The following is a 57,671-nucleotide window of genomic DNA, read 5'->3' as shown; positions in this document are numbered from 1 at the left end:
TTGAGAAGCAGCTATGCTATCCGTTTTAGCTGTGTTTAATAGCATTGTTATAGCTTCTTTTATGCGGACTCTTATTTCAGCAAATGGGTAAGGATGTCCTTGCTTCAGCAAAGGTAACACAAATAATACTTGATTCGCATCAGCTAGCTCTCCATAGACATGCTTGGCCTCCAGTACCTCCTGTAATTGAAAACCACTATAACCATTGACACGTAACAATACCTTAAGTGGGTCATCTACTTCAATTACCTCTAAGGAACCAATTGATCGTAATGCTTCAATCCATTGATTCTTTTTTTCTATTATATATGCCCCATCACTCTCCATATATGTCTGTACATAATAGCGAGCATCATCTAATGAGGCTAATAATACATAGGATGGGCTACTAGATTGCAGCATTCGTAGATAGTGATGTATTTTGTCAGCATCAACTAATTTCGACTTAACATGCATAAAGGATGCCATCGTCATTGCAGGTAATGTCTTATGTGCTGATTGTACAACGACATCTGCTCCTAATGACAAAGCGGATGGTTGAAATAATGTACACGCATTAAAATGAGCGCCATGTGCCTCATCCACTAAGACAGGGATTTCTTTTTCATGACAATAAGCAATTTGTTGCTGTATTTCATTCGATGTCATCCCATAATAAGTAGGATATGTTAAAACGACCGCTTTCGCCTCTGGATAATTTTTCACTGCTTCTTTAAGATCTTTATAAGTGACATGCGTTGCCGTTAACGTTCGCTCATCCCAGATTGGTGAGACAAAAATAGGCTTAGCCCCCACAAGTTCAATGGCGTGGAAAATTGATTTATGGGCATTACGTTGGACAATAATGGTATCGCCTTTATCGCATGTAGCATAAATCATCGCTAAATTCCCAACAGTAGAACCGCCCACTAGAAAGAAACTCTTCATTGCTCCATATGTATCTGCTAGTAAATTTTCTGCTTCTAATATCATTTCCTCAGGGTAATGCAAATCATCTAAACCTGTTAATTCAGTTACATCATAACGCATAACATCTTTAAATGCTTGCGGAAGATGGGACAGTTCGCCATGCTTATGACCTGGGACATGAAAAGAAATATTTTGTTGTTGTCTAAAACGTTCTAATCCCTCTATAATTGGCTTTTTCTTTTGCAAAACAAACACCCATTTTCGTTAGATTCTTATTTAATTATACGAAATTATAACGAGATAAAAAAGCTATCCCTCAACAAGGTTCTCCATATTTATCTGTTGAACTAAAATTTTTCAACAAAACGTCTTATTATCTCTGTTTCCATTGCATCTAGATTACTTTGAGTTTACTCCAAAGGAATCATCGTTTAGAGGCTATGTGACAACATAATTTAGTCACGCCGGCATTCTATTTGAATAGATATTTGAATAGCCACTAAAAAGCAGACATTCTTTACCTCATTATCGAAGAGAGAACATTTAGTAAAAAAACATTTGCTCATTCCATATAAAAACCGATTATTGCCGTTATCTGCAATAATCGGTTCTCCCACCCTTTTCCACAAAACTATTCTTTTACCACTTTAACGGCCATTTCCTTTACTAATTGCTCCACTAGTCTTGGGACAAAATTATCTAAAACTGGATTCATCATTCCTGCTAAAAAGCCGCTAGCCTTCATTGTTAACTTACCAGTAAGTTGCAATGATTGATCTTGATTTTGTTTTATTTCAAATGAACCATCGCCATTTATCGGATCGGATAAGCCCTCCAAATCAAAAAGTATCTGATGAGCATCTGATTTTTTCACCTTCAGCTCCACTTTAACAGCTTTTTGAATAATGCCAAAATCTCCTTGAAAGACCCAAATCATATCATTTTCATTCAGTAATTCGTGGTGTAAGTAACCTGGTATTAAAACAGCCCATTGTTCTTTATTTTGAATAAATTCCTCTAACCTTTCTTTCTGCATACTGATATTCTTACTATATTGTCCAGTTGCCATTACATTGCACCCCTTTGTGTGTTTTAATCACTCCATTAAACTTTAACATTTTATAGGTCTCTAAATAAATAAAAAAAACCACTGATTTCTCAGTGGTTACTTTGTTGCCTAGCGACGTCCTACTCTCACAGGGGGAAGCCCCCAACTACCATCGGCGCTAAAGAGCTTAACTTCCGTGTTCGGTATGGGAACGGGTGTGACCTCTTTGCCATCATCACTAGACTATGGTCGACCTTCAATACACGGCGTATTACTGCGTCAGCTGCTCTCGTTCAATCAGTCACGTACAGAAGTACGCTCCTTCAATCACTCGTTTGCTTCCTTGTTCTACTTGTGTCTTGAAGCTCTTTTTTTATTGAAAGTTTTGTTCTTTCAAAACTGGATAAACGGTTCATTGAATGGTTCAAACGTTTTGGTTAAGTCCTCGATCGATTAGTATTCGTCAGCTCCATGTGTCACCACACTTCCACCTCGAACCTATCTACCTCATCGTCTTTGAGGGATCTTACTTACTTGCGTAATGGGAAATCTCATCTTGAGGGGGGCTTCATGCTTAGATGCTTTCAGCACTTATCCCGTCCACACATAGCTACCCAGCGATGCCTTTGGCAAGACAACTGGTACACCAGCGGTGTGTCCATCCCGGTCCTCTCGTACTAAGGACAGCTCCTCTCAAATTTCCTACGCCCACGACGGATAGGGACCGAACTGTCTCACGACGTTCTGAACCCAGCTCGCGTACCGCTTTAATGGGCGAACAGCCCAACCCTTGGGACCGACTACAGCCCCAGGATGCGATGAGCCGACATCGAGGTGCCAAACCTCCCCGTCGATGTGGACTCTTGGGGGAGATAAGCCTGTTATCCCCGGGGTAGCTTTTATCCGTTGAGCGATGGCCCTTCCATGCGGAACCACCGGATCACTAAGCCCGTCTTTCGACCCTGCTCGACTTGTAGGTCTCGCAGTCAAGCTCCCTTGTGCCTTTACACTCTACGAATGATTTCCAACCATTCTGAGGGAACCTTTGGGCGCCTCCGTTACCTTTTAGGAGGCGACCGCCCCAGTCAAACTGTCCGCCTGACACTGTCTCCTGCCCCGCTAAGGGGCATGGGTTAGAATTTCAATACAACCAGGGTAGTATCCCACCGACGCCTCCTTCGAAGCTGGCGCTCCGAGATCTCTGGCTCCTACCTATCCTGTACAAGTTGTACCAAAATTCAATATCAGGCTACAGTAAAGCTCCACGGGGTCTTTCCGTCCTGTCGCGGGTAACCTGCATCTTCACAGGTACTATAATTTCACCGAGTCTCTCGTTGAGACAGTGCCCAGATCGTTACGCCTTTCGTGCGGGTCGGAACTTACCCGACAAGGAATTTCGCTACCTTAGGACCGTTATAGTTACGGCCGCCGTTTACTGGGGCTTCAATTCGCAGCTTCGCTTGCGCTAACCACTCCTCTTAACCTTCCAGCACCGGGCAGGCGTCAGCCCCTATACGTCACCTTACGGTTTTGCAGAGACCTGTGTTTTTGCTAAACAGTCGCCTGGGCCTATTCACTGCGGCTCTCATGCGCTTGCACGCTCAAGAGCACCCCTTCTCCCGAAGTTACGGGGTCATTTTGCCGAGTTCCTTAACGAGAGTTCTCTCGCACACCTTAGGATTCTCTCCTCGACTACCTGTGTCGGTTTGCGGTACGGGCACCTCTCACCTCGATAGAGGCTTTTCTTGGCAGTGTGAAATCAGGAACTTCGTCCATACGGACTCGCCATCACAGCTCAACGTTACAGTGTGCGGATTTGCCTACACACACGCCTTACTGCTTGGACGCGCATAACCAACAGCGCGCTTACCCTATCCTACTGCGTCCCCCCATTTCTCAAACGGTGAGGAGGTGGTACAGGAATATCAACCTGTTGTCCATCGCCTACGCCTATCGGCCTCGGCTTAGGTCCCGACTAACCCTGAGCGGACGAGCCTTCCTCAGGAAACCTTAGTCATACGGTGGACGGGATTCTCACCCGTCTTTCGCTACTCATACCGGCATTCTCACTTCTAAGCGCTCCACCAGTCCTTCCGGTCTGACTTCAACGCACTTAGAACGCTCTCCTACCACTGACATCGTAGATGTCAATCCACAGCTTCGGTGAATCGTTTAGCCCCGATACATTTTCGGCGCAGCGTCACTCGACCAGTGAGCTATTACGCACTCTTTAAATGATGGCTGCTTCTAAGCCAACATCCTGGTTGTCTGTGCAACGCCACATCCTTTTCCACTTAACGATTACTTTGGGACCTTAGCTGGTGGTCTGGGCTGTTTCCCTTTTGACTACGGATCTTATCACTCGCAGTCTGACTCCCGTGTATAAATATCTGGCATTCGGAGTTTGTCTGAATTCGGTAAACCGGGATGGCCCCCTAGTCCAAACAGTGCTCTACCTCCAGTATTCTCATCACGAGGCTAGCCCTAAAGCTATTTCGGAGAGAACCAGCTATCTCCAAGTTCGATTGGAATTTCTCCGCTACCCACACCTCATCCCCGCACTTTTCAACGTGCGTGGGTTCGGGCCTCCAGTAAGTGTTACCTTACCTTCACCCTGGACATGGGTAGATCACCTGGTTTCGGGTCTACGACCACGTACTATTTCGCCCTATTCAGACTCGCTTTCGCTGCGGCTCCGCCTTCTAAAGCTTAACCTCGCACGTAATCGTAACTCGCCGGTTCATTCTACAAAAGGCACGCTATCACCCATTAACGGGCTCTAACTACTTGTAGGCACACGGTTTCAGGATCTCTTTCACTCCCCTTCCGGGGTGCTTTTCACCTTTCCCTCACGGTACTGGTTCACTATCGGTCACTAGGTAGTATTTAGCCTTGGGAGATGGTCCTCCCGGATTCCGACGGAATTTCACGTGTTCCGCCGTACTCAGGATCCACTCAGGAGAGAACGAACTTTCGACTACAGGGCTTTTACCTGCTCTGGCGGACCTTTCCAAGTCGCTTCATCTAACTCGCTCTTTTGTAACTCCGTATTGAGTGTCCTACAACCCCAAGAGGCAAGCCTCTTGGTTTGGGCTCTTCCCGTTTCGCTCGCCGCTACTCAGGGAATCGATTTTTCTTTCTCTTCCTCCAGGTACTTAGATGTTTCAGTTCCCTGGGTCTGCCTTCAAGACGCTATGTATTCACGTCAAGATACTACGCGATTAAACGTAGTGGGTTCCCCCATTCGGAAATCTCCGGATCAAAGCTCACTTACAGCTCCCCGAAGCATATCGGTGTTAGTGCCGTCCTTCTTCGGCTCCTAGTGCCAAGGCATTCGCCGTGCGCCCTTAATAACTTAACCAAGTTATTAAGCCTATAAAAAACTTAAAAAATAAATGTGTTTGTTACAATTTCAATGTCGTTTTATCCAGTTTTCAAAGAACAAGTTTTGAAGATTTTCATTCAAGAAAGAATGAACCTTCAAAACTGAACGCAAAACGTAATCTTACAAACCCTAGGTTTGTATTCCGAAATAATCCTTAGAAAGGAGGTGATCCAGCCGCACCTTCCGATACGGCTACCTTGTTACGACTTCACCCCAATCATCTATCCCACCTTCGGCGGCTGGCTCCAAAAGGTTACCTCACCGACTTCGGGTGTTACAAACTCTCGTGGTGTGACGGGCGGTGTGTACAAGGCCCGGGAACGTATTCACCGCGGCATGCTGATCCGCGATTACTAGCGATTCCGGCTTCATGTAGGCGAGTTGCAGCCTACAATCCGAACTGAGAACGACTTTATCGGATTAGCTCCCTCTCGCGAGTTGGCAACCGTTTGTATCGTCCATTGTAGCACGTGTGTAGCCCAGGTCATAAGGGGCATGATGATTTGACGTCATCCCCACCTTCCTCCGGTTTGTCACCGGCAGTCACCTTAGAGTGCCCAACTAAATGATGGCAACTAAGATCAAGGGTTGCGCTCGTTGCGGGACTTAACCCAACATCTCACGACACGAGCTGACGACAACCATGCACCACCTGTCACCGTTGCCCCCGAAGGGGAAACTATATCTCTACAGTGGTCAACGGGATGTCAAGACCTGGTAAGGTTCTTCGCGTTGCTTCGAATTAAACCACATGCTCCACCGCTTGTGCGGGCCCCCGTCAATTCCTTTGAGTTTCAGTCTTGCGACCGTACTCCCCAGGCGGAGTGCTTAATGCGTTAGCTGCAGCACTAAGGGGCGGAAACCCCCTAACACTTAGCACTCATCGTTTACGGCGTGGACTACCAGGGTATCTAATCCTGTTTGCTCCCCACGCTTTCGCGCCTCAGTGTCAGTTACAGACCAGATAGTCGCCTTCGCCACTGGTGTTCCTCCAAATCTCTACGCATTTCACCGCTACACTTGGAATTCCACTATCCTCTTCTGCACTCAAGTCTCCCAGTTTCCAATGACCCTCCACGGTTGAGCCGTGGGCTTTCACATCAGACTTAAGAAACCACCTGCGCGCGCTTTACGCCCAATAATTCCGGACAACGCTTGCCACCTACGTATTACCGCGGCTGCTGGCACGTAGTTAGCCGTGGCTTTCTAATAAGGTACCGTCAAGGTACAGCCAGTTACTACTGTACTTGTTCTTCCCTTACAACAGAGTTTTACGAACCGAAATCCTTCTTCACTCACGCGGCGTTGCTCCATCAGGCTTTCGCCCATTGTGGAAGATTCCCTACTGCTGCCTCCCGTAGGAGTCTGGGCCGTGTCTCAGTCCCAGTGTGGCCGATCACCCTCTCAGGTCGGCTACGCATCGTCGCCTTGGTGAGCCGTTACCTCACCAACTAGCTAATGCGCCGCGGGCCCATCCTATAGCGACAGCCGAAACCGTCTTTCAGTGTTTCACCATGAGGTGAAACAGATTATTCGGTATTAGCCCCGGTTTCCCGGAGTTATCCCAAACTATAAGGTAGGTTGCCCACGTGTTACTCACCCGTCCGCCGCTAACGTCGAAGGAGCAAGCTCCTTCTCTGTTCGCTCGACTTGCATGTATTAGGCACGCCGCCAGCGTTCGTCCTGAGCCAGGATCAAACTCTCCATAAAAGAAATTTGAATAGCTCAAATTGTTTTGCTGGCATCAATTTTGATGTCCAAAATTTTGTTTCGTTCACTAACAGAAGTTAGTTACTGAAAACTTTATTGATTACGTTTTGCTTGTTCAGTTTTCAAGGTTCATTTCGTTAACTGCTGTTTTAGCAGCAACTCTTATATAATACCACGTCGTATATAATGTGTCAACGTAAATTTTTAATTTATTTTCGTTTCAATCAGTTATATTAGCGACTTTTATAACTATATCATATTCTTTTCATATTGCAAGCTTTTTATAAAAAAAATATTAAAGCTGTTATTCCTAATACACCCGGAATACCTAAGACGGCAATAGTTAAGACTGAAAATAGATTGATGGGTACATTATATCCTATATAACCAATACCTAAATGGATTATAAATAATAATAGAAAAGCAAATGCAAATCTAAACCAAAACACCGATAACCCTTCTAAAATCTTACCTAGTTTAGCATGTCTTATTATTACATAAAGAAAAAGAAGCCCTACAGGAATACTAATACTCATAATTACTAACCAAGACAATATGGTTGCCCCCTCAATTAAATAATTATGAAAGTTTATGTTTCCTGTATCGCTTCTATGAATATTTAAATAAGAACTATTTTATTAATACCTTGCGAATTCTAGCTTCCTTAAATAAATAGAAATGAATACTTTCTGCTGTTTTGCGTTGAGCAATTACCCCGAGATCATAGTCATCCATTAATTCTTCTATTATCTTCGCCTGCTGTAAATCCTCTTTTGTTTCTTTTATAAGATTCACAAGCCTATCATCGAATTCTTTTTTTAACTTTCCTTTACTACGGAAGAACATATTAATCCCTCACTCATAATTCGCGTCGGCCTTCCATTGCCTTAGATAGCGTAACCTCATCTGCGTATTCTAAATCTCCCCCTACTGGCAATCCATGCGCAATACGAGTCGTACGAATCCCTGAAGGTTTGACAAGGCGAGATATGTACATAGCTGTTGCCTCACCTTCAATTGTTGAATTCGTAGCTAAAATAAGCTCTTGTACACTTTCATCTTGCAAACGCACTAACAAGGAAGCAACATTAATATCCTCTGGACCGATACCATCCATTGGAGAAATTGCACCTTGAAGTACATGATACATGCCGTTGTAGTCACGCATTTTTTCCATTGCAATAACATCCTTTGTATCTTGCACAACACAAATAATAGAATGATCTCGCTGCTTGTCTGCACAAATGTGACATGGGTCTACATCTGTTATATTGCCACAGACAGAACAGTAACTCAGGTTTCGTTTAGCATCAATCAATGCTTTAGAGAAAGATAATACATCGTCTTCTTTCATAGATAACACAAAAAACGCCAGACGAGCCGCGGTTTTCGGCCCGATACCTGGCAATTTCATAAAACTATCGATCAATTTAGATATTGGTTCTGGGTAGTACATATGATTACCTCCTAGAATGGAAGGTTTAAGCCTTGAGTGAATTTACCCATCGTTGAGTTTGTTTTTTCTTCTACCTTTTTCAACGCTTCATTTGTTGCAATAACAATTAGGTCTTGTAACATTTCGATGTCTTCTGGGTCTACTACAGCTTCATCTAGATTTACTGACACTACTTCACGCTGACCAGAAACTGTTACTTTTACCATGCCGCCGCCTGCAACACCTTCAAATTGCTCAGCATTTAAAGCCTCTTGAGCCTCCATCATTTCCTTTTGCATTTTTTGCATCTTTTTCATCATACCTTGCATATTTCCCATTCCACGCATAAATGTCTTCCTCCTAAAAATTTAATCTTCAATAATTTCAACAAAATCTTTACCAAAGAGCTTTTCAGCCTCTGTCACAAGTGGATCTTGTGAAGCAAGAGGTTGGGCATCATCGATAAATGGTTCATCTGGCATTTCTGCCGGTGGTGGCTCTAATAATTCTTCTCCATGCTCTGAGACAGCCTGTGATTTCTTTTGCTGTAGACTGTGATCACGGATAAACTCTTCACGCATTTTCAACCAAGATTCTTCTGGTATACATAGCATCTCGTACATTGTACCAGTTTGCCCAGCAATTAATTGTGTAAAGTGAGCCTTTAAAGATTGGTTATCGGCAACCATCTGACAATGAATATCATACTTGAATTTTAACACAAAAGCACTCGAAGATGCCGCAACAGGTTCAGCCTCTGCTAAAAGAGCCGATTGAGATTTTTGCATTTGATTTAATGCTTGTGCCCAAACCGACTTGATACGTTGCACATCTTGCTTTGTAGCATCTTTCAACACTTCCTGAATACGACCAGTGGGTGCTTTATAGCCATTCGGGTTTTTAGCACGAGGTCTTTGCTCTTTTTGCGCTGACGTCGTTTGCACAGTAGTTCCTGTTTGCAGCTGCAAGGATAATTGTTGAACCATCTGCTCAAGCGCTACCACCTTTTGCGTGAGTTCTGAGCTTTGTACAGTTTCGTTCATAGCCACTGTTTGATGCGCTAACCCTCCCGAAAATTGTGCCATTTTAAGCAATGCTGTTTCTAAGTAAATTTTCGTATGGTGAGAGAAACGCATCTCCTGCTGTATTTTTGCGAGTATATCAATATAGCCATAAAGCATATCTGGAGCAAATTCGTGTGCTAAAGTAAATACACGCTCCTCAGGGGACACTAACTCTAAAAGTTCAGCTAAATTATCACTTGTTTGAAGTAATAGTAAATCGCGGAAAAAAGTAATTAAATCTTCTGAAAGGCGCAAGGGATCCTTGCCATCAGCTATAAGTTGCTCTAAAAGAGCTAGCATTTGAGCAACATCTTTTACTTTCAATGCTTCAGCTAAGTCATAAAAAACATCCTGACTAATTGAACCTGTAACTAATAATGTGTCCTCAAGCTTTAATTTTTCCCCACTAAATGACACAACTTGGTCTAGCAAACTTAAAGCATCACGCATTCCTCCTGCGGCTGATTGTGCGATCACCTTTAAACCTTGTTCTTCATATGGTAAATCAATATCTTCTAGGACGACCTTCATACGTTCAATAATATCATTGGTAGAAAGTCGCTTAAAATCAAAGCGCTGACAACGAGAAATAATCGTTGCAGGCAATTTGTGAGGCTCTGTCGTTGCTAAAATAAATACAGCATGAGGAGGTGGCTCTTCCAAAGTTTTTAAAAGAGCGTTAAAGGCACTTGTAGAAAGCATATGCACTTCGTCTATGATGTACACCTTATATCTACTGCTTGCAGGAGCAAAGCGAACCTTTTCTATAATATCCCTAATCTCTTCAACACGTGAATTCGAAGCCGCGTCAAATTCAATGACATCAGGATGGGAGCCATCCGTAATACTTATACATGTAGCGCATTCATTACACGGTTCTTTCGATGGTGCATGTTCACAATTTAAAGCCTTCGCAAAGATTTTGGCTGTACTTGTTTTCCCTGTACCACGCGGCCCAGAAAATAAGTAAGCATGCGTTGTTTTATTTGCTAGGAGAGCATTTTGTAGCGTTCTTTTGACATGTGCTTGGCCAGACATTTCTCGAAAAGATTGCGGTCGATACACACGATAAAATGCTTGATACGTCACTGATTTCCTCTCTCCTTCTCCATTTAATTGAATAGTTATATTATAGCATTTGCCTTCTTATATAGAAAATGAAGTTACTAAATTTAAAAATAAAAAAGCACCCGCCTTATAGTAGACGGATGCTTTGAATTGGCAAGTTAATGCCGTGCACCTTTCCTTGACAGCCGCACATAAGCGTTACTCTTGTCGTTAGCTCGGATTAGGCAACCCCGCGGCACATGGATAAGACCACTTAATGCTGCTTCCTTCCGGACCTGACATGGTTCATGGGTATCCATTGCGCAGGACCCAATCGTCAACACTACGTGCAAAAGGCAGACCAAACAATACGGACAGCCTCGAAAAAGGAATTCAGTCTCGCTAGAGCGGATTGCGAGTTACAGGACACCGCTACCTTCCCACCTAGCACGGCAATAACTAGTATACTGACAGTTTGTATAAATTGCAACTTAATGCACAAATTATTTATTTCCAAGCCCTGAATAAACTACTTAAATTTTTTTCAAAAAAATATTGACGAGTGTTTCTAGTTATGATAAATTTATTTTTGTCGATAAGACAGCAGAGCAATATAACATGGAGGTATACCCAAGTCTGGCTGAAGGGATCGGTCTTGAAAACCGACAGGCGGGTAACACCGCGCGGGGGTTCGAATCCCTCTACCTCCTCCATTTTTAAAATTTCCGACTACAATTGTAGCCGTTTTTTTTTTGCCAAAATTGTATGTATTACTTGTTAGATACCACTTCCGCCTCGGTTGTGGTATTTTTTATTATATGAATGATGGGAGGTTGTAATATTGCAATCGAAATTATCTATGACACGTGCTTCCCTTACTTGGATTTTCATTATTGCTGTCCTGACCGCAATTGGTAGTGAAATTAAAATTATGCCATTTGCTAATACAACATTCCGTTTTGGTTTAGGTACAATCATCTTCTTTTTATGCACACTACTTAAACCTACACCGATTATTTTAGCCGGTATTGCAACAAGTATAGTGACAACAATTTTTCGTGTTATTAATTCCACGTTACACAACGTTCCAATTTCTGAGAGTCTATTTAACCATTTACCAGCCGCGTTATTTTATGTATTGTTTGCAGTGTGCCTACAAATTTTAGATATTCAACAATATAGAGAAAAACCTTTAAAACTTGGTTTACTCGTCGCCTTTAGTGAGGTCATTAGTAATTTAGCAGAACAAATTTTTCGATTTTTTGTCCAAAATTATACTTTTTTATTTCTTCATGACCTCCTGATCCTATTAGCCGTAGCTATATTACGCAGTTTTTTTGTAGTAGGTATTTATAGCTCCATTTTGATTGCTGAGCAAAAAAAACGAGTACAAGAAATGCTCAATATCGGATCTGACCTCTATGTTGAGACCCTATACTTAAAAAAATCAATGAACCATATTGAAACTATTACAGCCAGCGGTTATGAATTATATCGACAGTTAAAAGTGCTAGGTTATCGAGCTGAAAGTTTACAGGCACTTCATATTGCCCAGGAAATCCATGAAGTGAAGAAAGATTCTCAACGTATATATGCTGGTATTTCGAAGATTGTGGGCGAAAGAAGCTTCGGCCCTTTCGTATTATCTGAATTATTGCATTATATTGAAGAAGGCAATAGGAAATACGCTGAATTACTTGGTAAGGATATACAATTTAATACATGTATAGACTTCGATTTTCAAACAAAGGAACATATTGCACTCCTTGCTCTTTTAAATAACTTATCTGCCAATGCTGTTGAGGCTATTGAAGAACAAGGTATCATTTCTATTGCTATTGGGCGCCAAGAAGATAATACTGTAATAACAGTATGTGATAATGGGCAAGGAATTTCACAAGCAGATATTTCTGTTATCTTTGAACCTGGATACACAACCAAGTTCAATATTGATGGTGTAGCGGCAACTGGCATTGGGCTTTCACACGTTGCTGAATTAGTAGAAAAATTAAAAGGCTCAATAACCGTTGATTCAGACGATCAATATACAACGTTTAAAATCATAATTCCTACGCAAACTATTCAAACGGGAGAGACTTAAATGAGGTATTTTATTGTAGACGATGATCGTGCAAGTCGTGTTATGTTAAAACAAATTATTGAAGATAGCGGGCTAGGTACAGTTATTGGTGAGGCACGTAATGGTGAGGATGCCATACCACAGATTTTAATGACGCAGCCAGAATTTGTGTTAATTGATTTACTGATGCCCAAGCTCGATGGTATAGCAACAGTTGAGCAACTTATGCAAAATCGTTTTGAGGGACAATTTATTATGATTTCACAAGTTGTGAATAAGGAAATGGTTGGTGAGGCCTATGAACAAGGAATTGATTTCTTCATTCATAAACCAATCAACCGTATCGAAGTAGAAAATGTTTTGAAAAAAACAACTGAACAATTTCGACTTAAAAATTCACTGTTAGTTATACGTCAATCACTTACAAACATTGAATTAACTGAACAAAAGGCTCATAAAGCAACATCACGAGATCATATTCAATCTATTTTAAATGATATGGGCATTGTCGGTGAAATTGGTAGTGAGGATATAATTGCCATTATAGAAACATTACTTGCTCATCAGCATAAGATTGCACCTCTTCCTCCATTAAAAGAGCTGTATGAAGAAATTGCAGCTGTGACAAAGGCTACACCCGATGACATATTAAAGGAAAGTAAAGCCATTGAACAGCGTGTGCGCCGAACAATATTAGCTGCAATGATTAATCTTGCTAATTTAGGGGTTGTTGATTATACAAACTCTGAATTCGAGTACTATGCCCCACGCTACTTTGATTTTAAAGAGATTCGCCAGCTCATGACACAAATTGAAGACCACGATAATCGTAAAGCAAAGGTTAATATTAAGAAGTTTATTCAAGTTTTATATTCAGACATTTTAACAAAAGTAAATTAATTTTCTCGGATTTTGTCGGATTCCGTAAGTCCTCTGTATTATTAAAGTAAGGCGTGTCCTGAAAATTTAATACTAGGGGAGGTACAAAGGATTTGAAAAAGAAATTTAAAATCAGTTTAGCCGCTCAAATTTTAATCGGTTTGATTTTAGGGATCATTATTGGTGGTATCTTTTACGGAAACCCCAAAATTGAGACATATTTACAACCATTAGGGGATATATTTTTACATCTAATTAAGATGATTGTTGTACCGATTATAATTTCGACTTTAATCGTTGGTGTTGCTGGTACTGGAGATATGAAGCAACTTGGACGATTAGGCGGGAAATCTATTATTTACTTTGAAATTATTACAACTGTTGCCATCGTAGTTGGATTACTTTCTGCGAACATTTTCCAACCTGGTGCAGGTATAAATATGAATGAACTATCTCAAGGTGATATTTCAAAGTATGTATCAACAACTGAAGAAGTACAGCATGAGGGGCCATTTGATATCATTGTAGGCATTGTCCCAACAAATATCATTCAGTCAATGGCTGAAGGTGATATGCTTGCGATTATCTTCTTCTCAGTTCTTTTTGGTTTAGGGGTTGCTGCAGTTGGTGATCGAGGAAAACCAGTCTTAGACTTCTTCCAAGGGGTAGCAGATGCTATGTTCTGGGTAACAAACCTCGTAATGAAATTCGCTCCACTTGGGGTATTTGGTTTAATTGGTGTAACCGTTTCCAAATATGGGTTTGCCTCCCTGGTTCCACTTGCCAAATTGGCCATTCTTGTATATGCAACAATGCTATTCTTTATCTTTGTCGTTCTTGGCCTTGTGGCAAAATTCGCAGGAATTAGCATCTTCTATTTAATTAAAGTATTAAAAGATGAACTAATTTTAGCGTTCTCTACAGCAAGTTCTGAAGCTGTATTACCACGTGTTATGATGAAAATGGAGAAATTAGGTGCGCCAAAGGATATTGTTTCCTTTGTTATACCAACTGGTTACTCCTTTAACTTAGATGGATCAACACTCTACCAAGCCATTGCAGCATTATTTATTGCTCAAATGTACGGTATTCACCTAAGCATTGGTGAACAAATTACGTTAATGCTTGTACTAATGGTTACATCTAAAGGGATTGCAGGTGTTCCAGGAGTATCATTCGTAGTACTTCTAGCAACTTTAGGTACTGTCGGTATTCCACTTGAAGGACTAGCATTTATCGCTGGTATTGACCGTATTCTTGATATGGGACGTACAGTTGTTAACGTAATTGGTAACTCATTAGCGTCATTAGTAATGGCAAAATGGGAAGGTCGTTTCGATCGCGAAAAGATGAAAAATTACTTTAATGATAATGAAAATCTAGCGTAAGTTAAAAAAATCCTCACGATGTTGGATGGCATCGTGAGGGTTTTTTTATTTTGCTAATATTTTATCTAAATAAGCTATAATGGATTCTTTTCCATTGACATGTGCTTCCTGTGCACGCTTTTCATCTTTTTCGAGTTTGGCTTCTGCTGCTGCTACAATTTTTTCAGCCTCTTGCTGTGGCACGACAATCACACCGTCTACATCCCCAATTATATAATCACCAGGGAGAACTGTTACTCCCCCTATGGCAATGGGCACATTTACTTGACCACCACCATTTTTATTGCCTGCAGCTACGGTAGTACCTAACGAGAATATAGGGAAATTTAGCTCCCGAATTGCTTCAATATCACGGATTACGCCATCTACAACAAAACCTTGTACACCAATGCCCTTTGCTAAGGAAATCACAAAATCTCCAGCTACCGCTCTATTCGTATTTCCTTTTGCATCAATTACTAAAATATCCCCTTCATTCGCTGCTCTAATTGCTTCCAATACTGCCCCGTTTTCACCATCTGGTAAACGTACAGTCACAGCTCGCCCTGCAATTTTAAAATGATCTGCTAACGGCTTGATATCACTACGCAAATTGGTATGCCCACCTGTCGCATCTGATATAGCTGTAGTTGGTAGATGCTGAAAGCTTACTTCCACTTTTGTCATACATAACACCCCTATTATGATTGATGAAAGCCTTACACTATTATTGTAAATAAAAAATATAGACTATTTCAATATATATCGAAAACAAGTGGAAAAAATGACAACAGTATTTCACCATTATTTTTTATGAAATATGTGTATTGATATTAAAATGGCATCATCCATTTAAAGGATAGTGCCCTGTTTAAGATTAAATGATTTCGATAAACTGCTTGGATTGTTCATCTAATGCTTCAGCAGCAGATGCAATTTCACTAAAATCATTTGTAGTGACGGTAATTTGTTCATTCGTTTTATCCGCTTTTTCAGCTATCCTTGTAATACTGTCTGTCACCTGACTAATTTCTCGTTCAATCCCTTCAACATTATCTTTCACTTCTGAAATGGATTGCTCAACTCTTACAGAAAGCTTTCGAACCTCTTTGGCTACTACATCAAAACCTCTACCATATTCGCCAGCTCTAGCTGCTTCAATGGCCGCATTTAAAGCCAATAAATTAGTTTGTGAGGCAATCTCTTGAATCGTTTTGACAATGCCTTTTATAGAATCCGCTTGTTTTTGAAGCTGTGCAAGATTACTTACATTTTCATTTGATTCCTGTGACACTACTTGAATGGTTTCCAGTAGGTCCTGGCTATTTTGAATACCAGCCTCTGAACGCTGATAAAGCTCTTTAGACATACTCTTTAATTTGTCGGCTACGCTCATTATCTCATTTTGACGTTCAGTAATATTAGCAGCTATTTTAGAAACACCTATTACTTTTCTTGTATTATTTGCGAAAACAGGCATATATGTCGCTTCCAACCAAATTCTTTGACCGTTAGCATCGATTCGCTCAACTTTATCCTGATAGCTATTTCCAGCTGTTAGATTACGCCAAAATTTATCGTACTCGCTACTATTCGTAAAATCAGGCAAGCAAAGTTCTTTATGGTGCTTTCCTAACATCTCCTGTACGGTATAACCTAATGTTTGAGCAAATAGCTCATTGACGTATGCTACTCTTCTGTCCATATTAAAGCGGATAATTGCTATATTACGTTCAATGGCTTGTACTACTAAATCATCGGTTACTTGAGCATCTACACTGTGCATATACAACACCTCATTTATTTCTATTTTTTTACTTAAAATATAATTATTTAACTTTTATCTTACATAAAAAACATGGGAATGCTCACCCATGTTTTTTTAATAAACGTAAAACACCTTTCGAAGTCGTTGCCACATGAAAGAGCGCCTTTTGTTCTGCACGTATAAAGTCTTCCTCTAACATTATTTTAAAATGCTTCAAAATTGCATTATAGAATCCATTTACATTATATAAAATGACAGGTTTTTCATGCAGTCCAATCTGAGCCCAAGTAAATACCTCAAAATATTCATCTAAAGTTCCTGCGCCACCAGGAAGAGCAATAAAGGCATCGGCTAACTCTGCCATTTTAGCCTTACGAATATGCATAGAGTCTACAAAATGAATCTCTGTTAATGAGGCATGTGCCAATTCTCTCTTCTGTAAATGAGTGGGCATCACACCAATTACTTCTCCACCCGCTGCTAAAACAGCATCGGCTACCTTCCCCATTAACCCTGTTTTAGAACCACCATAGACCACACCATGACCGCTGTTAGCTAGTGCTGTACCTAGCTCCGCCGCCTTCTCAGCATAAATAGGATTTTTACCTAAACCAGATCCGCAATACACTGCAATTCTTATAGTAATCCCTCCTATTCAAAAAACGTGCAACAATCAGCTATATATTGTCCCACGTTTTTTGGTCATTTACTTTTACTTTCGTAAATGGCTTGTTTGTTTTAGCATATGACTGATGCGGCTCACAATTGATTCAATGGCATCAGGATTTTTTAATAAATCATAATCGTTAATATCTAAACGAAGAACTGGACAGGAATTAAAGTTATTAATCCAGTTTTCGTAGCGTTCATGCATTTCTACCCAATAATCATTCGGTGTCTGTTGCTCCATGGCACGTCCACGCTCTTGAATACGACCAATAACTGCATCAATTGGTCCTTCAAGATAGACAAGCAAATCTGGATGCGGGAAATAGGGTGTCATCACCATCGCATCAAACAAATTTGTATATGTTTCATAATCTGTCGGACTCATTGTTCCTTTATCATAGTGCATCTTAGCAAAAATCCCAGTATCTTCGTAAATGGATCGATCTTGTACAAATCCTCCGCCATATTCAAAAATACGCTTCTGTTCTTTAAATCGCTCTGCTAAAAAGTAAACCTGTAAATGAAAGCTCCATTTTTCAAAGTCATCATAAAATTTATCAAGGTATGGATTCGTATCTACTTTCTCGAATGATGTACGAAAGTTTAGTGCCTCTGCCAATGCCTTTGTCATCGTTGATTTTCCTACACCAACAGTTCCTGCAATAGTGATGACTGTTTGTGGTGGAATATCATACTTCTCTCTTAAATTCATTATTGCAAACTCCTTTGTTGTAACGTATCTTTAATTATTTTTAAAACATGTTCTAAATCATTTGGATTTTTTACAAAATCAAGCTGATCTCCATTAAATCGAATAACTGGAATTTCAGGATGCATGTTCTCAAAATGCTGGATAAAGGAATGATAATCAGCCACAAGCTGCTCCATGTAATCTCGTGAAATCATCTTTTCAAATTCTCGACCACGCATGGCGATACGCTTCATTAATGTTTCAACGCTGGCATGTAAATAAACCACTACATTTGGAACAGGCATATCCTTCGTTAAAATTCTATAGATTTCCTCGTACTTGTCGTACTCAGTTGGCGCCAATGTACGTTTCGCAAATATTAAATTTTTAAAAATATGATAGTCTGCTACAACCGGTTTGGCATGCGCTAATCGAAATTTTTTAATATCCGTTAATTGCTTATAGCGATTACAAAGGAAGAACATTTCCGTTTGGAAACTCCACTCCTCAATGTTTTCATAAAACTTATTTAAAAAAGGGTTTTCGTCTACAATTTCTTTTAATAGATGGTAATTAAATGTCGCTGCTATCTCTTTTGATAAAGAGGTTTTACCAACACCAATCGGACCTTCTACCGTAACAAATGGAACCGTCACCAGAAGTTCCTCCTTTTTGTTCGATGGATTATCACGTTGTGCCCTACTTTGGCACCTCATTCATTAAATAAATCAGTACTTTTCATTCTATCATAGTAGGAAAATGAAAAACAGAATCAACCTATTGATTGTTCTAGTAAATTTCTCTGCGCGATTTTTCTCTAATTCATAGAAAAAAGACATCGAGAATATACTTCCCAATGCCCTTACAATTCTTATAATTTCACTCGCTGTAATCGTAGTGCATTCAATACTACCGATACCGAACTGAAAGCCATTGCCGCCCCTGCCACCCACGGAGCAAGTAGACCGATTGCAGCAATAGGAATACCTAATGTATTATAGGCAAATGCCCAAAATAGATTTTGTTTAATATTACGCATTGTTTTTCGACTCATTAGAATGGCATCTGCGATACTATTTAAGTCACCACGAATTAGCGTAATGTCTGCCGCTTCCATCGCAACGTCTGTTCCTGTACCGATTGCCATACCAATATTTGCGGTTGCCAGTGCAGGTGCATCATTAATACCGTCACCTACCATCGCTACTTTTTTCCCTTGAGCTTGAAGCTTTTTCACTTCATCTGCTTTGCCTTCAGGTAATACTTCAGCAATTACATGATTTACGCCTACCTCTGTTCCTATGGCTTGAGCAGTCCGTTCATTATCACCAGTCATCATAATGACCGTAATGCCCATATCCTGTAAACGATGAATAGCCTCTTTTGATGTATCTTTCACTGTATCAGCGACCGCTACTAAGCCTGCATATCGACCATTAATGGCAGCAAGCATCGCTGTTTTGCCGTTGCGTTCTAGTTGCTCCATGGTTGGTAATATATCATCAATATAAATTCCATATTGTTGCATTAATTTACGTGTACCAATGACAATACCTTGACCTGAGACAGTTGCCTGCACACCATAACCAGGTATTGCTTCGAAGAATTGAACTTCACCTAAAGCGATACCACGATCTTCTATACCGTGTACAATGGCTTCTGCTAGAGGGTGCTCTGATTGTTTCTCAGCTGCCCCAATTAAAGATAAAAAGCGTACTTCATCCTGCTCTGATGCTAATAAAACATCTGTAAGCTCAGGTTTACCATGTGTCACTGTACCAGTTTTATCTACAACTACTGTATCAATACTTTGTGTTTGTTCTAAATGTTCTCCACCTTTAAATAAAATACCAAATTCAGCTGCACGTCCTGAGCCTGCCATTATTGACGTTGGCGTTGCTAATCCAAGAGCACATGGACAAGCAATGACAAGTACTGCAATTAAAACCTCTAAAGCAGGTGTAAATTCACCAGGTCGAACCCATATAATCCAAATTAAAAATGTGACAATTGCAATGCCAACAACGATTGGTACAAAAATTCCTGAAATTCGATCTGCCAAACGTTGAATCGGTGCTTTTGATCCTTGAGCATCTTCTACCACTTTTATGATTTGCGCTAATGCTGTATCACGACCAACCTTTGTCGCTATCATTTTAATAAAACCATTTTTATTAATCGTAGAACCAAATAATGGATCGCCTTGTTTTTTATCAACTGGTAGACTTTCCCCTGTTAACATTGATTCGTCAACGGCTGTTATTCCCTCTATTACCTCGCCATCAACTGGAATCTTTTCCCCTGGTTTCACTAACATTACATCGCCAATGATCACTTCTTCTAAAGGAATCTCTTTTTCTACACCATCACGTACAACAATAGCGGTTTTGGCTTGAAGTCCCATTAGTTTTTTTATGGCTTCAGATGAGCGTCCTTTTGCTTTTGCTTCAAATAATTTACCTAATAAAATTAATGTAATTAAAACTGCACTCGTTTCAAAATAAAGATGTGGACCATGATGTGATCCTATCGTCACAATTGCTTGATAGACACTATAGAAATAAGCTGCTGATGTCCCCATGACTACAAGTACATCCATATTTGCACTGCCATTGCGTAATGCTTTATAGGCACCTACATAAAATTGCTTACCGATAATAAATTGCACAGGAGTAGCCAATAGCATTTGGACCCATGGATTCATAAGGAATTCTGGCACATATAAAAATGACGTAAAGGAAAAATGGCCGACCATCGTCCAAAGCAATGGTAAAGAAAGAATAGCCGAAAAAATAAATTTCCGTTGTTGCTGTTTAATGGCTTTTTCACGGTAATCCACTGTTTCCTGCTCATCTGCCTTTTGATGAGCACCATAGCCTAACTTCTCTACCTTTGCAATGATATCTGCCATGGACACTTCTGATGGATTAAACTCAATCACCGCTTTTTCCAGTGCTAGGTTAACATTGGCAGAAGAAATACCACTTAGCTTATTTAACCCTTTTTCAATGCGAGTCGCACAAGCTGCACATGTCATACCCGTAATATCAAGCTCAGTCTTTTGTTTAACAACACCATAACCTAGTGCTTCTATTTTCTTTTCAAAATCTTCTTCAGTTAGCTTTTTTGAGTCATACTTAATAGATGATTTTTCTAGCGCTAAATTAACCGTCGCTTGTTCTACCCCATCCATTTTATTTAAGCCTTTTTCTATACGAGTGGCACAGGCTGCACATGTCATGCCTGTAATTTGCAAATTCGCTTCTTTTATATCAGAACTCATTTACCTTTCACCTCTCTTTATACCAACAGGGGGTATATATTTTTGAAAATAAGAGAGTGCTACAGGAGCACTCTGCAACTACTATTTTACATCATAGCCTTGATCATCAATTGTCTCTTTAATTTGATCAATGGATACTTGTGCATCATCAAATGCAACATCAACTAAACCATCTGCTAAATTAACTTTTACTTGTTCAACACCAGCTAAAGCACCAACATTTTTTTCAACTGCACTTACACAATGACCACATGACATTCCTTGTACATTTAACGTTACGTTTTGCATAATAAAATCTCTCCTTTTAATATGGTTTATATTTATTTTTTCATTAACTTTTGAATCGTTACTACTAACTCATCTAAAACCGCTTCATCGCCCTCTGATAAACGATCTACAACACAACCCTTTAAGTGACCTTCTAATAATATTTTTGCCACACTATTTAATGCGGACTGTGTAGCAGATAGTTGCGTAATAATATCATCACAGTAAACGTCTTTATCAATCATTCCTTTAATGCCGCGAATCTGGCCTTCAATACGATTTAAGCGCGTTGTTAAATCCTTTTTCACACGCTCAGGGTGATGACTTTTTCGACAAGACGTAGCTCCCTCTGTATGACAAACATCATCTTTTACTGTGTCTTCCATTCTACCCCTCCTATCTCAACTTCATAATACTATACCCGAGAAGGGTATGCAAGCCATAAAAATTTTTTTATTCATGATGATGCTCATGATCATTTTTTAATTGGCATAAAATTGTATTTTCATGTTGATGTGATGCCGTTTCTAATTGAATGGTTACATGCTTAATACCCTTATGCTCAAGATTATGTTCAATTTTTCGTAGAATATGCTCACCATCAGCTATTTTTAACTGTTCATTGACAACCGCATGACAGGACAATGCATTCGTTCCACTAGTAATTGTCCAGATGTGTAGATCATGGATACTTTTTATTCCATCCGTCTGTTCTATTAGTTGAATAATTTCCTGAACATCTACATTTGAAGGTGTTCCTTCCATTAAGACATGGATTGAAGCCTTTGTGACATAGTAGCCACTTCTTACTACTAATAAAGCAACAATTACGCTCGCAAGTGGATCTGCCCAGCCCCAGCCAAAAAACATAATTAATAAAGCCGCAACAATTGCCCCTACAGACCCTAGCATATCGCTAAGTACATGTAAAAAAGCGCCACGCATATTTAAATTATCTTTTGTGTCACTGCCACGCATCATAATCCATGCCACTAAAATATTAATGAACAAACCAATCGTACTAATAATAAGCATTCCTGAAGTAGCTACTTCAGGCGGATTAGCAAAGCGTTTAAACGCTTCATAGAAAATAAATAATGCTATCCCTATTAATGTAATACCATTTAATACAGCAGCTAAAATTTCAAATCGTTTATAACCATACGTTTTACTATAGCTAGCCGCCTTTTCTCCAAACATAAAGGCTAACATCGCAATACCTAAAGAGATAGAGTCACTTAACATATGACCTGCGTCTGATAAAAGAGCTAAGCTATTCGTTAAAAAACCACCAATTGCCTCTACTATCATATAGCCTGTAATAATAATAAACGACAGTAATAACACCTTTTTATTTGCACCATGTGTATGATCATGACCGTGATCGTGTTGATGTCCCATTTATATTCCTCCATTTCATTTAATTATGTGTCGCATGCTCAATAGCTTGCTTCAATAAATTCATAATGTGATCGTCATCCTTAGAATAATACAAGGTTGTTCCCTCTCTTCGAAATTTCACTAAGCGTAAATTTTTTAAAAAACGTAATTGATGAGAAACAGTCGATTGGCCTAAATCTAAAATTTCAGCAATGTCGTTGACTGAATGTTCATCTGTACATAGTAAGTTTAAAATGCGAATTCGAGTCGGATCACTCAATGCCTTAAAGGTTTGAGATACTACAAATAATGTCTCTTCATCTAAATGCTGAATTGCAATTTTTTGTGTTTTTGAACTTTTTAATGTTTCATCCATAAAAGTTTACCCCATTCTTAAATATTCATATATGAGCATGTATTCATGTATAAATATATAGGGTTATTTTAGGAATGTCAATAATCAACTATACCGAAGCCTAGTTGCATTCAGATTTAGCTTTGTGCTTACACAAAGCGTTCCTTTCTGATTCCTTGACACCCGCTGAAAGAAAGTTAAAAGTAGCAATTACCAATTAAGCAGGATAAACTACTTTATAAGGAGAGATTTTTAGTGGATATTTTTGAAACAGATCGTCAATTTATGAAACAAGCATTAGAAGAAGCCAAAAAAGCAGCTATACTTGGGGAAGTGCCTATAGGTGCTGTACTTGTTTATAATGGGGAAATTATTGCAAAAGCTCATAATTTACGAGAAACAACACAAAATGCAACAACACATGCTGAGCTAATGGTTATTCAAGAGGCTTGTAAAAAAATCGGCAGCTGGCGTCTCGAAAAAACAACACTCTATGTTACGCTTGAACCTTGCCCAATGTGCGCAGGTGCAATTTTGCAATCTCGTGTACCACGTGTTGTCTATGGTGCAAGAGATATCAAAGCAGGCTGTGTAGATTCACTCTATCGTTTATTAAACGATGCACGCTTTAACCATGAATGTGAAGTATCTGAAGGAATCTTAGCAGATGAATGTGGACAAATCTTAACCAATTTTTTTAAAGCTTTACGAGAGCGTAAAAAAGCTGAGAAAAAAGCACGTATAGCTTCGAAAAATGAGACTATCAATTAAAGAAGGTGCCTCCTAATGAGACACCTTCTTTTTTATCCTCAGAGTAATAGCAATATATATGAACTGTGTCGTAGCAGCAACAGTAATGAATATTAAGGTTAAATAGTTAATCGTCTGAAAACACATTCACCTTCGATATAACTTTGCTTGTAAAGATACATCTGGTGGTCAATGAGTAACGTTCCACCATTAGCTTCCTGTAACTGTCCTTTTCTTTCTTCATTAGTATAGCGGCAACTTTCATTATGAAGAACTTGTGCTATAAAATCTTTCTCTATTCTAGTTTCCTCTGTTAATAAAATCGGAGCATTTTTCTTTGCGCTCAGACTGGCCTTTTCAAGTTGAGACTTCATTTCAGTGTTTATCGTAATGAAATCCTCTAGACGATTGGCCGTATGATTATCTCGAGATAGATTATGTCCCAGGAAATTATTTAAGCATTTTAATGCTTACTTTCATAAAAATGTTCTGAGAATTCAATTGCCTCCATAGCTTTCCATTGCTCCATAATGGGATAAGTTTAGCGATAAATAACTAAAACCATCTAATGTTGTAAGCTATTGCCCATAGGTTAAAACGGATTTCCCTGATTGCATGACTTCAAAAACGGTACTTGTTTCAGGTGTTAAGCCAATTTCTAATTAATATATTTAAATTTGCTAGATTATAAAAAATTACAAAACCTTTCATGGGAGATTTCAATTTTGGAAAAGCAAAAAAGCCATTTTAGATTCTCCCCTAAAGGATGGTCTAAAATAGCTTTTATTTGTTTTTTATTTTGGTGCGATTACCTCTTTACCACCCATATAAGGTCTTAAAACTTCAGGAATCACTACGCTTCCATCAGCTTGTTGATAGTTTTCCAGGATAGCCGCAACTGTACGACCAATGGCAAGACCTGAACCATTTAATGTGTGAACATACTCTGGTTTTGCATTTGGTTCACGACGGAAGCGGATATTTGCACGTCGTGCTTGGAAATCCTCAAAGTTAGAACAAGAAGAAATTTCACGGTACATGTTTTGTGCTGGAATCCACACTTCTAAATCATATTTCTTCGCTGCAGTAAAGCCTAAATCGGCTGTACACATTTTTAGTTTACGATATGGTAATCCTAATAATTGCAGTACTTTTTCAGCATGACCTGTTAATAGCTCTAACTGTTCGTATGATTCCTCTGGTTTTACAAAACGAACTAGTTCTACTTTATTGAATTGGTGTTGACGGATTAAACCACGTGTATCACGTCCTGCAGAACCTGCCTCTGAGCGGAAGCATGCACTGTATGCAGCAAAGCCTTGTGGTAAAGCCTCAGCTGGTAATATTTCATCACGATAGAAGTTCGTTACTGGAACCTCTGCTGTTGGAATCATGAAATAATCAGTTTCTTCTAATTTGAATACATCTTCCTCGAATTTTGGAAGCTGTCCAGTACCTGTTAAGCTATCACGATTTACAATGACAGGTGGTAGCATTTCCTCATAGCCATGCTCTTCTGCATGTAAATCCATCATGAACGTCATTAATGCACGTTCTAAACGAGCTCCAAGACCACGGTAGAATAAGAAACGGCTACCTGTTACTTTTGCGCCACGTTCAAAATCCACAATTTTCAAATCTGTCGCTAGATCCCAGTGTGCTTTAATATCAAAATCAAATGCTGGAATTTCGCCCCAAGTATATTCCTCAACATTGTCGTCCTCTGTTGTACCTACTGGGACAGATTCATGAGGAATGTTTGGTAAACGCATCATCATATCTTTAAAGCGCTCTTCTACATCATTTAATTGATTGTCTAATTCTTTAATTTCATCGCCTACCTGACGCATACGAGCAATGACTTCATCTGCGTTTTCCTTATTGCGCTTCATAAGTGAAATTTGTTCAGATACTTTATTACGTTCTGCTTTTAATTCTTCTGTTTTAGCAATTAATTCACGACGCTTTGCATCTAAGCCTTCAAAGTCATCTAAGTTACCTAAATCTTCATTACGTGTTAATAGCATTTCTTTAATTTCCGCGAAATTATCGCGTACACGTTTAATATCTAACATATTCATACCTCCAATAGTTTCTTTAATGATGGGAAATTGTTGCATCAAAATAAACACAAAAAAGCCCTCATCCCTGGAAAGGGACGAGAGCTACCCGCGTTGCCACCCTAATTGACTAGGCGTATGCCTAATCCACTTATTTTATAACGGCATTTCAGCCGGCTACAGTCTACTTCAATCACTTCGACTGTGCAACTCCAGGACGGATTCACAAGTGCTTTTATCAGCTTCCACCAACCGCTGACTCTCTAAAAAAAACGTGCTTGTTACTACTTCCCATCATCGTGTTCAATTATTTAAATTTTAACCATACTGTACTATATGAAAACAAATTTTGCAAGTCATACCATAGAGGAGACAAAATATTCAAGAATTCGCTTATCTGCTGTTAATTCAGGATGAAACGAACAACCTAATAAATGACCATCTTGCGCCAAAATTATTTTTCCGTCATGCTGAGCGAGAACATCAACATCTTTACCTACCGCTTCAATATGAGGTGCACGAATAAAAACTGCTGGAATACGTGCACCTATTTTAGGAATATCCAGTTGAACTTCGAAGCTATCTATCTGACGTCCAAATGAATTTCTTGCTACCGTCACATCCATAACTGCTAAATGCGGTTCGTCATCCACTAATTGATTGGCTAATAAAATTAATCCTGCACATGTGCCAAATACCGGTAAACCTTGCTGTGCAAGTTCACGGATTGGCTCTAGTAGGTCAAAACGGTCCAGCAATTTTCGCATTGTCGTACTTTCCCCACCAGGTAGTACAAGTCCATCGAGATTCACTAAATCCTTCTTCTGTTTTACTAAAATCGCTTCACAATCAAGCCCTTCTAACATTTGGACATGCTCACGGACTGCTCCTTGTAATGCTAAAACACCAATTCGTTTCATTTTACCAGCCTCGCTCTTGCATACGCTCGTTTTGCCCAAGCTGTGCAATATCAATACCCTTCATTGGTACACCGAGCTCTTTAGATATTTCAGCAATTAGCTTATAGTCTTTATAGTGGGTAGTCGCCTCCACAATAGCACGTGCAAATTTTTCTGGATTTTCGGATTTGAAAATACCAGAGCCCACGAAAACGCCATCAGCTCCAAGCTCCATCATTAATGCAGCATCGGCTGGCGTAGCAACACCACCTGCCGCAAAATTTACTACTGGTAAACGACCAAGACGTTTAATTTCTCTTAATAATTCGAAAGGAGCCCCCAGTAATTTTGCCTCCGTCATTAATTCATCTTCTGTCATACCCACTACTTTACGTACCTGAGCATTTACTTTGCGAATATGTCGAACTGCCTCCACTATATTCCCTGTTCCTGGTTCACCTTTTGTTCGTAGCATTGACGCGCCTTCTCCGATACGACGGGCTGCTTCACCTAAATCACGACAGCCGCACACAAACGGTACTGTGTAATCACTTTTTAATAAATGGTATTCTTCATCTGCTGGTGTTAAAACTTCACTTTCATCAATATAATCAACCCCCATTGCCTCTAAAACGCGTGCTTCAACGATATGCCCTATACGTGCCTTTGCCATAACAGGAATGGTTACAGCCGCCATTACTTCCTCCACAATACGAGGATCAGCCATACGTGCAACGCCACCTGCCTTACGAATATCTGAAGGTACCCTTTCTAATGCCATAACGGCTACAGCGCCTGCTGCTTCTGCTATTTTTGCTTGCTCTGCATTAATGACGTCCATAATAACGCCGCCCTTTTGCATTTCTGCCATTCCACGTTTTACTAACTCTGTACCTGTTTGTTTCATTTTCTAACCTCCACCTTTATGATGAAGTTTAGTATAATAGAAATTGACCATATAAAAATATCCAGTTTTTAAAATAATCATAAGGTCAGGAGGTTATACAACATGGATATGCTTTTATTTCAGCTTGAAAGAGATAGTAATAAACCGCTTTATGATCAGCTTTATAACGGTATTAAGGATGCTATTATTTCCAAGAAAATAATGGTAGGAGAAAAATTACCGTCAAAAAGAAAATTATCCGATTTTTTAAATATTTCTCAAACAACAATTGAAATTGCTTATGCACAGCTATTAGCTGAAGGTTATATTATGTCTAAATCACGGGTTGGCTACTTTGTTGAAGAAATAGATGAACTACCCTACATTCAGCAAGACAATGTAACCTCCGTCAATGAGCATCCTAAGAAAAAAACATACAAAATTGATTTTAATCCTGGTTCTATTGATATCGATGCCTTTCCGTTTCAAACATGGAGAAAGTATGCGAAAGAGCTTTTTGACGATACCTCAAAAGAATTATTATTAACAGGTGAACCTCAAGGTGAACTTTCTTTACGTACAGAGATTGCAAATTATCTATATCAATCACGCGGTGTTGTCTGTCATCCAGAGCAAATCGTAATTGGCTCTGGTACTGAACAGCTTCTGCCTATGATCCTACGTCTTTTTAACGACGATACCTGCTTTGCCCTAGAAAACCCAGGGTACCCAGCCGTGCATCGTATGTTTTCGCAGCATAAACGAAAAGTCTATCCGATTGCAGTGGATGAAGAGGGAATTATTATTCATGAGCTTGAAAAAACGAGCGCTAATGTCGTTTATATTACACCCTCACACCAATTTCCTACCGGTGCGGTATTATCTGCCACTAGACGGGCACAAGCTTTAAACTGGGCTGCTCAGAGCTCCTCACGTTATATTATTGAAGATGATTATGATTCGGAATTTCGTTATGCTGGAAAACCAATTCCTGCACTACATGCCTTAGATCGAAATGATACAGTGATTTACATGAGTACTTTTACAAAGTCATTAATGCCATCCTTGCGAGTAGCTTATTTTGTACTTCCACCTAAACTACTTGCCACATATAACGATGTCTTTAATTATTATTCATCTACTGTACCTCGCTTCGATCAGCATATCGTGGCAAATTTTATGCGAGACGGGCATTTTGCAAAGCACCTTAATCGAATGCGTAAAGTTTATCGAAAAAAACATGATAAGCTAACCTCCTTTTTAGAAAAATATTCTTCAGCGATTAAAATAACTGGTGAACAAGCTGGAATGCATATTTTATTAGAAGTACAGCACATTTTATCAGAAAAACAATTACAGCAACTTGCTTCTCAAGCGGAGATTGGTATTTATCCGTTATCTGCTTATAGACTAGACCATTATGAATCTTCACATGCTCAATTTTTACTTGGCTTTGGTGGAATACCTGTTCAAACAATTGAACAATCCATTGAACAGCTGATGGATTGTTGGGAAATAGAAAAAAATGACCCGTCTACTAGTTAGTAGATAGGTCATTTTCTTTTACGTTTCAATCAATTGAATCTGATAGTGTTCAAACCATGTATGAATTTGCCCTAAATATGCTAAAAGCTGAGGCCCTGCCATTAATTGCCCATACCATGGAATTTTAAAAGAGCTACCTCCCGATTCAATTAACTCTGCAAGCTTTTGTCGTTCAAATAGTTCATGTAAAATTGAATTTTTATCGTGAAGGATTTCTCTCAACCATTTTTGAACACCTGCTGTATAAACAGGGTGGTACGTTTTAGGATAAGGATTCTTTTTACGATACAACACTTCATCAGGTAATAAGTGTGCCATCGATTTTCGAAGTAATCCTTTTTCTATTCCATCCAAATTCTTCATTTCCCACGGAATATTCCAAGCATATTCCACAAGCCTATGATCTGCAAAAGGAACACGCACCTCTAAACTTGCCCCCATGCTCATACGATCTTTTCTTTCTAACAATGTTTGCATGAACCAGAGCATATTTAAATAAAACATTTCTCGATGTCTTGCTTCTGCCGGACTTTCTCCATCTAACAACGGTACTTCAGCCATTGTTTGTGTGTAGAGTTGATGTGCATAGGACTCAATTTTTAATTTTTTATCCCACTTCTCTTGAAGTAATCCACCTCTTTCAGACAATGAACGAATCCAAGGAAAACCTGAAGTTTTTTCTTGAAACCATGGGTATCCACCAAAAATTTCATCTGCACACTCTCCTGATAATGCTACAGTAAAATCTTTTTTTATTTCTCGACAAAACCATAATAACGATGAGTCGACATCTGCCATTCCAGGAGAATCCCGGACGATCACTGACTCTACTAATAAATCAATTAACTGCTGTTGCGTGATTTCCTCTGCATGATGTGTTGTCTGGAAAGTATCCGTCATTTTTTGAATCCAATACGTATCCGTTGATGTTTGGAAAGCATGTGGATTAAAGAAACGTTCATTATCTTCGTAATCGATAGAAAATGTATGCAATTTATGATTTTGTTGTTGAAATCTATTTGCTGCAATACCGGTAATGATACTGGAATCAAGTCCACCTGAAAGAAATGTACAAATAGGTACATCTGAAATAAGCTGACGTTCAATCGCATCCGTCAATAAAAAACGAACATGCTCAGTAGTTTCCTCTAATGTTTCTTCATGCCTTTGGCTTTGTAGCTGCCAATATGGCCACTTTTTCAAGCCTTCTCTGGAAAACCGCATAGCATATCCCGGTCTTAATTCCTCGATATTTTGAAAAAGTGTCTTGCCTGGTGCTCTAGAGGGCCCTACAGCCATCATACTTGCCAATCCTTCCACATTTACACTTGCTTGAACCATGGGATGTGCCAACAAGGCCTTCACTTCAGATGCAAAAAGCACACCGCCTTGTTGCTCTGTATAATACAAAGGTTTCACACCTAATCGATCTCGGCATAAAAATAGTGATTGTGTTTGCTCATCCCAAACACCGAAGGCAAAAATGCCATTTAAAAAATCTACACATTTTTCTTTCCATTCAATATAGGCAGTTAATAACACTTCCGTATCTGAATGTGTTGTAAAGCTGTGGCCTCTTTTTAAAAGTTCTTTACGTAACTCTTCCGTATTATAAAGTTCGCCATTGTATGTAATGACATAGTTTACGCCATCATGTATTTTTTTCATTGGCTGTTTGCCGCCAATTAGATCGATAACTGCCAATCGTCGATGGCCAAATGCAATATGCTCACTACACCAAATATTTTCATCATCCGGCCCTCTTTTATTTAATGTTTGTGTCATCGATTTTAAAATTGTGTCACTTGTTCTTAAATCCCTTTGAAAACTAGCCCATCCTGTAATTCCACACATTTAGCCACATCCTTTCGCCTATTAGCTTATGCAGGACTATGCTAAAATGTGAAAAAGCACATGAATGCTTTATAACATTCATGTGCTTATTAACTATAGATTAAAATAGTCCCCCAACAAAGTCTGTAATGCCTCCCCATAAATTGCCGAAGAAGTTACCTATACCTTGGAAGAACAATGAAATACCGCTAGCACGCTCTACAGCCTCTGTTGTGACAACATCAGATGAAATATCCTTGCCATCGATAAAGCCGTAATCAGTGCCTTCTGTGCGCTCAATAACGACCTTTCCTACAACAGTGTCTTTCTTAACATCTGCCTCTAAACTCTTTTTATCTAAAACCAATGTAGGTTTATATAAATCTTTATCAGAAGACTTAATCATAAATGAAATTGGTTCTTTTACTGCAATCGCTACTTTGTCTTCTTTACCTTTTGTCACTTTTACCGTTTTTTGATCTTTGAATGTATAGTTCGCTGGTAAAATTTCTTGTTTAGAGAATTGTGAAAAACCATAATTAAATAATTTTGCTGTGGCATCAAAGCGAGCTGCATATGATCCTTGTCCATTTGCATCAACAGCTTTCATAACCACCGCAATCAAACGAGTACCATTGCGCTCTGCAGTACCTGTGAAGCAGTGACCTGCAAAGTTTGTTGTACCTGTTTTTAATCCATCTACCCCTTGATATTCATACACTAATCCAGGTAACATAAAGTTCCAGTTAGACATTTCAATGGCATCATCTGTGCCTTCACGGAACGTTTTCTTTGTAATTTGAGATGTTTCTAAAACCTTCGGGTGGTCTTTTAATAGATGATACGCCAATTTAGCTACAGATTTAGCAGGCATTACATTTTCGTCTTCTGGACCTGTACCTGATGGATGCATACCAAATAAATCAGCGTTATTAAGACCCGTAGAATTGACAAATTTATAGCCCTCTAAGCCAAGTTCCTCTGCTTTTTTATTCATTAACTTTAAAAATTCAGTCTCAGAACCCGCAATCGTTTCGGCAATAGCTACGGTTGCCGCATTTGCCGAATAAATGGCCATGGCTTCGTATAACTCACGGATCGTGTAAGAGCCATCTCTACGTAAAGGTACATTACTTAATGCACGATTTTGAGACATACGATACGTATAATCTGTTACTTGATATTCCTGTTCCCACTTAACTGTCCCTGCATCAATCGCGTCCAGTAACAGGTATTCAGTCATCATTTTCGTCATACTTGCAATACCTAGTGAAGTATCTGCGTTTTGTTCATATAAAATTTTCCCTGAATCTGCGTCAATTAAAATCGCAGCATCCACTGTTAATCCCAAATCTGTTTCCGCATTTGCCTTTGCAGGAATACCCGCAAAAATACTAAATAATAAAACAGGGATTAGGAGTAAACGTAATACGGTGTTCATTTTCTTTTTCACCTTTAAAGCCCTCCAAAAAAATAATCTTGTCCTCGACATTTTATCATAGATAACAACAACCGTGTTGACTCTCTACCATAAAAAAATGCTCTCGCGCCATCTTTGTAGACGATGCGAAAGCATAAAAGTTGCAAGTAATTTATTACATGGAATAGTTTGGTGATTCTTTTGTAATCTGTACATCATGTGGATGTGATTCACGTAGACCAGCACCTGTCATTCTAACAAATTGTGCATTATCTCGTAGGTGCTCAAGATGTGGTGCTCCACAATAACCCATACCAGCGCGAATACCACCAATCAGTTGGTAAATTGTATCAGCTAATGGTCCCTTATATGGAAGGCGACCCTCAATACCCTCAGGTACTAATTTTTTCGCATCCTCTTGGAAGTAACGATCTTTAGAACCTTTTTCCATTGCTCCGATAGAACCCATACCACGGTAAACTTTGAAACGACGTCCTTGGAAGATTTCTGTTTCTCCAGGAGATTCAGATGTACCTGCAAGAAGTGAACCAAGCATTACAACATTACCTCCAGCTGCTAGAGCTTTTACGATATCACCAGAGTATTTAATACCACCATCAGCAATAATTGTTTTACCAAGCTCACGGGCTACTGTAGCACAATCATATACTGCTGTAATTTGTGGTACACCCACACCAGCTACAACACGTGTAGTACAAATAGAACCTGGACCAATACCTACTTTAACAACATCTGCACCAGCTTCAAATAATGCACGTGCACCTTCTCCTGTTGCTACGTTACCAGCAATGATCTCTAACTCTGGGTAGGTTTCTCGGATTGAACGGATTGTTTGTAAAACGCCTTCTGAATGCCCATGGGCTGTATCGATTACTACAATGTCAACTTGTGCTTCTACAAGTTTCTCAATACGCACCATTGTATCTTTTGATACACCGACTGCTGCTCCTACTAGTAAACGACCATGTGTATCTTTAGCAGCATTCGGGAACTCAATTACTTTCTCGATATCTTTAATTGTAATAAGACCAGTTAATCTACCTTCTTCATCTACAATTGGAAGTTTTTCGATTTTATATTGTTGAAGAATTTTTTCAGCATCCTCTAAAGTCGTTCCTACAGGTGCTGTAATCAAATCTTCTTTTGTCATTACATCTTCAATTTTTAAAGAGTAATCAGAGATAAAACGTAAGTCACGGTTTGTAATAATCCCTACTAGCTTTTGATTTTCCATACTATCAACAATAGGTACACCAGAGATTCGGTATTTACCCATTAGATGCTCAGCATCGAAAACTTGATGTGTCGGAGTTAAGAAGAATGGGTTTGTAATAACACCATTTTCAGAACGTTTTACTTTTTCTACTTGTTCAGCTTGCTCATCGATCCCCATGTTTTTATGAATAATACCGATACCGCCTTGACGTGCCATAGCAATCGCCATTTTAGACTCTGTAACTGTATCCATACCTGCACTGACCATTGGAATGTTTAATTTAATCTTTGGTGTTAATTGAACAGATAGATCAACATCTTTCGGTAATACTTCGGAATGAGCTGGTACTAATAATACATCATCAAAAGTTAAACCTTCTTTGGCAAATTTAGTCTCCCACATTTTCGTAACTTCCTCCTATAGTTAAAAGAATATTAATTGTAAGATTAACAACGTGGACTGCTACTGTCAAGAAACTTATAAAAGAAAGACAATTCAGATTTTTAATGATAGCAAATTTTAATTAAAAATCCAAATAAATAGCTACAGTAAAAATATAGAATGAGTTAGATATATTTAATTTTTTCATAATATTTCTTAGAAAGTAATTGTTTTTTGTAGAAAATCCTTTAAATTATTAAAGAATTTCATTAGGAAATAAAAAAACAGCCAGCACACAGCTGACTGTTTTTTTTGCCTAGCGATGTCCTACTCTCACAGGGGGAAGCCCCCAACTACCATCGGCGCTAAAGAGCTTAACTTCCGTGTTCGGTATGGGAACGGGTGTGACCTCTTTGCCATCATCACTAGACTATGGTCGGCTTTCAATATACATCGCATTTCTTCGTCAGCTTCTGTCCTTCAGTCAGTCACGTACTTGAGTACGCTCCTTTCCTCTCTCCATTGCTTCCTCGAACTACTCGTATTTTGAAACCCTTCATAAAAGAAATTATTCTTTCAAAACTGGATAAACGGTTCATTGAATGGTTCAAACGTTTTTGGTTAAGTCCTCGATCGATTAGTATTCGTCAGCTCCATGTGTCACCACACTTCCACCTCGAACCTATCTACCTCATCGTCTTTGAGGGATCTTACTTACTTGCGTAATGGGAAATCTCATCTTGAGGGGGGCTTCATGCTTAGATGCTTTCAGCACTTATCCCGTCCACACATAGCTACCCAGCGATGCCTTTGGCAAGACAACTGGTACACCAGCGGTGTGTCCATCCCGGTCCTCTCGTACTAAGGACAGCTCCTCTCAAATTTCCTACGCCCACGACGGATAGGGACCGAACTGTCTCACGACGTTCTGAACCCAGCTCGCGTACCGCTTTAATGGGCGAACAGCCCAACCCTTGGGACCGACTACAGCCCCAGGATGCGATGAGCCGACATCGAGGTGCCAAACCTCCCCGTCGATGTGGACTCTTGGGGGAGATAAGCCTGTTATCCCCGGGGTAGCTTTTATCCGTTGAGCGATGGCCCTTCCATGCGGAACCACCGGATCACTAAGCCCGTCTTTCGACCCTGCTCGACTTGTAGGTCTCGCAGTCAAGCTCCCTTGTGCCTTTACACTCTACGAATGATTTCCAACCATTCTGAGGGAACCTTTGGGCGCCTCCGTTACCTTTTAGGAGGCGACCGCCCCAGTCAAACTGTCCGCCTGACACTGTCTCCTGCCCCGCTAAGGGGCATGGGTTAGAATTTCAATACAACCAGGGTAGTATCCCACCGACGCCTCCTTCGAAGCTGGCGCTCCGAGATCTCTGGCTCCTACCTATCCTGTACAAGTTGTACCAAAATTCAATATCAGGCTACAGTAAAGCTCCACGGGGTCTTTCCGTCCTGTCGCGGGTAACCTGCATCTTCACAGGTACTATAATTTCACCGAGTCTCTCGTTGAGACAGTGCCCAGATCGTTACGCCTTTCGTGCGGGTCGGAACTTACCCGACAAGGAATTTCGCTACCTTAGGACCGTTATAGTTACGGCCGCCGTTTACTGGGGCTTCAATTCGCAGCTTCGCTTGCGCTAACCACTCCTCTTAACCTTCCAGCACCGGGCAGGCGTCAGCCCCTATACGTCACCTTACGGTTTTGCAGAGACCTGTGTTTTTGCTAAACAGTCGCCTGGGCCTATTCACTGCGGCTCTCATGCGCTTGCACGCTCAAGAGCACCCCTTCTCCCGAAGTTACGGGGTCATTTTGCCGAGTTCCTTAACGAGAGTTCTCTCGCACACCTTAGGATTCTCTCCTCGACTACCTGTGTCGGTTTGCGGTACGGGCACCTCTCACCTCGATAGAGGCTTTTCTTGGCAGTGTGAAATCAGGAACTTCGTCCATACGGACTCGCCATCACAGCTCAACGTTACAGTGTGCGGATTTGCCTACACACACGCCTTACTGCTTGGACGCGCATAACCAACAGCGCGCTTACCCTATCCTACTGCGTCCCCCCATTTCTCAAACGGTGAGGAGGTGGTACAGGAATATCAACCTGTTGTCCATCGCCTACGCCTATCGGCCTCGGCTTAGGTCCCGACTAACCCTGAGCGGACGAGCCTTCCTCAGGAAACCTTAGTCATACGGTGGACGGGATTCTCACCCGTCTTTCGCTACTCATACCGGCATTCTCACTTCTAAGCGCTCCACCAGTCCTTCCGGTCTGACTTCAACGCACTTAGAACGCTCTCCTACCACTGACATCGTAGATGTCAATCCACAGCTTCGGTGAATCGTTTAGCCCCGATACATTTTCGGCGCAGCGTCACTCGACCAGTGAGCTATTACGCACTCTTTAAATGATGGCTGCTTCTAAGCCAACATCCTGGTTGTCTGTGCAACGCCACATCCTTTTCCACTTAACGATTACTTTGGGACCTTAGCTGGTGGTCTGGGCTGTTTCCCTTTTGACTACGGATCTTATCACTCGCAGTCTGACTCCCGTGTATAAATATCTGGCATTCGGAGTTTGTCTGAATTCGGTAAACCGGGATGGCCCCCTAGTCCAAACAGTGCTCTACCTCCAGTATTCTCATCACGAGGCTAGCCCTAAAGCTATTTCGGAGAGAACCAGCTATCTCCAAGTTCGATTGGAATTTCTCCGCTACCCACACCTCATCCCCGCACTTTTCAACGTGCGTGGGTTCGGGCCTCCAGTAAGTGTTACCTTACCTTCACCCTGGACATGGGTAGATCACCTGGTTTCGGGTCTACGACCACGTACTATTTCGCCCTATTCAGACTCGCTTTCGCTGCGGCTCCGCCTTCTAAAGCTTAACCTCGCACGTAATCGTAACTCGCCGGTTCATTCTACAAAAGGCACGCTATCACCCATTAACGGGCTCTAACTACTTGTAGGCACACGGTTTCAGGATCTCTTTCACTCCCCTTCCGGGGTGCTTTTCACCTTTCCCTCACGGTACTGGTTCACTATCGGTCACTAGGTAGTATTTAGCCTTGGGAGATGGTCCTCCCGGATTCCGACGGAATTTCACGTGTTCCGCCGTACTCAGGATCCACTCAGGAGAGAACGAACTTTCGACTACAGGGCTTTTACCTGCTCTGGCGGACCTTTCCAAGTCGCTTCATCTAACTCGCTCTTTTGTAACTCCGTATTGAGTGTCCTACAACCCCAAGAGGCAAGCCTCTTGGTTTGGGCTCTTCCCGTTTCGCTCGCCGCTACTCAGGGAATCGATTTTTCTTTCTCTTCCTCCAGGTACTTAGATGTTTCAGTTCCCTGGGTCTGCCTTCAAGACGCTATGTATTCACGTCAAGATACTACGCGATTAAACGTAGTGGGTTCCCCCATTCGGAAATCTCCGGATCAAAGCTCACTTACAGCTCCCCGAAGCATATCGGTGTTAGTGCCGTCCTTCTTCGGCTCCTAGTGCCAAGGCATTCGCCGTGCGCCCTTAATAACTTAACCTAACGGCTTTCAATACACATCCCATTTCGTTGTCAGCTTCACTCGTTCAATCAGTCACGTACTCAAGTACGCTCCTTCATTCACTCGATTGCTTCCTAGAACTGCTCGTGTCTTGAAACCCTCTTAATGTTATTAAGCCTATAAAAAAACTTAAAAAATAAATGTGTTTGTTACAATTTCAATGTCGTTTTATCCAGTTTTCAAAGAACAAGTTTTGAAGCTTTTCATTCAGAAGAATGAACCTTCAAAACTGAACGCAAAACGTAATCTTACAAACCCTAGGTTTGTATTCCGAAATAATCCTTAGAAAGGAGGTGATCCAGCCGCACCTTCCGATACGGCTACCTTGTTACGACTTCACCCCAATCATCTATCCCACCTTCGGCGGCTGGCTCCAAAAGGTTACCTCACCGACTTCGGGTGTTACAAACTCTCGTGGTGTGACGGGCGGTGTGTACAAGGCCCGGGAACGTATTCACCGCGGCATGCTGATCCGCGATTACTAGCGATTCCGGCTTCATGTAGGCGAGTTGCAGCCTACAATCCGAACTGAGAACGACTTTATCGGATTAGCTCCCTCTCGCGAGTTGGCAACCGTTTGTATCGTCCATTGTAGCACGTGTGTAGCCCAGGTCATAAGGGGCATGATGATTTGACGTCATCCCCACCTTCCTCCGGTTTGTCACCGGCAGTCACCTTAGAGTGCCCAACTAAATGATGGCAACTAAGATCAAGGGTTGCGCTCGTTGCGGGACTTAACCCAACATCTCACGACACGAGCTGACGACAACCATGCACCACCTGTCACCGTTGCCCCCGAAGGGGAAACTATATCTCTACAGTGGTCAACGGGATGTCAAGACCTGGTAAGGTTCTTCGCGTTGCTTCGAATTAAACCACATGCTCCACCGCTTGTGCGGGCCCCCGTCAATTCCTTTGAGTTTCAGTCTTGCGACCGTACTCCCCAGGCGGAGTGCTTAATGCGTTAGCTGCAGCACTAAGGGGCGGAAACCCCCTAACACTTAGCACTCATCGTTTACGGCGTGGACTACCAGGGTATCTAATCCTGTTTGCTCCCCACGCTTTCGCGCCTCAGTGTCAGTTACAGACCAGATAGTCGCCTTCGCCACTGGTGTTCCTCCAAATCTCTACGCATTTCACCGCTACACTTGGAATTCCACTATCCTCTTCTGCACTCAAGTCTCCCAGTTTCCAATGACCCTCCACGGTTGAGCCGTGGGCTTTCACATCAGACTTAAGAAACCACCTGCGCGCGCTTTACGCCCAATAATTCCGGACAACGCTTGCCACCTACGTATTACCGCGGCTGCTGGCACGTAGTTAGCCGTGGCTTTCTAATAAGGTACCGTCAAGGTACAGCCAGTTACTACTGTACTTGTTCTTCCCTTACAACAGAGTTTTACGAACCGAAATCCTTCTTCACTCACGCGGCGTTGCTCCATCAGGCTTTCGCCCATTGTGGAAGATTCCCTACTGCTGCCTCCCGTAGGAGTCTGGGCCGTGTCTCAGTCCCAGTGTGGCCGATCACCCTCTCAGGTCGGCTACGCATCGTCGCCTTGGTGAGCCGTTACCTCACCAACTAGCTAATGCGCCGCGGGCCCATCCTATAGCGACAGCCGAAACCGTCTTTCAGTGTTTCACCATGAGGTGAAACAGATTATTCGGTATTAGCCCCGGTTTCCCGGAGTTATCCCAAACTATAAGGTAGGTTGCCCACGTGTTACTCACCCGTCCGCCGCTAACGTCGAAGGAGCAAGCTCCTTCTCTGTTCGCTCGACTTGCATGTATTAGGCACGCCGCCAGCGTTCGTCCTGAGCCAGGATCAAACTCTCCATAAAAGAAATTTGAATAGCTCAAATTGTTTTGCTGGCATCATTTTGATGTCCAAAATTTTGTTTTGTTCACTAACCAAGGTTAGTTACTAAAAACTTTATTGATTACGTTTTGCTTGTTCAGTTTTCAAGGTTCATTTTATGTTTTCTCTTTGTTAAGAGCTAACTTTTATATAATAACATGTTTAATATTTAATGTCAACAGTTATTTTATTTTTATATTTTAGTAGTTGCTTATCTCAACAGCAACTTTTATATAATAACACCTCATTTATTATTGGTCAATAGTTTTATATAAATAATTTTAAACGAACTAAAATTTCAACCTTGGCCAATTCCGTAAAAATTGAATTGTACGATTTCTTCCTATTTCTAAAAGAGTTTCTTTTGTCTCCTCATTTAAATCAAATTGAGTTGCACTATAATCTTCTACAGGAATAAAGATAATATCTCTTTCATGTCGCCTTGATATATACCTCTCATCATGTGCGTCTTTCATAGTTGAAAATAATGCTTCAAATAAGTTTAGGCCATTTTTAATTTCTTGCGGACATTGTTCTTCTCTCCTTCTGCTTAGCTTCAAACCCAAAATTGGTCGTACTTTTCGACCTTCTTTATCATCAAATATCCATAATGGGAAATTACTTAAAACCCCACCATCCACGATTACTGATTCTCCTTTGCCAGTTTTTAAGGTAACTGGTTCAAAGAAAAATGGTATACCACAACTCATACGTAGTGCACAAGCAACTGAAAAGTTCTTCGCATCAATCTGATATTTGTGTAGATCATCTGGTAAAACAATCATTCTACCATTGGTCAAATCTGAAGCTACTAATTTTAGTGAATCTTTAGGCAAATCTCCAAAAGTATATACACCTTTTGCAGCTAATTTTTGAAAAAACCATTTTTCTAATGCCTTTCCTTTATAAAGACCTAAATGATTATAAACATTTATCCATTTCATAAAAGGGAAAGGTAATATTGTTCTTCTAGGATCCAGTAATGAAGGTACATCCAATTCTTCTAGCATAGCTTCGATCTCTTTACCGCTATATCCCGCAGCAATAAACGCAGCTAAAATTGCACCTGCACTTGTACCAGCTACACGTTTAAAACGAAAATGTTCAGCTTCTAGTACTTGATATGCCCCAACCAGGGCAAATCCCTTCAAACCACCACCAGAAAAAACGCCATCAATCCACAAAATTTCCTCTCCTTTTTGATGTAATCTTTACAGTATAAGAGAGGGTAATGATGATTAGAACTAAAATTTATACTTTATTGTCGAAACCTAAAACATGGTTAACAACTTTTGTTTATGATCAAATTGGATTTTTTCTAATATACGGAATAAAAGGGATTTCACAAAAGGAAGGTAATTAGTACATACTGACCTATTAATTAAGAGAGACGTTTTTTCTATGGCTATTAAGAGTAAGTTACCCATTTGAAGTAAAATGAGGGCAAATGAAATGAAGTTGCTTGTATACCAGTAAAACAAGTACTAGAGGAACTGAATATAAAACATACACAGTTAAAATGCTATTGAAACAATTCGTAGAGGAGAAAGAGGCGAAACAGTCAGGTAAGGTAAGGGCAGGCCATACATTTCGTTATGGTTAAGGTGAAATCACTACATTTTTCAGAAATCTACCAACAAAAAAATAGTGTAACGATTTATGCAAAAATATAATTGGTCTTATTATGTCATAGTAGAGAAAGGAAGCGCACAGGACATTCCATACATATAGCTGAAAATAAATTTAAATTAGTCAAGATTTTTATGCACGAACAACCCTTCATGATCATTTGATCCTCAAGAATACTGTTGTCATTGACTATATATTTCTGAATGTTTTTTGTTTCTTCCTACTGTATCTACATAATATCCACGACATCAAAACTCCCTGTTAATATATTTGTATTTCAGATTCGCCTGTCAATCAAATTTCATTAAACTACCTTTCCCTTTCAAATAACCCATATGAAACACTTAATTTTGGAGAATTACTCACCAACATATGAATATAATCAGGGCAGGCTGTTGCTTCGATAATTTCTGCTCCTTTTCTTTCACCTAACTAGCAAAGGATTCTTCCTATATTAACTTTAATTTGTACACAAATAATCTGCCTTCTATATTTTGGCGCAAAGACAATGTGATACTTACAATTCCATGTTGTGTGTGCTAAACTCTTGTTATCTATTTGGATCCCCTTTCGTACGAAGTCGGTTGACCAGACCAGAATTCATTATACGATTGGGGATTTTTTCTTGTCCATAGCTAGAAGCTCTTTAGAACCCCTCGCATAGCAAGGGGTTTTCAAAAGATACAAAAATAAAAAAACAGCCAGCACACAGCTGACTGTTTTTATTATGCCTAGCGACGTCCTACTCTCACAGGGGGAAGCCCCCAACTACCATCGGCGCTAAAGAGCTTAACTTCCGTGTTCGGTATGGGAACGGGTGTGACCTCTTTGCCATCATCACTAGACTATGGTCGGCTTTCAATATACATCGCATTTCTTCGTCAGCTTCTGTCCTTCAGTCAGTCACGTACTTGAGTACGCTCCTTTCCTCTCTCCATTGCTTCCTCGAACTACTCGTATTTTGAAACCCTTCATAAAAGAAATTATTCTTTCAAAACTGGATAAACGGTTCATTGAATGGTTCAAACGTTTTTGGTTAAGTCCTCGATCGATTAGTATTCGTCAGCTCCATGTGTCACCACACTTCCACCTCGAACCTATCTACCTCATCGTCTTTGAGGGATCTTACTTACTTGCGTAATGGGAAATCTCATCTTGAGGGGGGCTTCATGCTTAGATGCTTTCAGCACTTATCCCGTCCACACATAGCTACCCAGCGATGCCTTTGGCAAGACAACTGGTACACCAGCGGTGTGTCCATCCCGGTCCTCTCGTACTAAGGACAGCTCCTCTCAAATTTCCTACGCCCACGACGGATAGGGACCGAACTGTCTCACGACGTTCTGAACCCAGCTCGCGTACCGCTTTAATGGGCGAACAGCCCAACCCTTGGGACCGACTACAGCCCCAGGATGCGATGAGCCGACATCGAGGTGCCAAACCTCCCCGTCGATGTGGACTCTTGGGGGAGATAAGCCTGTTATCCCCGGGGTAGCTTTTATCCGTTGAGCGATGGCCCTTCCATGCGGAACCACCGGATCACTAAGCCCGTCTTTCGACCCTGCTCGACTTGTAGGTCTCGCAGTCAAGCTCCCTTGTGCCTTTACACTCTACGAATGATTTCCAACCATTCTGAGGGAACCTTTGGGCGCCTCCGTTACCTTTTAGGAGGCGACCGCCCCAGTCAAACTGTCCGCCTGACACTGTCTCCTGCCCCGCTAAGGGGCATGGGTTAGAATTTCAATACAACCAGGGTAGTATCCCACCGACGCCTCCTTCGAAGCTGGCGCTCCGAGATCTCTGGCTCCTACCTATCCTGTACAAGTTGTACCAAAATTCAATATCAGGCTACAGTAAAGCTCCACGGGGTCTTTCCGTCCTGTCGCGGGTAACCTGCATCTTCACAGGTACTATAATTTCACCGAGTCTCTCGTTGAGACAGTGCCCAGATCGTTACGCCTTTCGTGCGGGTCGGAACTTACCCGACAAGGAATTTCGCTACCTTAGGACCGTTATAGTTACGGCCGCCGTTTACTGGGGCTTCAATTCGCAGCTTCGCTTGCGCTAACCACTCCTCTTAACCTTCCAGCACCGGGCAGGCGTCAGCCCCTATACGTCACCTTACGGTTTTGCAGAGACCTGTGTTTTTGCTAAACAGTCGCCTGGGCCTATTCACTGCGGCTCTCATGCGCTTGCACGCTCAAGAGCACCCCTTCTCCCGAAGTTACGGGGTCATTTTGCCGAGTTCCTTAACGAGAGTTCTCTCGCACACCTTAGGATTCTCTCCTCGACTACCTGTGTCGGTTTGCGGTACGGGCACCTCTCACCTCGATAGAGGCTTTTCTTGGCAGTGTGAAATCAGGAACTTCGTCCATACGGACTCGCCATCACAGCTCAACGTTACAGTGTGCGGATTTGCCTACACACACGCCTTACTGCTTGGACGCGCATAACCAACAGCGCGCTTACCCTATCCTACTGCGTCCCCCCATTTCTCAAACGGTGAGGAGGTGGTACAGGAATATCAACCTGTTGTCCATCGCCTACGCCTATCGGCCTCGGCTTAGGTCCCGACTAACCCTGAGCGGACGAGCCTTCCTCAGGAAACCTTAGTCATACGGTGGACGGGATTCTCACCCGTCTTTCGCTACTCATACCGGCATTCTCACTTCTAAGCGCTCCACCAGTCCTTCCGGTCTGACTTCAACGCACTTAGAACGCTCTCCTACCACTGACATCGTAGATGTCAATCCACAGCTTCGGTGAATCGTTTAGCCCCGATACATTTTCGGCGCAGCGTCACTCGACCAGTGAGCTATTACGCACTCTTTAAATGATGGCTGCTTCTAAGCCAACATCCTGGTTGTCTGTGCAACGCCACATCCTTTTCCACTTAACGATTACTTTGGGACCTTAGCTGGTGGTCTGGGCTGTTTCCCTTTTGACTACGGATCTTATCACTCGCAGTCTGACTCCCGTGTATAAATATCTGGCATTCGGAGTTTGTCTGAATTCGGTAAACCGGGATGGCCCCCTAGTCCAAACAGTGCTCTACCTCCAGTATTCTCATCACGAGGCTAGCCCTAAAGCTATTTCGGAGAGAACCAGCTATCTCCAAGTTCGATTGGAATTTCTCCGCTACCCACACCTCATCCCCGCACTTTTCAACGTGCGTGGGTTCGGGCCTCCAGTAAGTGTTACCTTACCTTCACCCTGGACATGGGTAGATCACCTGGTTTCGGGTCTACGACCACGTACTATTTCGCCCTATTCAGACTCGCTTTCGCTGCGGCTCCGCCTTCTAAAGCTTAACCTCGCACGTAATCGTAACTCGCCGGTTCATTCTACAAAAGGCACGCTATCACCCATTAACGGGCTCTAACTACTTGTAGGCACACGGTTTCAGGATCTCTTTCACTCCCCTTCCGGGGTGCTTTTCACCTTTCCCTCACGGTACTGGTTCACTATCGGTCACTAGGTAGTATTTAGCCTTGGGAGATGGTCCTCCCGGATTCCGACGGAATTTCACGTGTTCCGCCGTACTCAGGATCCACTCAGGAGAGAACGAACTTTCGACTACAGGGCTTTTACCTGCTCTGGCGGACCTTTCCAAGTCGCTTCATCTAACTCGCTCTTTTGTAACTCCGTATTGAGTGTCCTACAACCCCAAGAGGCAAGCCTCTTGGTTTGGGCTCTTCCCGTTTCGCTCGCCGCTACTCAGGGAATCGATTTTTCTTTCTCTTCCTCCAGGTACTTAGATGTTTCAGTTCCCTGGGTCTGCCTTCAAGACGCTATGTATTCACGTCAAGATACTACGCGATTAAACGTAGTGGGTTCCCCCATTCGGAAATCTCCGGATCAAAGCTCACTTACAGCTCCCCGAAGCATATCGGTGTTAGTGCCGTCCTTCTTCGGCTCCTAGTGCCAAGGCATTCGCCGTGCGCCCTTAATAACTTAACCTAACGGCTTTCAATACACATCACATTTCGTTGTCAGCTTCACTCGTTCAATCAGTCACGTACTCAAGTACGTTCCTTCATTCACTCGATTGCTTCCTAGAACTGCTCGTGTCTTGAAACCCTTTTAATGTTATTAAGCCTATAAAAAAACTTAAAAAATAAATGTGTTTGTTACAATTTCAATGTCGTTTTATCCAGTTTTCAAAGAACAAAGATTGGTGGAGCCTAGCGGGATCGAACCGCTGACCTCCTGCGTGCAAGGCAGGCGCTCTCCCAGCTGAGCTAAGGCCCCAAGAGGTATATATGGTGGGCCTAAATGGACTCGAACCATCGACCTCACGCTTATCAGGCGTGCGCTCTAACCAGCTGAGCTATAGGCCCTCTTGGAAGTTTTATATTATTTAATAAACCTTCAAAACTGAACGCAAAACGTAATCTTACAAACCCTAGGTTTGTATTCCGAAATAATCCTTAGAAAGGAGGTGATCCAGCCGCACCTTCCGATACGGCTACCTTGTTACGACTTCACCCCAATCATCTATCCCACCTTCGGCGGCTGGCTCCAAAAGGTTACCTCACCGACTTCGGGTGTTACAAACTCTCGTGGTGTGACGGGCGGTGTGTACAAGGCCCGGGAACGTATTCACCGCGGCATGCTGATCCGCGATTACTAGCGATTCCGGCTTCATGTAGGCGAGTTGCAGCCTACAATCCGAACTGAGAACGACTTTATCGGATTAGCTCCCTCTCGCGAGTTGGCAACCGTTTGTATCGTCCATTGTAGCACGTGTGTAGCCCAGGTCATAAGGGGCATGATGATTTGACGTCATCCCCACCTTCCTCCGGTTTGTCACCGGCAGTCACCTTAGAGTGCCCAACTAAATGATGGCAACTAAGATCAAGGGTTGCGCTCGTTGCGGGACTTAACCCAACATCTCACGACACGAGCTGACGACAACCATGCACCACCTGTCACCGTTGCCCCCGAAGGGGAAACTATATCTCTACAGTGGTCAACGGGATGTCAAGACCTGGTAAGGTTCTTCGCGTTGCTTCGAATTAAACCACATGCTCCACCGCTTGTGCGGGCCCCCGTCAATTCCTTTGAGTTTCAGTCTTGCGACCGTACTCCCCAGGCGGAGTGCTTAATGCGTTAGCTGCAGCACTAAGGGGCGGAAACCCCCTAACACTTAGCACTCATCGTTTACGGCGTGGACTACCAGGGTATCTAATCCTGTTTGCTCCCCACGCTTTCGCGCCTCAGTGTCAGTTACAGACCAGATAGTCGCCTTCGCCACTGGTGTTCCTCCAAATCTCTACGCATTTCACCGCTACACTTGGAATTCCACTATCCTCTTCTGCACTCAAGTCTCCCAGTTTCCAATGACCCTCCACGGTTGAGCCGTGGGCTTTCACATCAGACTTAAGAAACCACCTGCGCGCGCTTTACGCCCAATAATTCCGGACAACGCTTGCCACCTACGTATTACCGCGGCTGCTGGCACGTAGTTAGCCGTGGCTTTCTAATAAGGTACCGTCAAGGTACAGCCAGTTACTACTGTACTTGTTCTTCCCTTACAACAGAGTTTTACGAACCGAAATCCTTCTTCACTCACGCGGCGTTGCTCCATCAGGCTTTCGCCCATTGTGGAAGATTCCCTACTGCTGCCTCCCGTAGGAGTCTGGGCCGTGTCTCAGTCCCAGTGTGGCCGATCACCCTCTCAGGTCGGCTACGCATCGTCGCCTTGGTGAGCCGTTACCTCACCAACTAGCTAATGCGCCGCGGGCCCATCCTATAGCGACAGCCGAAACCGTCTTTCAGTGTTTCACCATGAGGTGAAACAGATTATTCGGTATTAGCCCCGGTTTCCCGGAGTTATCCCAAACTATAAGGTAGGTTGCCCACGTGTTACTCACCCGTCCGCCGCTAACGTCGAAGGAGCAAGCTCCTTCTCTGTTCGCTCGACTTGCATGTATTAGGCACGCCGCCAGCGTTCGTCCTGAGCCAGGATCAAACTCTCCATAAAAGAAATTTGAATAGCTCAAATTGTTTTGCTGGCATCATTTTGATGTCCAAAATTTTGTTTTGTTCACTAACCAAGGTTAGTTACTAAAAACTTTATTGATTACGTTTTGCTTGTTCAGTTTTCAAGGTTCATGTTCATTATTTCACTGTCACCTCTTGGCGACTCATTTATAATATCAAGATTCTAAAACTATGTCAACACTTTCTCCGAAAATATTTAAATGCAATATAATTAAATGCGTTTAAACACCATCATAGCAAATAAGACTACTACCTAATGGATTAATATTGTCTGTTATTTTATAGAAATATACTATCCAGACACTTAGTAAAGAAGATGCAAACTATACTCAACATGGACACATACTTTACTAATGGCATTAAGGGTCAAAAAATGGCAAGCCATAATATATGGTTTGCCCTAATATTTTTTAAAGACTTGTTATAATTCGTGAAATATAAAAACTACGATTTTTTCCTAAATCAAAAATTTCTCCTGAATGGATTAATTTAATGAGTGGACGTGTTGGTGCAAATTTATTTACAAACATTACTTCACCACGTTCCAAATTAGACAGTTCAACAATTGTACCTATAGGAAGATCTGCAACAATATCGATTAAAGCACGTACTACTTTAATATCGAACTTCCCAAACTCAGATTCATTAATCATTTCTATAACTTTAAATGAAGATTGTTTTGATCTATATACTCGTTCACATGTCATAGCATGAAAGACATCTGCCACAGCTATAATTTGAGCAAAAATTGAGATATTAGCGATCTTTTCACCTTTCGGATATCCGCTTCCATTTAAACGTTCATGGTGTTGGAAAATTGCCTCTTTCATTGTCTCCTTTAAAATCGTTAAATCTTTTACCATATTATAGCTATAAATTGGATGTTTATAAATTTCATTATACTCTTGCTCTGTTAAAGGTGTCTTCTTATCTCTAATACGTGGGTGTACTTTAGCCATACCACAATCAGCTAATAAACCACCTATTGCAACTTGAATGGTAATCCCTCTATCATAACCAAGCTTTTGAGCAATCACTGCGGAAATCAAACCAGTTGCAACACAATGGTGATACAAGTAGTCTTTCGCATTTGAATACTCATTTAAATCAAATATAATTGTACGATCATCTAGGACCATCTCTACTAGAGGTAAAATAATTGTCCTTGCCTTGGCAATATCTACTTTTGCTCCGGCTTCCCAATTTTTAAATTCTTTTTTGAATTGTTCAACAGAATTATTATAGACTTTTCTAAAAGTCGGTATTTCTTCTATCACAACCTCAACATCATTTTCTTTCTTCTCTACTCGAGTATCGTTTTCATTTTTATAAACGGGGACGTTGAAAATATTAAACGCATGAAATACTTGCAAATGTACGTAGGAAATCATCGTATCTTTAAAAATGATTGGATACTGTGTATTAGCAAAAATATCTTCAGAAATTACTTTACCAACGCCTAACTCTGAAATCGGAACATATATAGTTTCCACGAAATGAACACCTCTCCACTGTTTCTTGCTTCAAATAAGGTATCTTCATTTTATCATGGAATTCTAAATAATTACTTATTTTTCATTATTTACGTAAAAAAAACCGATGAACGACATGGAATTCTGTCGTCATCGGTTGAAATTATTCCTCTATTTCATCTTCTTCGTCTTCTGGAGACTCTTCAGCTTTTTCAACTTTAGCTACAGTCGCAACTAATTCGTCGTCTCCTAATCGAATTAAACGAACTCCTTGCGTACTACGTCCAATTAATGAAATATCATTGATATCCATACGGATCAACATACCGTTGATTGTAATAAGCATGAGATCTTCAGAACCATCAACTGTTTTCACAGCTACCATAGGTCCATTTTTATCTGTAATCTGGATGGTTTTCAGACCTACACCACCGCGACTTTGTAAACGATATTCATCTTCAGAAGTACGTTTACCGTAACCTTTTTCAGTAACTACTAAAATTTCTTGCCCTGGTTCAACAATCTCCATGCCTACTACTTCGTCACCATCACGTAGCTTAATGCCTCGCACTCCACCAGCTGTACGACCCATAGAACGAATGTCATCTTCTTGGAAACGAACGAGCATACCATCGCGTGTACCAATAATCACTTGCTTATCTCCATCTGTTAGACGTACAGAAATAAGATCATCATCTTCTCGTAAGCTAATAGCTATTAAACCATTTGTTCGAATGTTAGCAAATTGTGAGACAGGTGTACGTTTCGTAATACCTGTTTTCGTCGTAAAGATAAAGTAAGCATCTTCATCAAACGATCCAACACGAATCATGGCTGTTACTTTTTCACCTTTATCTATGTTGAGTAGGTTTACAATTGGTAATCCTTTAGCGGTACGACCGAATTCTGGAATTTCATATCCTTTTGCTCTAAATACTTTACCTTTTGACGTAAAGAATAAAATTGTATCATGGGTAGAGGTATTCATTAGATGCTCTACAAAATCATCTTCGTTTGTACCCATTCCTTGTACACCACGACCACCACGCTTTTGACTACGATATGTATTCGCAGCTAAACGCTTGATATAGCCATTATGTGTTAAAGTAATAACTGAGTTTTCAACAGGAATTAAATCCTCATCCTCAATCATTTCTAGACCACCAGATGTAATCTCAGTACGGCGTATATCATTAAAACGTTCTTTCACCTCTAAAATTTCAGTACGAATAATATCCACAATTTTTTCTTCATCCGCTAAAATTGCTTTTAAATCCGCAATAAGAATTTGAAGCTCTTGATATTCTGCTTCAATTTTTTCACGTTCTAATCCACTTAAGCGAACTAAACGCATATCTAAAATAGCTTGAGCCTGGCGCTCTGATAAGCTAAAACGCTCCATTAATTGCGGCTTTGCTTCTTCGCCGCTACGTGAGCCACGAATGATAGCAATTATTTCATCAATATGATCGAGTGCAATTCGTAAGCCTTCTAAAATATGAGCACGATCTTCAGCCTTTCGAAGTTCGAATTCTGTACGACGACGAATAATTACCTTTTGATGCTCTAAATAATGGTAAAGCATTTCTTTTAAGCCCAATACTTTTGGTTGACCATTTACTAATGACAGCATATTGATACCAAAGCTTGATTGCATAGCTGTTTGTTTATATAAATTATTTAAAACTACATTAGCGTTGGCATCTTTACGAACTTCAATGACTACTCGCATACCACGACGGTCAGATTCATCACGTAAATTTGTAATACCATCTATTTTTTTATCACGTACAAGCTCTGCGATTTTTTCAATAAGCTTAGCCTTATTCACTTGGTAAGGTAATTCATGAATAAGAATGGTCTCCTTACCATTTGACTTTTGCTCAATTTCCACCTTCGCGCGAATAATGATGGAACCACGTCCAGTTTCATAAGCTCTGCGAATACCACTACGCCCTAAAATCAATCCTCCAGTAGGGAAATCAGGACCTGGAATAATATCCATTAACTCCTCAGTAGTAATGGCTGGATTTTCAGAAAGTGCTATAACAGCATCAATTGTTTCTCCTAACTGGTGAGGAGGAATATTCGTTGCCATACCAACGGCAATTCCCGCAGCACCGTTCACTAAAAGGTTTGGATAGCGACTTGGTAAAACAATTGGTTCTTTTTCTGATCCATCATAGTTATCAGTGTAGTCAATTGTATCTTTATTGATATCACGAAGCATTTCCATAGCTATTTTAGACATACGTGATTCTGTATAACGCATGGCTGCTGCTCCATCACCATCAACAGAGCCAAAGTTTCCGTGACCATCAACAAGCATATAACGATAACTAAAATCTTGCGCCATACGTACCATTGCATCATAAATGGATGAGTCACCATGTGGATGGTACTTACCCATTACATCCCCAACAATACGTGCTGATTTTTTGTAAGCTTTATCTGCGGTGTTACCTAATTCCTGCATCCCATATAAAATACGACGATGAACTGGTTTTAATCCATCACGTACATCAGGTAATGCACGCGATACAATTACACTCATTGCATAATCAAGAAAGGATGTTTCAATTTCTTCTGTGATATTAACTCCTTTAACACCGGAGCGTTCTTGTTCTGACAAAGTGTAGACCTCCTCTCAAGAAAAATTAGATATCTAAATTAGCGTATACGGCATTTTCCTCGATAAATTGACGACGAGGTTCAACTTCATCGCCCATTAAACGCTCAAATGCTTGGTTAGCTTTAATTGCATCATCTAATTCTACTTGTAATAATGTGCGGTACTCTGGATCCATTGTTGTTTCCCAAAGTTGCTCAGCGTTCATTTCACCAAGACCTTTATAACGCTGCACATTTGGTTTTGGCATTTTTGGTAGTCGTTCTATAATTTCTTTTAATGTTTCTTCATCGTAGCAGTACTCAATATGCTTACCTTGTTTCACTTGATAAAGTGGTGGCTGTGCAATATAAATATAGCCTGCTTCTATAAGTGGTCGAAGGAAACGGAAGAAGAATGTTAAAAGTAATGTACGAATATGTGCTCCATCGACATCGGCATCTGTCATGATAATGATTTTATGATAACGAGCTTTTTCTAAATTAAACTCTTCACCAATACCTGTGCCGAATGCTGTAATCATTGCACGAATTTCCGCATTCGATAAAATTTTATCTAGTCGAGCTTTCTCAACGTTAAGAATCTTACCACGTAAAGGCAAAATCGCTTGGAAGTGACGGTCACGTCCAGATTTAGCCGAACCGCCGGCTGAATCACCCTCAACAATATAAATTTCACAATCAGCGGGGATAGTAGAAGAACAGTCAGCTAATTTACCCGGTAAGCTTGATACTTCAAGTGCATTTTTACGACGAGTAAATTCACGTGCCTTTTTCGCTGCTACACGTGCACGGGCAGCCATTAAACCTTTTTCTACTACCTTACGAGCAACAGTTGGATTTTCTAACATAAAACGTTCAAAGCCATCTGAGAATAATGAATTAGTAATTTGACTTACTTCTGAATTCCCTAGCTTTGTTTTCGTTTGTCCTTCAAATTGTGGATCTGGATGTTTAACAGAAACAATAGCTGTTAACCCTTCACGTACATCCTCGCCTGTAAGATTGGCATCAGATTCTTTAAGCAATCCATTTTTTCGAGCATAGTCGTTAATAACACGTGTAAGGGCTGTTTTAAAACCAGACTCATGTGTACCGCCTTCATACGTATTAATATTATTAGCAAATGAAAAAATATTAGAGGAGAATCCAGCATTGTATTGCATAGCAATTTCCACTGAGATGCCATCCTTCTCTCCAAGAACATCAATTGGATCATGGATTGGCTCTTTAGATTGGTTTAAATGCTCAACATAAGATCGAATACCACCTTCATAGTGATATGTAGTTGAACGAACCTCTTCTTCTCGTTCATCAGCAATCGTAATCTTAATACCACGATTTAAATAAGCCAATTCTCTAATACGATGAGCTAAAATATCATATTCATAAACAGTCGTTTCTTTAAAAATTTCTGGATCAGCTTTAAATCGCGTTGTTGTACCATTGTGGTTTGTTTCACCGATCACCATTAATTCTTGAACAGTTTTCCCACGTTCAAACTTAATTTCATGAATATGACCTTCACGATGAACCTGAACAATTGTTTCAACAGAAAGTGCATTCACCACTGATGCCCCAACTCCATGAAGACCACCAGAAACTTTATAGCCTCCACCGCCAAATTTACCACCAGCATGTAAAACTGTCATAATAACTTCAACAGCTGGCTTACCCATTTTTTCTTGAATGCTAACTGGAATACCTCGACCGTTATCTTCTACGCGAATCCAGTTCTCTTTTTCAATTGTTACTTGTATATCTGTACAAAATCCTGCAAGAGCTTCATCGATACTATTATCAACAATTTCCCATACTAAATGGTGAAGCCCTTTAGAACTTGTTGAACCGATATACATCCCTGGTCTTTTACGTACTGCCTCTAAACCTTCTAGTACCTGTATCTGATCGGCTTCATAAGCTTGGTTTTGTAAACCTTCGTTCTCTATAGCCACGGCTTTCATCTACTCCTTCATAACATCATTGTGTGTAAATGAATGAACAGTCAACCGAGCTGACTATTACCATTCTTTTGTAATCTAAAAAACTACCCTGGCTAACTTTTTTCAATCGCACCTTGTTTCACGTGGAACAGTTGAGCCTGTTCCATCGTTTCATGATGAATTCCATCCACACTTGTAGTTGTTACAAAGGTTTGGACTTCACCTTGAATGGTATTTAATAAATGCGATTGACGATAATCATCGAGTTCCGACAAAACATCATCTAAAAGTAGTATGGGTGTTTCTTTTGTTTCTTGTTTAATTAATTCAATTTCAGCAAGCTTTAAAGACAATGCAGTTGTACGTTGTTGTCCTTGAGAGCCATAAGTTTGAACATCATAGCCATTTACTAAAAACTGCAAATCATCACGGTGTGGGCCAACAAGTGTCACACCCCTGTCAAATTCACGTTCTCTCGCTTCAATCAATTTTTGATGTAAAGTATTTTCAATTTCACTGGTAGAGTGTTCTTTTTCAATACCAGCTACCGTACGATATTTTATAACCAGTGTTTCCTTACCTTGTGATATGCCTGCGTGTATAGGTTCTGCCCACTCCTGCAATAAATCCATAAATTGAAATCTTTTACGAATAATTTGGGTAGCTGCATGAATATATTGTTCATTGTAGACCTCATACATCACATCATTTGACATGGACTTGCCTTGATTCATCTTTAAGAAATGATTACGTTGTTTTAAAACTTTTTGAAAGGTCAATAAATCATGTAAATAGACAGGCGAAATTTGCCCAATCTCCATATCAATAAAACGTCGGCGTATTTGAGGACTCCCCTTTACAACGTTCAAGTCTTCTGGCGCAAACATAACAACGTTCATTTGACCAATATAATGACTGAGGCGACTTTGCTCTATATGATTTATCTTGCCCTTTTTACCTTTCTTTGTAATCGTAAGTTCGATTGGTAAAATACCATGCCTTTTTTTAACGGCCCCTTCTATTTTACCATAGTCTGAATCCCAACGTATCAATTCTTTATCGTTCGTTGTTCGATGGGATTTAGCCATTGCTAAAACATAGATGGACTCCATAACATTTGTTTTTCCTTGAGCATTTTCACCAATAAAAACATTAATTTTTGGAGAAAAGTTTAAAGCTAAGGCATCATAGTTACGATAATTTGTAAGTTTTATTTGCTCAATATACATAATTTATTGTCCAGCTGGTCCTACGATTTGGAAGCGACCACATCCGGGAATATTTATAACGTCTCCGTCACGTAATTTTCGACCTCGACGATCGTCTACTTCTCCATTTACATATACAGCATTTTCTTGTAAAAACCACTTGGCCATGCCACCTGAACTAATGGCATCAGTGATTTTTAAAAGCTGCCCTAACGTGATGAACTCCTCATCAATTTTAATGTCCTGCATAGTGTGTTTCCCTCCGAATACAGACTGTCTATCTCTCTATCATACCTAAAATTACGCCATAAGTAAAAAAAGATAGTCACAATAGCGACTATCTTAGCAGTTATGAAATTTTTAATAAGTTCGTACAGGTAAAATCAATTGTAAAATAGCATCATCGTGAACGGAGCGTAAAATAAATGGTCTCATCGCTCCTGTAAATTGAATAACTACATCTTGGCCATCAATTGCTTTTAAAGCTTCCATCATATATTTTGCACTGAAGGAAATTTTCAAGCTTTCTCCTTCTAATGATTCAACAGGAATTTCTTCTTGCACTTTACCGATCTCAGGAGAATTAGAAGAAACTTCAACTGCTTGGTTATCTAATATTTCAAAACGTACAACATTGTTACGATCTCCTCGTGCAACAAGTGACGCACGATCGATAGCTTGTAATAAAGCTTTACCGTTAATCGTTACATTTGTTTGATATTCTTCAGGGATTAAACGCGTTGTATCTGGGTAATTGCCTTCCAGTAAACGAGAGAAGAATAATACATCACCAGTTTTAAATAATACTTGCTGGCTTGTAATAACAATTTGCACTAGATTTGTTGAATCTTCTAGTACTTTATTTAATTCATTTAAACTTTTCCCTGGAATAACTACGCTATGTTCAACTTCTGGTAAATTTTCCAATTGCACTTTACGTCTTGCTAATCGATGACTATCTGTTGCAACACAGATTAAAGTTTCGTTTTTGATCTGCCAGTTTACACCTGTCAACACTGGTCTACTTTCAGAAGTGGCAACAGCAAATACTGTTTCACGGATAATTGTTTTTAAAAGATCTGCCGGAATAGTAAATTTTTGATCTTCCGTTAATTCTGGTAATAATGGGTACTCTGCTGCATCAGAGCCAATTAGATGGAACTCAGATTTACCTGAACGAATATGCGTTTGGAAACCTGGTGTTACTTGGATTTCAACATCGTTTGTTGGTAATTTACGTACAATTTCATTAAACATACGTGCTTGTACAACAATAGATCCTGTTTCAGTAATGTGAATAATTTGTTGTCCATCTTCCTCTACTGGAATAAATGTTTGAATTGTAATATCAGCATCACTACCTGTTAAGCGGATACCTTCCTCTGTTACATCAATTTTAATCCCCGTTAAAATCGGAATAGTTGTTTTTGAACTTACTGCTTTCATGACATCATTTAAACCCTCTAATAAACGGTCACGTAAAATATCAAATTTCATTCTATTTCCCTCACATATTTATATTATTTATTTATATAAAATAAAAAGATATAGTAATAGGCCCTGTGGATTTGTGGATAAGTGTATTTTTATGAATAAAATCAGTCTATCCACATGTAGATAGACTGTGTATAAGTTTGTGTTTAAATAGTTGGTTTGTCCACAGTAATTACTTACCTAACATACTACGAATTTGTTTAACATCTTGTTGTAGTTGAACGTCATCTTTCAACATAGAAGATATTTTTTCGTGTGCATGGATGACAGTCGTATGGTCGCGACCACCAAATTCTTCGCCGATTTTCGGCAGCGAAAAATCTGTTAATTCGCGTGATAAATACATAGCGATTTGACGTGGGAAAGCAATTAATTTTGTACGTTTTTTGGCAGAGAAATCTTCTAAACGTATATTAAAATGTTCCCCTACTGCATTTTGAATATCTAGTATTGTCACTGCTCGCGGCTTTGAATTTGGGATTATATCTTTTAATGCCTCAGCTGCTAATGTTGCCGTAATATCTTTGTTCACCAGTGAAGAATAGGCGACGACGCGAATAAGCGCACCTTCAAGCTCCCTAATATTGGAGTCAATCTGGTTCGCAATATAAAGCATTACTTCATTTGGTACCTCTAGACCATCTGCTTTTGCTTTTTTGCGCAAGATAGCTATACGAGTTTCCAAATCAGGCGGCGCAATATCAGTTATTAACCCCCACTCAAAGCGTGAACGTAGCCGATCTTCCAATGTTGGAATTTCCTTAGGAGGACGGTCACTGGATATAACAATTTGTTTTGATTCTTCATGTAAAGTATTAAAAGTGTGGAAAAATTCTTCTTGAGTTGATTCTTTTCCAGCAAGGAATTGAATATCATCAATTAGCAGTACATCCACGTTGCGGTACTTATTGCGAAAATCAAGTGCTTTGTTATCACGAATAGAGTTAATAAATTCATTTGTAAATTTCTCGGATGATAAGTAGACTACTTTTGCATTTGGATTATGTTCTAAAACATAATGGCCAATCGCATGCATTAAGTGTGTTTTACCTAGCCCAACTCCCCCATAAATAAAGAAAGGATTATATGCCTTTGCAGGGGCTTCAGCGACAGCTAACGAGGCAGCGTGTGCAAAGCGGTTACCAGAGCCAATAACAAACGTATCAAAAGTATATTTCGGATTTAACATACCTGGTGAAATATCATGGTGATCGTTATTTTTCGCTTGGATAATCGGCGCCGGCAAATCGAAATCGTCCGAATCCTGGTTTTTTTGAACAACAAATTTAATAAGCAAGTCTTCGCCTGTAAGCTCCGTTAATATACCTGTAATCAAATGAATATAATGATTCTCAAGCCAGTCTCGAGCAAACGAATTAGGCGCAGCTATTGTCACAGTGGAACCACTACCATTATAAGATAGTAGTTTTGTAGACTTTAGCCACGTTTCGAAGCTTGGTTTAGAAATTTTTTGTTCAACTTGAGCCAGGACATTATTCCATAGTTCTTCTAAATGTTCCAA

General features: G+C 40.6%; 37 protein-coding genes, 3 tRNA genes, 9 rRNA genes, 1 other RNA gene, 1 pseudogene and 1 other annotated feature (1 of these 52 running past the window's edge). Of the genes and pseudogenes, 6 read left to right on the top strand and 45 right to left on the bottom strand.

Going from position 1 to position 57,671, the window contains the following annotated elements:
- From NV349_RS00255 to ffs, 11 genes are all read right to left on the bottom strand, one after another.
- Window positions 1-1,164, bottom strand: partial view of an aminotransferase class I/II-fold pyridoxal phosphate-dependent enzyme gene (locus NV349_RS00255; RefSeq protein ID WP_271911999.1) — the 5' portion only. Its footprint begins 270 nt before the window's first position; the window shows 1,164 of its 1,434 coding nt (coding positions 1-1,164); it begins with the start codon at window positions 1,162-1,164; its stop codon lies off the left edge, out of view.
- Between the two features lie 376 nt (window positions 1,165-1,540).
- The gene (locus tag NV349_RS00250; protein WP_271911998.1) at window positions 1,541-1,978 is read right to left on the bottom strand and encodes an SRPBCC family protein; all 438 of its coding nucleotides are present in this window, start codon (window positions 1,976-1,978) and stop codon (window positions 1,541-1,543) included.
- Window positions 1,979-2,084: 106 nt separating this feature from the next.
- Window positions 2,085-2,200 (bottom strand): 5S ribosomal RNA (rrf, locus tag NV349_RS00245).
- Window positions 2,201-2,390: 190 nt separating this feature from the next.
- A 23S ribosomal RNA gene (locus NV349_RS00240) occupies window positions 2,391-5,318 on the bottom strand.
- A gap of 182 nt (window positions 5,319-5,500) precedes the next feature.
- Window positions 5,501-7,052 (bottom strand): 16S ribosomal RNA (locus NV349_RS00235).
- The 16S, 23S and 5S rRNA genes sit together here, the layout of an rRNA operon.
- Window positions 7,053-7,333: 281 nt before the next feature.
- On the bottom strand, window positions 7,334-7,606 hold the full coding sequence (locus tag NV349_RS00230) for a pro-sigmaK processing inhibitor BofA family protein (protein WP_036122146.1): 273 nt from the start codon (window positions 7,604-7,606) through the stop codon (window positions 7,334-7,336).
- Window positions 7,607-7,682: 76 nt separating this feature from the next.
- Window positions 7,683-7,898 carry a YaaL family protein gene (locus tag NV349_RS00225; RefSeq protein WP_036122143.1) on the bottom strand — a complete coding sequence of 72 codons (216 nt, stop codon included), beginning with the start codon at window positions 7,896-7,898 and terminating at the stop codon, window positions 7,683-7,685.
- A 13-nt stretch (window positions 7,899-7,911) separates the two neighbouring features.
- A complete protein-coding gene (gene recR, locus NV349_RS00220; protein WP_036122141.1) occupies window positions 7,912-8,508 on the bottom strand; it encodes a recombination mediator RecR in 597 nt (198 codons plus the stop codon).
- A gap of 11 nt (window positions 8,509-8,519) precedes the next feature.
- A complete protein-coding gene (locus NV349_RS00215) occupies window positions 8,520-8,834 on the bottom strand; it encodes a YbaB/EbfC family nucleoid-associated protein (protein ID WP_036122138.1) in 315 nt (104 codons plus the stop codon).
- A 21-nt stretch (window positions 8,835-8,855) separates the two neighbouring features.
- A complete protein-coding gene (dnaX, locus tag NV349_RS00210) occupies window positions 8,856-10,640 on the bottom strand; it encodes a DNA polymerase III subunit gamma/tau (protein ID WP_271911996.1) in 1,785 nt (594 codons plus the stop codon).
- Between the two features lie 143 nt (window positions 10,641-10,783).
- Window positions 10,784-11,051: signal recognition particle sRNA large type (gene ffs, locus NV349_RS00205), an RNA gene on the bottom strand.
- A gap of 167 nt (window positions 11,052-11,218) precedes the next feature.
- Here ffs and NV349_RS00200 point away from each other — a divergent pair.
- From NV349_RS00200 to NV349_RS00185, 4 genes are all read left to right on the top strand, one after another.
- Window positions 11,219-11,311, top strand: a tRNA-Ser gene (locus NV349_RS00200).
- Window positions 11,312-11,439: 128 nt separating this feature from the next.
- Window positions 11,440-12,699 (top strand): sensor histidine kinase, encoded by a 1,260-nt coding sequence (locus NV349_RS00195; RefSeq protein ID WP_051891648.1) that lies wholly within the window; start codon window positions 11,440-11,442, stop codon window positions 12,697-12,699.
- Window positions 12,700-13,578: a response regulator gene (locus tag NV349_RS00190; protein WP_036122124.1), complete on the top strand. Its 879-nt coding sequence runs from the start codon at window positions 12,700-12,702 to the stop codon at window positions 13,576-13,578.
- A gap of 92 nt (window positions 13,579-13,670) precedes the next feature.
- Window positions 13,671-14,945: a cation:dicarboxylate symporter family transporter gene (locus NV349_RS00185; RefSeq protein WP_036122120.1), complete on the top strand. Its 1,275-nt coding sequence runs from the start codon at window positions 13,671-13,673 to the stop codon at window positions 14,943-14,945.
- A gap of 45 nt (window positions 14,946-14,990) precedes the next feature.
- Here the strand turns inward: NV349_RS00185 and NV349_RS00180 are convergent, their stop codons facing one another.
- The 10 genes from NV349_RS00180 to NV349_RS00135 all read right to left on the bottom strand — a co-directional run bounded on the left by NV349_RS00180 (window position 14,991) and on the right by NV349_RS00135 (window position 23,358).
- Window positions 14,991-15,611, bottom strand: coding sequence for an RraA family protein (locus NV349_RS00180; protein WP_058843212.1), 621 nt, complete (start codon window positions 15,609-15,611; stop codon window positions 14,991-14,993).
- Between the two features lie 190 nt (window positions 15,612-15,801).
- The gene (locus NV349_RS00175) at window positions 15,802-16,710 is read right to left on the bottom strand and encodes a methyl-accepting chemotaxis protein (protein ID WP_036122113.1); all 909 of its coding nucleotides are present in this window, start codon (window positions 16,708-16,710) and stop codon (window positions 15,802-15,804) included.
- Window positions 16,711-16,792: 82 nt separating this feature from the next.
- Window positions 16,793-17,320, bottom strand: a complete 528-nt coding sequence (locus NV349_RS00170) for an LOG family protein (protein WP_058843213.1) — start codon at window positions 17,318-17,320, stop codon at window positions 16,793-16,795.
- Window positions 17,321-17,404: 84 nt separating this feature from the next.
- Complete coding sequence (locus NV349_RS00165; RefSeq protein ID WP_036122086.1) at window positions 17,405-18,073, bottom strand: deoxynucleoside kinase; 669 nt, start codon at window positions 18,071-18,073, stop codon at window positions 17,405-17,407.
- Window positions 18,073-18,708, bottom strand: a complete 636-nt coding sequence (locus NV349_RS00160) for a deoxynucleoside kinase (RefSeq protein ID WP_036122083.1) — start codon at window positions 18,706-18,708, stop codon at window positions 18,073-18,075. Before NV349_RS00160 ends, NV349_RS00165 begins: the two co-directional genes overlap by 1 nt.
- A gap of 215 nt (window positions 18,709-18,923) precedes the next feature.
- A complete protein-coding gene (locus tag NV349_RS00155) occupies window positions 18,924-21,335 on the bottom strand; it encodes a heavy metal translocating P-type ATPase (RefSeq protein ID WP_101966290.1) in 2,412 nt (803 codons plus the stop codon).
- 81 nt (window positions 21,336-21,416) lie between these two features.
- Window positions 21,417-21,623 carry a copper chaperone CopZ gene (gene copZ / locus NV349_RS00150; RefSeq protein WP_058843215.1) on the bottom strand — a complete coding sequence of 69 codons (207 nt, stop codon included), beginning with the start codon at window positions 21,621-21,623 and terminating at the stop codon, window positions 21,417-21,419.
- 32 nt (window positions 21,624-21,655) lie between these two features.
- Entirely contained in the window at window positions 21,656-21,988 is a 333-nt protein-coding gene (locus NV349_RS00145) for a metal-sensitive transcriptional regulator (RefSeq protein ID WP_036122075.1), read from the bottom strand.
- A 67-nt stretch (window positions 21,989-22,055) separates the two neighbouring features.
- Entirely contained in the window at window positions 22,056-23,003 is a 948-nt protein-coding gene (locus NV349_RS00140) for a cation diffusion facilitator family transporter (RefSeq protein ID WP_058843216.1), read from the bottom strand.
- A 19-nt stretch (window positions 23,004-23,022) separates the two neighbouring features.
- Window positions 23,023-23,358: an ArsR/SmtB family transcription factor gene (locus NV349_RS00135; RefSeq protein WP_089934908.1), complete on the bottom strand. Its 336-nt coding sequence runs from the start codon at window positions 23,356-23,358 to the stop codon at window positions 23,023-23,025.
- Between the two features lie 234 nt (window positions 23,359-23,592).
- Here NV349_RS00135 and tadA point away from each other — a divergent pair, with 234 nt between their 5' ends.
- Window positions 23,593-24,108, top strand: a complete 516-nt coding sequence (gene tadA / locus NV349_RS00130; RefSeq protein ID WP_180957762.1) for a tRNA adenosine(34) deaminase TadA — start codon at window positions 23,593-23,595, stop codon at window positions 24,106-24,108.
- A 98-nt stretch (window positions 24,109-24,206) separates the two neighbouring features.
- Here the strand turns inward: tadA and NV349_RS00125 are convergent, their stop codons facing one another.
- The 4 genes from NV349_RS00125 to pdxS all read right to left on the bottom strand — a co-directional run bounded on the left by NV349_RS00125 (window position 24,207) and on the right by pdxS (window position 27,953).
- Complete coding sequence (locus NV349_RS00125; RefSeq protein WP_257982854.1) at window positions 24,207-24,461, bottom strand: sigma-54 factor interaction domain-containing protein; 255 nt, start codon at window positions 24,459-24,461, stop codon at window positions 24,207-24,209.
- Window positions 24,462-24,881: 420 nt separating this feature from the next.
- Window positions 24,882-26,162: a serine--tRNA ligase gene (serS, locus tag NV349_RS00120; protein WP_101966302.1), complete on the bottom strand. Its 1,281-nt coding sequence runs from the start codon at window positions 26,160-26,162 to the stop codon at window positions 24,882-24,884.
- A 76-nt stretch (window positions 26,163-26,238) separates the two neighbouring features.
- Window positions 26,239-26,454 (bottom strand) — a binding site (T-box leader).
- 49 nt (window positions 26,455-26,503) lie between these two features.
- Window positions 26,504-27,067 (bottom strand): pyridoxal 5'-phosphate synthase glutaminase subunit PdxT, encoded by a 564-nt coding sequence (gene pdxT / locus NV349_RS00115; RefSeq protein WP_036122068.1) that lies wholly within the window; start codon window positions 27,065-27,067, stop codon window positions 26,504-26,506.
- A gap of 1 nt (window position 27,068) precedes the next feature.
- Entirely contained in the window at window positions 27,069-27,953 is an 885-nt protein-coding gene (gene pdxS / locus NV349_RS00110) for a pyridoxal 5'-phosphate synthase lyase subunit PdxS (RefSeq protein WP_058843219.1), read from the bottom strand.
- A gap of 102 nt (window positions 27,954-28,055) precedes the next feature.
- Between pdxS and pdxR the strand changes: the two genes are divergently transcribed.
- On the top strand, window positions 28,056-29,477 hold the full coding sequence (pdxR, locus tag NV349_RS00105) for a MocR-like pyridoxine biosynthesis transcription factor PdxR (RefSeq protein WP_101966301.1): 1,422 nt from the start codon (window positions 28,056-28,058) through the stop codon (window positions 29,475-29,477).
- 18 nt (window positions 29,478-29,495) lie between these two features.
- Here pdxR and asnB read toward each other — a convergent pair whose 3' ends face one another.
- The 20 genes and pseudogenes from asnB to dnaA all read right to left on the bottom strand — a co-directional run bounded on the left by asnB (window position 29,496) and on the right by dnaA (window position 57,671).
- The gene (gene asnB / locus NV349_RS00100; RefSeq protein WP_101966300.1) at window positions 29,496-31,331 is read right to left on the bottom strand and encodes an asparagine synthase (glutamine-hydrolyzing); all 1,836 of its coding nucleotides are present in this window, start codon (window positions 31,329-31,331) and stop codon (window positions 29,496-29,498) included.
- Between the two features lie 100 nt (window positions 31,332-31,431).
- Window positions 31,432-32,763 (bottom strand): D-alanyl-D-alanine carboxypeptidase family protein, encoded by a 1,332-nt coding sequence (locus NV349_RS00095; RefSeq protein WP_080717062.1) that lies wholly within the window; start codon window positions 32,761-32,763, stop codon window positions 31,432-31,434.
- A gap of 142 nt (window positions 32,764-32,905) precedes the next feature.
- Window positions 32,906-34,369, bottom strand: a complete 1,464-nt coding sequence (gene guaB / locus NV349_RS00090) for an IMP dehydrogenase (RefSeq protein ID WP_036122042.1) — start codon at window positions 34,367-34,369, stop codon at window positions 32,906-32,908.
- Between the two features lie 293 nt (window positions 34,370-34,662).
- Window positions 34,663-34,778: ribosomal RNA gene (gene rrf / locus NV349_RS00085) — 5S ribosomal RNA — on the bottom strand.
- A 187-nt stretch (window positions 34,779-34,965) separates the two neighbouring features.
- A 23S ribosomal RNA gene (locus NV349_RS00080) occupies window positions 34,966-37,893 on the bottom strand.
- A 307-nt stretch (window positions 37,894-38,200) separates the two neighbouring features.
- Window positions 38,201-39,752: ribosomal RNA gene (locus NV349_RS00075) — 16S ribosomal RNA — on the bottom strand.
- A 307-nt stretch (window positions 39,753-40,059) separates the two neighbouring features.
- A complete protein-coding gene (locus NV349_RS00070; RefSeq protein ID WP_036124545.1) occupies window positions 40,060-40,953 on the bottom strand; it encodes a patatin-like phospholipase family protein in 894 nt (297 codons plus the stop codon).
- A gap of 696 nt (window positions 40,954-41,649) precedes the next feature.
- Window positions 41,650-41,956 (bottom strand): annotated as a pseudogene (tnpA, locus tag NV349_RS00065) (IS200/IS605 family transposase); the annotation flags it as partial.
- A 171-nt stretch (window positions 41,957-42,127) separates the two neighbouring features.
- Window positions 42,128-42,243, bottom strand: a 5S ribosomal RNA gene (gene rrf, locus NV349_RS00060).
- 187 nt (window positions 42,244-42,430) lie between these two features.
- Window positions 42,431-45,358: ribosomal RNA gene (locus tag NV349_RS00055) — 23S ribosomal RNA — on the bottom strand.
- A 215-nt stretch (window positions 45,359-45,573) separates the two neighbouring features.
- Window positions 45,574-45,649, bottom strand: a tRNA-Ala gene (locus tag NV349_RS00050).
- A gap of 12 nt (window positions 45,650-45,661) precedes the next feature.
- Window positions 45,662-45,738: transfer RNA gene (locus NV349_RS00045), tRNA-Ile, on the bottom strand.
- A gap of 94 nt (window positions 45,739-45,832) precedes the next feature.
- Window positions 45,833-47,384, bottom strand: a 16S ribosomal RNA gene (locus NV349_RS00040).
- Window positions 47,385-47,814: 430 nt separating this feature from the next.
- Window positions 47,815-48,897, bottom strand: coding sequence for an HD-GYP domain-containing protein (locus tag NV349_RS00035; protein ID WP_058844066.1), 1,083 nt, complete (start codon window positions 48,895-48,897; stop codon window positions 47,815-47,817).
- A 142-nt stretch (window positions 48,898-49,039) separates the two neighbouring features.
- The gene (gene gyrA, locus NV349_RS00030) at window positions 49,040-51,508 is read right to left on the bottom strand and encodes a DNA gyrase subunit A (protein ID WP_271911986.1); all 2,469 of its coding nucleotides are present in this window, start codon (window positions 51,506-51,508) and stop codon (window positions 49,040-49,042) included.
- Between the two features lie 25 nt (window positions 51,509-51,533).
- Window positions 51,534-53,468: a DNA topoisomerase (ATP-hydrolyzing) subunit B gene (gene gyrB, locus NV349_RS00025; protein ID WP_051891598.1), complete on the bottom strand. Its 1,935-nt coding sequence runs from the start codon at window positions 53,466-53,468 to the stop codon at window positions 51,534-51,536.
- A 92-nt stretch (window positions 53,469-53,560) separates the two neighbouring features.
- Entirely contained in the window at window positions 53,561-54,676 is a 1,116-nt protein-coding gene (recF, locus tag NV349_RS00020) for a DNA replication/repair protein RecF (RefSeq protein ID WP_036119574.1), read from the bottom strand.
- Window positions 54,677-54,679: 3 nt separating this feature from the next.
- Window positions 54,680-54,904: a S4 domain-containing protein YaaA gene (gene yaaA, locus NV349_RS00015; RefSeq protein WP_036119572.1), complete on the bottom strand. Its 225-nt coding sequence runs from the start codon at window positions 54,902-54,904 to the stop codon at window positions 54,680-54,682.
- Between the two features lie 111 nt (window positions 54,905-55,015).
- Complete coding sequence (dnaN, locus tag NV349_RS00010) at window positions 55,016-56,152, bottom strand: DNA polymerase III subunit beta (RefSeq protein WP_036119570.1); 1,137 nt, start codon at window positions 56,150-56,152, stop codon at window positions 55,016-55,018.
- Between the two features lie 169 nt (window positions 56,153-56,321).
- Entirely contained in the window at window positions 56,322-57,671 is a 1,350-nt protein-coding gene (gene dnaA / locus NV349_RS00005) for a chromosomal replication initiator protein DnaA (RefSeq protein ID WP_036119568.1), read from the bottom strand.

This window comes from Lysinibacillus sp. OF-1, from assembly GCF_028356935.1.
Lineage (GTDB): Bacteria > Bacillota > Bacilli > Bacillales_A > Planococcaceae > Lysinibacillus > Lysinibacillus fusiformis_D.
The sequence above is the reverse complement of the archived record's forward strand: the minus strand, read 5'-3'. Positions and strand labels throughout refer to the sequence as shown.

Bases quoted from the DNA above. Each gene is read 5' to 3' on its own strand.
- NV349_RS00250 (WP_271911998.1), bottom strand. From the start codon at position 1,978: ATGGCAACTGGACAATATAGTAAGAATATCAGTATGCAGAAAGAAAGG.
- NV349_RS00225 (WP_036122143.1), bottom strand. From the start codon at position 7,898: ATGTTCTTCCGTAGTAAAGGAAAGTTAAAAAAAGAATTCGATGATAGG.
- recR (WP_036122141.1), bottom strand. From the start codon at position 8,508: ATGTACTACCCAGAACCAATATCTAAATTGATCGATAGTTTTATGAAA.
- NV349_RS00215 (WP_036122138.1), bottom strand. From the start codon at position 8,834: ATGCGTGGAATGGGAAATATGCAAGGTATGATGAAAAAGATGCAAAAA.
- NV349_RS00190 (WP_036122124.1), top strand. From the start codon at position 12,700: ATGAGGTATTTTATTGTAGACGATGATCGTGCAAGTCGTGTTATGTTA.
- NV349_RS00180 (WP_058843212.1), bottom strand. From the start codon at position 15,611: ATGACAAAAGTGGAAGTAAGCTTTCAGCATCTACCAACTACAGCTATA.
- NV349_RS00175 (WP_036122113.1), bottom strand. From the start codon at position 16,710: ATGCACAGTGTAGATGCTCAAGTAACCGATGATTTAGTAGTACAAGCC.
- NV349_RS00165 (WP_036122086.1), bottom strand. From the start codon at position 18,073: ATGAATTTAAGAGAGAAGTATGATATTCCACCACAAACAGTCATCACT.
- NV349_RS00155 (WP_101966290.1), bottom strand. From the start codon at position 21,335: ATGAGTTCTGATATAAAAGAAGCGAATTTGCAAATTACAGGCATGACA.
- copZ (WP_058843215.1), bottom strand. From the start codon at position 21,623: ATGCAAAACGTAACGTTAAATGTACAAGGAATGTCATGTGGTCATTGT.
- NV349_RS00145 (WP_036122075.1), bottom strand. From the start codon at position 21,988: ATGGAAGACACAGTAAAAGATGATGTTTGTCATACAGAGGGAGCTACG.
- NV349_RS00140 (WP_058843216.1), bottom strand. From the start codon at position 23,003: ATGGGACATCAACACGATCACGGTCATGATCATACACATGGTGCAAAT.
- NV349_RS00135 (WP_089934908.1), bottom strand. From the start codon at position 23,358: ATGGATGAAACATTAAAAAGTTCAAAAACACAAAAAATTGCAATTCAG.
- NV349_RS00125 (WP_257982854.1), bottom strand. From the start codon at position 24,461: ATGAAGTCTCAACTTGAAAAGGCCAGTCTGAGCGCAAAGAAAAATGCT.
- serS (WP_101966302.1), bottom strand. From the start codon at position 26,162: ATGTTAGATATTAAACGTGTACGCGATAATTTCGCGGAAATTAAAGAA.
- pdxT (WP_036122068.1), bottom strand. From the start codon at position 27,067: ATGAAACGAATTGGTGTTTTAGCATTACAAGGAGCAGTCCGTGAGCAT.
- pdxS (WP_058843219.1), bottom strand. From the start codon at position 27,953: ATGAAACAAACAGGTACAGAGTTAGTAAAACGTGGAATGGCAGAAATG.
- pdxR (WP_101966301.1), top strand. From the start codon at position 28,056: ATGGATATGCTTTTATTTCAGCTTGAAAGAGATAGTAATAAACCGCTT.
- asnB (WP_101966300.1), bottom strand. From the start codon at position 31,331: ATGTGTGGAATTACAGGATGGGCTAGTTTTCAAAGGGATTTAAGAACA.
- guaB (WP_036122042.1), bottom strand. From the start codon at position 34,369: ATGTGGGAGACTAAATTTGCCAAAGAAGGTTTAACTTTTGATGATGTA.
- gyrB (WP_051891598.1), bottom strand. From the start codon at position 53,468: ATGAAAGCCGTGGCTATAGAGAACGAAGGTTTACAAAACCAAGCTTAT.
- recF (WP_036119574.1), bottom strand. From the start codon at position 54,676: ATGTATATTGAGCAAATAAAACTTACAAATTATCGTAACTATGATGCC.
- yaaA (WP_036119572.1), bottom strand. From the start codon at position 54,904: ATGCAGGACATTAAAATTGATGAGGAGTTCATCACGTTAGGGCAGCTT.
- dnaN (WP_036119570.1), bottom strand. From the start codon at position 56,152: ATGAAATTTGATATTTTACGTGACCGTTTATTAGAGGGTTTAAATGAT.